Source organism: Bradyrhizobium sp. GCM10028915 (assembly GCF_042666195.1).
GTDB lineage: Bacteria > Pseudomonadota > Alphaproteobacteria > Rhizobiales > Xanthobacteraceae > Bradyrhizobium > Bradyrhizobium canariense_D.
Map to the genome: position 1 here is coordinate 1 of NZ_JBHTFN010000012.1, position 56,745 is coordinate 56,745.

Consider the following 56,745-nt stretch of genomic DNA (forward strand, 5'->3'; position numbering starts at 1 on the left):
CTGCGACCCGCACGCGCCGTGGCAAAAGGGCGGCATCGAGAACGCCATCGGCCGCTTGCGCCGCTTCATCCCCCGAAAGACCGACCTCGAAAAGCTCCCAACCAGGCGCTTCCGTCAGTCCATTGCCGCCTACAACAACACCCGCGCAAATGCCTTGACTTCAGAACCCCGGCCGAGGCCTTCTCCTCTCAACTGTTGCACTTCGAGTGTGAATCCACCTCCTGGCTTTCGCCAGGACGACATCATTGCGCCAGCGCCAGAATCCCGCCGGCGAATGAATGCCATGCCGCCGTTTCGCTGATCGGCCAGTTCAGCACTTTCACCGCCAGCAGCGCGAGCGTGCCGGTGATGTAGACTGGATGCACCCGGCCTTCTATTCGCCAGTCGCGTACCATGGCGACGACGAGCAGCAGCGAAGCGACCATCGCGGGCGCGATGGTGACGGGCACCGGCGGCGGCCCTGGCGGTCCCGAAGGCGCGAGGAAAGTGAGAAACCAGCGCGCGATCGCGGCATCGAGGATGGAGACCGCCGCGAGCAGCATCAGGCGTTTGTGAATCTCCGGCTTTCGCGTGTTCATGATCGCGAGCACGAATACACCAGCGAAGAACGCGATCCCGCTCATCGGCACGATCGAGAAGGCGATGCCGGCCTCTTTCTGGCCGAGCGCCGCGGAATGCTGCATCACATGGACGGAGGCGAGGAAGCCGAAGATCGTCATCGCGGTCGCGAGCGAAACGCCGGCGATGCCGAGCGCACGGTGATTGACCATGCGGCCTGAGGCGGCGAGCCACGTCTGGATCACGAAATAGAGAGACCAGGTGAAGAACAACAGGCCGTGGAAATGAATGACGGGGCTTGCGGACAATGTCCGGTTGGCGAGCGGCACAAAATAGGTCGGTGCGAAGCCGAGAAAGGCGGTGGCCGCGCAGGCCAGTGCCATGTGGAGATAGAAATATCGTGCGGGCGACGCATCTCGCGCGCGCACACGACGGTCGTCGATCAGGGTCGTCATGAGGGATGAGTCTGGAGAGGCGGCGTTTGGTTCAAACCCCTAGCCACCTGTGCAGGGTGCTTGTCGGGATGACGAAATCTAACCCCCCGCGCTCAGTTCCGCGCGATCGAGCTCCTCCTCGACCCTGTGAAACGCGTCGTCACCGATCACCTCGGTGGCCCGGAGGTCGAAGATCGATTTTCGCGCGGCTTCGATGGCGCGGCGGCGCAGCGGATCGGCGGGCAATTCGCCGTTGGTGATGCCATCATGGGGATCGTCGTCGGCCTGCATCAGGATGGCACGATATTCGAGCCGCAGGATTTCGGCTTCCTCCGACGGATCGTCCTCGATCGCGTCGAGCGCCGCGCGATAGGCGACGGCGCGGGCGCGCGCGACCTCGATGCCGACGGGATCGTCGTCCTTGAGGCCGAACGCCAGGATCAGCGGCCGCAATGTCAGGCCCTGCACGACCAGCGTGCCGAGCACGACCGCAAACGCCGAGAAGACGATGAAGTCACGATGCGGAAAGTTTTCCGGCAAGGCAAAGGCGGTGGCGAGCGTGACGAGGCCGCGCATGCCGCACCAGGAGATGATGAGGCCGCCCTTGGCGGAGGCGACCTGCTTCGGATCCTTGGGGTGATAGATCCCGTGCGCCACCAGCGTGCGTAGCGTCGTGCGGTAGAACGTGACCCAGGCCAGCCGGACCAGGACTACAGTGAGAAGGATCCAGGCGGCGGCCAGGCAATAGTCCCAGCGCACGTCCGCGTCCAGCCGCGTCCAGATCGGCCGCATCTGCATGCCGATCAGCATGAACGCGAGCACGTTGAGCACGAACACCATCGTATCCCACACCGCGTAGGACGGCACCCGCAACCGCGCCGGCATACGGGCGGGTGCAGCGCGTGCCATCGTGATGGCGTACACGACGATGGTGAGGATGCCGGAGAGGCCGAGATGTTCAGCGCCGATCCAGACCATGAAGGTGGTGGCGAATTGCATGATGATCGAACTGGGAGCCTCCGTGATCCGCACGATCACCAGTGGCATGACTCGCGCGGCGAGATAGCCGGCAACGACGCTGCCGACCAGCGCCAGAGCCATGGTTGGCGCGACCTGGCTCCATGCCAGATGCTCGGTGGCGATCGCTCCGACGGCGATGCGATAGATCAGGAGCGCGGTCGCGTCGTTGAGCAGGCTCTCGCCTTCCAGGACCTTCACCATGCGGTGAGGCAGCTTCACCTGGCTCAGGATCGCGACCGCGGCGGCCGCGTCCGGCGGGGCCACGATGGCGCCGAGCGCAACCGCGGCGGCCCAGGGCATATCAGGCATCAGCCGGTGCGCGACGTAGGCCACAGCGGCCGTGGTCAAGCCGACCGCGGCGACGACGAGGGTGGAGACCGGAACCCAATTGTTGCGGAGATCGCGCAGCGAGGTGTCGAAGGCGGCATCGAGCAGGACCGGTGCGACAAAAAGAGCCAACGCCAGGTCGGGCTCCAGCGTCCAGGACGGGCTCGACGGCACAAAGGCGATCAGTGCGCCCCCGATTGCGAGAAAGGTCGGGTAGGGGACCTTGATCCGCCGCGCCAGCGCCGATAATGCAACGGCGCCGAGCAGAAGCACGATGATCCATTCGAATGTCGACACGTTGATCCCCGAACCCGATTTGAGCGGCGCCACAAGCTAGCACCAATCCGGTCGTATGATGGATGGTGCAGCCCCAAGGCAAGACCTCAAGGCGGACCTTAACTCAAGACTTTCCAACTGTGGCGAGCATGCGTTTTCTCATTCAATGGTCCGGCGCCGGGTTGCTCTTTGCGCTCTCGTTCGTTGCGGCTCATGCTGCGACCGGCGGCGAGCCGGCCGCGGTGCCGCAGGTCGACATCGCGCCGTGCCTCGCGGCCGCCGCAGCCGACGACATTGACAAGGCCGCCACGGCCTGCGCTGCCGTGATCGACAATGAGAAGACGGCGAAAGGCGACCTGATCAGGGCGCTGATCGCGCGCGGCGGGCTTTATGCGCGGCACGACCAAGTCGACCGCGCGATCGCCGACGACAGCCGCGCGCTGGAGCTCGATTCCGGTCTTGCCGATATCTTCAACGCGCGGGGCGAGCTCTGGCTAAGGAAGGGCGACAAGCCCAAGGCGGTGCAGGATTTCGGCGCAGCGTTGAAGATCGATCCGAACCACGAGAAGGCCAAGGTCAACAACAAGGCGATGGCGCGCGAGATCGAGCGGATCGGCGCGCAGATGGCGGTCGCGGGCAAGCCCAGCTTCATTTGCAAGGGTGCGCGCCGTCCCGTCGAGAAGGCGATCTGCGCCAACCGCGAGCTCGCTGATCTCGACCGTGAGGTCTTTGCCGCCAACGCGCGCGTGTTGCGCGAAGCCCGCAATGCAGGCGAAGCGAAGGCGCTTCAGCGCGAGCAGGACGATTTCATCGCCCGCCGCAACGCCGGGTTCGGCCGGCCGGGGTACGATTTGAAAAAGGCGATGCAGGAGCGGCTGCAGCGGCTCAACGGGGTGGACGGGTATTGAGGCTCCTCGTCTCGCTCGTAAGAGCGGGACGAAGGAGGGAAGGGATCGGTGCGCCGCTGGCACGCCTCGATTTGAACCGATTCTTTGGCTGTCGCGACAATGGTGAAAGCCTGATGTCCCGGAGCCCTATGCCATGTGCGGCACGCATCCTTCCGCGCAAATGCTCTCGTTTGCAAAAATCTCGTTTCGCTCGCTCCTGCTCAGCGCGGCAATGAGCGTCGTTCTCGTCGCCTCTGCTTCGGCCGGCGTCGATTGCGTAATCGGGAGCAAGGCCGCTCCGGCTGAGCTGATCCCGGCCTGCAGCGCCATGATCGACCAGGCCTCGAATCCGTCCCTCGATCGCGCCGCGGCATTGCTGGTGCGCGCCGACGCCAATGCGCGAACCTCGGGCGGCCTCACGCAGGCGCTGCGAGATATCGATCGCGCCATCGCACTCGATGGCAAGAACGCAAAAGCCTGGCGCCTGCGTGGCGATCTCCTGCGCGAGGCCGGCGGCGATCTCAACCGCGCCGCGGCGGACCTCAGCAAGGCCATCGAGCTCGATCCGCAGGATTCGGAATCTTACGAGCTGCGCGGCGTCGTCTACACCAACCAGCACCGGCTCGACCGCGCGCTTGCCGATTACGACCAGGCGATCAGGCTGAAGCCTGACAATGCACAGGCCTGGTCCGACCGCGGCGTGACCTATTATCTCGGCGGCGACAACGAGAAGGCGATCCGCGATCTCAGCGAGGCGTTGCGGCTCGATCCGAACCGGCCGCGCAGCTACACCAATCGTGGCGCCGCCTACAAGAAGCTCGGCCAGCTCGACAAGTCGGTTGCCGACGACGGCGAGGCGATCCGGCTCGATCCGAAGGTGCCCGAATATTACGATAATCGCGGGTTGGCGCTGGCCGCGATGGGGGAGTACGACAAGGCGATTGCCGATTACGATCAGGCGCTCCGGCTGGCACCGCGGCCGAATTTCTTCACAAACCGCGGCGATTCCTACCACCTCAAGGGCGAGCTTGGCGCGGCGCTGAGCGATTACGAGGCCGCGCTGAAACTGGATCCGAATTTCGCGCAGACCTACAATAACCGCGCCGTGCTCTACAAGAAGATGGGCGAACGCAGGAAGGCGCTGGCCGACTATGAGACCGCGCTGCGGCTCGATCCCGGCAACGACAACGCCGCCGCCGGCCGCCGTGCCATGATCGCGGAGATTGCGAAATTCGGCGGCGAGCCGCTGCGGCCGCTCGCGGCGAATTCCGGCAATGGCCCGTCGTTCGATTGTGCCACCGCGAAGCGCGAGGTCGAGAAGGTGATTTGTGCCGATCCGCAGCTGGGGGTGCTCGATCGCCAGATCGCCGAGACCTACGAGCGCGTGCTGAAATCGGCCGGGTCCCGCTTCGCCGGCGGCCTCCGTCGCACCCAGCGCGATTTCCTCACCACCCGCAATACGAGCTTCGGCCGCCCCGGCTATGATCTCAGGAAGGTCATGCAGGAGCGGCTGCAGCGGCTGAATGCGATGGATAGCTGAGCATTGTTCTTTTCAGCTTGAACCGCGCCCCGTTCCCGGGAAAATACCTCTCAAACAAGGCTGGTGCTTGATCCCTGTCATGGCGGGACGTCTGTCCTGCCACAAGGTCAAGGCCAGGCGAATAAGGGAACGGGAGCGCGGGAATGAACGTCCGAGGAAACATCGACGGAAAGAGTCTCTATCACGAGGTTTATGCGCGCTCGCTGGCTGACCCCAAGGGCTTTTGGGCCGAGGCGGCCAAGGAGATCGACTGGATCCAGCCACCGAAAAAGATCTTCGATCCCTCGCAAGGCGTCTACGGCCGCTGGTTCAGCGGCGGCGTAGTCAACACCTGCTACAACGCGCTTGACCGTCACGTCGAACGCGGCCGCGCCGACCAGGTCGCGCTGATCCATGATTCGCCGCTGGCAAATAGCGTCACCAAATTCACCTACGCCGAACTGCTGGCCGAAGTGCAGGCGCTCGCCGCCATCATGCAGGATTTTGGTGTCGCCAAGGGCGATCGCGTCATCCTCTATATGCCGATGGTCCCGGAGGCCGTCGTCGCGATGCTCGCCTGCGCGCGCATCGGCGCGGTGCACTCCGTGGTGTTCGGTGGCTTTGCCGCGAAAGAGCTCGCCACCCGCATCGACGATGCGCAGCCAAAGTTGATTCTGTCGGCGAGTTGCGGCATCGAGCCCGGCCGGATCGTGCAGTACAAGCCGCTGCTCGACGAGGCGATCAGGCTTGCGGGGGCAAAGCCGAAGGCCTGCATCGTGCTGCAACGTCCGCAGCTCGTCTGCGCCCTCACGCCCGGCCGCGACTATGATTGGGCGGGCCTGCGCCGCAAGGCGATGAACGACGGCAAGAAGGCGCCTTGTGTGCCCGTCGCCGCTACCGATCCGCTCTACATCCTCTATACGTCAGGCACGACCGGCATTCCCAAGGGCGTCGTGCGCGACAATGGCGGCCATCTCGTCGCGGTGAAATGGTCCATGTTCAACCTCTATGGCGTCAAGCCGGGCGAGGTCTGGTGGTGCGGCTCCGACATCGGCTGGGTGGTCGGCCACAGCTACATCGTCTACGGCCCGCTGCTGCACGGCGCGACCTCGATCATGTATGAGGGCAAGCCGGTCGGCACGCCCGATGCCGGCGCGTTCTGGCGCGTGATCAGCGAGCACAAGGCTGTCGCCTTCTTCACTGCGCCGACCGCGTTCCGCGCGATCCGGAAAGAAGATCCGGAAGGAAGATCCATCCGACAATACGACCTGTCAACCTTCCGCACGCTGTTCCTGGCCGGCGAGCGCGCCGATCCGCCGACGGTGGAGTGGGCGGAGCAGCAATTGAAAGTGCCTGTGATCGACCATTGGTGGCAGACCGAAACCGGCTGGTGCATCGCCGGCAATCCGGTTGGCTTAGGTCAGCTGCCGGTGAAGCACGGGTCGCCGACGGTGCCGATGCCGGGCTATCACGTCGACGTGGTCGACGAAGCGGCAAGGCCGGTCGGTCCGAACACCATGGGTTCGATCGTCATCAAGCTTCCGATGCCGCCGGGCTGTCTGCCGACGCTGTGGAATCAGGACGAACGGTTCAAGGAAGCCTATCTCACCGAATTCCCCGGCTACTACAAAACGTCGGATGCCGGCTACAAGGACGACGACGGCTATGTCTTCGTCATGGGCCGCACCGACGACATTATCAACGTCGCCGGCCATCGGCTCTCCACCGGCGGCATGGAGGAGATCCTGGCTTCGCATCCCGATGTTGCCGAATGCGCCGTGCTCGGCGTCAAGGACGCGATCAAGGGCGAGGTACCCTGCGGCTTCCTGGTGCTCAAGGCGGGTGTGAAGCGGGCCCCCGCCGAGATCGAGAAGGAGATCGTCGCGCTGGTGCGCGACAAGCTCGGTCCAGTTGCCGCGTTCAAGCTCGCCATCACCGTCGGCCGCCTGCCCAAGACGCGCTCCGGAAAGATCTTGCGCGGCACCATCAAGAAGATCGCAGATGGTGAAGCTTGGACCATGCCGGCGACGATCGAGGACCCCAAGGTGCTCGACGAGATCGGCGATGCGCTGAAAGGGCGGGTGTGAGGTTTGCAATGAGGCTTGAATAGGCCGCATTTTTCCGCTCAATCCTCATCCTGAGGAGCGCGCCTGGTGCGCGTCTCGAAGGATGAAAGGCCCCGCTGCTGCAGCTTGGCCTGCATGGTTCGAGACGCCCGCTGCGCGGGCTCCTCACCATGAGGATGAAGGGCCTGCCATGAATTCGAAGCCGTTTCTAGCGATTGCATTTGCGGGCCTCCTTCTCTCCGCCTGCTCCGCGCGCTACCAGACGCCGGTGGCGATGGGCGGCGATGATGACGATGCGGTCTGCCAGAGCCGCGGCTATGCGGCCGGATCGCCCGAATACGTGGCCTGCCGCAAGGACCGCGACGTCCAGCGCAGTTCCGCGACCACCCGCGCCGACCGCCGCCAGCGCGACCTCGGCGAATACATGCTGAACCATCCGGACCGGCCATAAAGGCTGCGCTGCGCCGGTGCGCTCGCAATGACGAGGTTGCTGAAGCTTCTTGCGTCAGACTAAAAAACGCGGCGGGTTTCCCCGCCGCGCTTGCATTCGATGACGACTGAAGAGCGGAAGGATTACTCCTCCTCCTGGTCCTGCTTCTTGCCGCCGAGCGTCTTCAGCTTGGCGAATACGGCATCGACGTTGAGATCGTCGCTGGACCTCTCCGCGGGTTCGTACTCGTCCTTCTTGGTGGTTTCGGAGGCCGGCAGCAAAGTGGCGCCGCCATAGGCCGCGTCGATCGGCTTTTCCTTGGCCGCGCGCGCGACCTCGAAATCAAGCTCGATCTGCGAGCAGAGGCCAAGGGTGACGGGATCAATCGGCGTCAGCTGGGAGGTGTTCCAGTGGGTGCGATCGCGGACACTGGCGATCGTGCTCTTGGTCGTGCCGACCAAGCGCATGATCTGGGCGTCCTTGAGCTCGGCATGGTTGCGCAGCAGCCAGAGGATGGCGCTCGGGCGTTCGTGGCGGCGCGAGACCGGGGTGTAGCGCGGGCCCTTGCGCTTGGGCTGCGGCGGCAGCACCACCTTGCTCTCCTGGAGGCGGAGCCGGTAGTCCGGGTTGTTCTCGCCCTTCTCGATTTCCTCGCGGGTCAGCTGGCCATTGGAAAGGGGATCCATGCCCTTGATGCCCTGGGCGGCGTCGCCATCGGCGATCGCGCGCACCTCGAGGGGGTGCATTTTGGTGAAATCGGCGACCTGATCGAAGGTCAGCGCGGTGTTGTCGAGCAGCCAGACGGCGGTCGCCTTGGGCATCAGAGGTGCGTTGCTCATGGCAAATCTCCTTTGTGCTTCGCCCACCCCTTTGGAGGCGAAACCGGTGGTCATCAGCGATGACTGGGAATTCGCGCTATATAAGCCCGGAGGGGCTAGCCACGCAATGGTTCTGCTATAGATAGTGCCTTGACAGCGCCCGAAAGGGGGCCCAATTCCCTCTGAAGTCTCTGTAAGCCCGTACCCAAGCCCTGTTCATCCATCGACCGCTTCCCGCCCATTTGGCGAGGTGATTCGGTCCCGAGATCGCTCAATGTCAGCCAAACCAGACCTCAAGATCGTGCTTTGTTCTCCCCGTGGCTTCTGCGCCGGGGTGGTCCGGGCGATCGACACCGTGGAACGGGCGCTCGATAAATACGGCGCCCCCGTCTATGTTCGCCACGAGATTGTGCACAATAAGTACGTCGTCGATGGGTTGAAGAAGAAGGGCGCGATCTTTGTCGAGGAACTCGCCGAGATCCCGGAAAACACCACCGCGCCGGTGGTGTTCTCGGCCCATGGCGTACCGAAATCGGTTCCCGCCGACGCCACGTCCCGCAATTTGTTCTCGCTGGATGCGACTTGCCCCCTGGTCACCAAGGTGCACCGCGAGGCCGCGATCCATTTCAAGCGCGGCCGCGAGATCTTCCTGATCGGGCATTCCCATCATCCGGAGGTGGTGGGCACGCTCGGCCAGCTCCCGACCGGCGCCGTGACCCTGATCGAGACTGCCGAGGACGCCAAGACCATCGCCCCGAAGGACCCGAACAACCTCGCCTTCGTGACCCAGACCACGTTGTCGATCGACGACACCGCGGAGATCGTGGCGCTCCTGAAGGAACGCTTCCCGAACATCAACGGGCCGCACAAGGAAGACATCTGCTACGCCACCACCAACCGCCAGCTCGCGGTGAAGAAAGTGGCGCCGGTGGTCGACGCCCTGATCGTGGTCGGTGCGCCGAACTCGTCGAACTCGCAGCGCCTGCGCGAAGTCGCCGAACGCGAGGGTTGCCCGATCGCCGTGCTGGCGCAGCGCGCCACCGAAATCGACTGGAAGCGGTTCGAGAACATCACCAGCCTCGGCATCACCGCGGGTGCCTCGGCACCGGAAGTGATCGTCGAGGAGATCATGGACGCGTTCGCCGAACGCTTCACGCTGCATGTGGAGACGGTCTCGGCCGCGGAAGAGAACGAGTTCTTCCCGCTGCCGCGCCAGGTGCGCCCCGAAGCCGCCGCCGAGTAGACCTTCATGGCGGTCTACACCGACGTTGCCGCCGACGAGCTTGCGGACTTCCTCAATCAATACGATCTCGGTGAACTGCTCTCCTACAAGGGCATCGCCGAGGGCGTCGAAAATTCCAACTTCCTGCTGCATACGACCAAGGGGTCGTTCATCCTCACGCTCTATGAGAAGCGCGTGGCGAAGAACGATCTGCCGTTCTTCCTCGCGCTGATGACGCATCTGGCCGAGCACGGCGTCAACTGCCCGCTGCCGGTGAAGGGAACGGACGGCGAGGCGTTGCGCGAGCTGTCGGGCCGGTCGGCCGCGATCATCACCTTTCTCGAAGGCGTCTGGCCGCGCAAGCCGAACGCGGTCCATTGCGCCGGCGTCGGCGAGGGGCTCGCCAGGATGCATCTGGCCGGCGCGAATTTCGCGATCAGGCGCGCGAACGCGCTGTCGGTCCCGGGCTGGCGGCCGCTGTTCGATGCCGCGTCACAGCGGGCCGACGAGGTGCAGCCCGGCCTGCGCGCGTTCCTGAGCCACGAGCTCGACTACCTCGAGAGCGGGGTCTGGCCGACGCAGCTGCCCGAAGGCGTGATCCACGCCGACCTCTTCAACGACAACGTCTTCTTTCTCGGCGACAAGCTCTCGGGGATCATCGACTTCACTTTCGCCTGCAATGACTGGCTCGCCTATGATGTCGCGATCTGCCTCAACGCCTGGTGCTTCGAGCCGGATCATTCCTTCAACGTGACCAAGGCCCGGGCCTTCCTCAATGCCTATGGCCGGGTGAGAAAGCTGTCCGAGGCGGAAGAGACCGCGCTGCCGCTGCTCGCGCGCGGCGCCGCGATGCGCTTCCTGCTGACGCGGCTGGTCGACTGGCTCAACGTTCCGCCCGGCGCGCTGGTTCGGCCGAAGGATCCGCTGGAATATGTCCGCAAGCTGCGCTTCCACCAGAGCGTTTCCAGCGTGCGCGACTACGGGCTGATGCCGTCGGGGCTGGTGGCGTGAGCGAGCTTCCGATTGTCACGATCTACACCGACGGCGCCTGCTCGGGAAATCCGGGGCCCGGCGGCTGGGGCGCGATCCTGAAGTTCGGCGACAAGGAAAAAGAACTGAACGGTGGTGAGCGCCACACCACCAACAATCAGATGGAATTGATGGCGGCGATCTCCGCGTTGGAAGCGCTGAAGAAGCCGTGCACGGTCGATCTCTATACCGACAGCCAATATGTCCGTCAGGGCATCACCGGCTGGATCCACGGCTGGAAGCGCAACGGCTGGCGCACCGCCGACAAGAAGCCGGTGAAGAATGTCGAGCTATGGCAGCGCCTGGATGCCGCGCTGAAGGCCCATGACGTGCGCTGGCACTGGGTCAAAGGTCACGCAGGCCATCCCGAGAACGAACGCGCCGACCAGCTCGCGCGCGACGGGATCGTGAAGGCGCGGTTACAGGCGCGGGTGGCGGAGTAGCGCGGATCGGCGCTCTTGCTCATGCTCCGCCGTCATCGCCCGGCTTGACCGGGCGATCCAGTACGCAGCGGCCTCTCGATTCAACAACAACTGTCTCTGGAATACTGAATGCCCCGCTTTCGCGGGGCATGACAGTGTCGTTTGTGGCTGAAAGCGGCGTCTAAAGCTTACAGCTGCCCGAGCAGCGTATCGCCGCCGGACACCTCGACCTTGCCGGGCATCGCCTCGAGGTTCAGCTTCTTGACCACGCCGTCCTCGACCAGCATCGAATAGCGCTTGGAGCGGATGCCGAGACCGTTGCCGGAGGCGTCGAGCTCCATGCCGATCGCCTTGGTGAAGTCGGCATTGCCGTCGGCCAGAAAGATGGCCTCGTCGCGCTGGTCAGTGTCGCGCTTCCAGGCGTTCATGACGAAGGCGTCGTTGACGGAGACGATGGCGATGGTGTCGACGCCCTTGTCCTTGAGGGCGTAGGCGTTGAGGAAAATGCTCGGCAGATGCATCTTGTGGCAGGTGCCCGTATAGGCGCCGGGCACCGCGAACAGCGCCACTTTCTTGCCCTTGAAGATGTCGTCGGTGGTCTTCACCTGCGGGCCTTCGGCCGTCATCACGCGGAATTTCGCCTCGGGCAGTTTGTCGCCAGTCTGGATCGCCATCGTCAGTCTCCCTGAAAATCGGTCCCGCTTTTTAGACCGTGCGGCGGCGCTGCACAATATTGCCGGTAGGGCAGGCGGTGAGGGCGGGACCCTTCACCGTTATGTCATCAGCCGGCGAACCCGCCGCCGTCGAGGAAGGCCTGCTCGTCCGGGGTGGTGTCGCGGCCGAGCAGACGGTTGCGGTGGGGGAAGCGGCCAAACCGCCGGATGATGTCGGCGTGCTCACGCGCGTATTTCAGATTTTCGGCATTGTCGGTGTTTTGAAACAGCGCGACGCAGTGCAATTGGTCGGGCAGGTGCTCGGAATGCATGAAGGGTAAATAGAGGAATTCGAGCAGGACCGGATCGACCCTTTGATCTGCGCCCCCCGCAATGGCGCGGCGGGCGACGTCGCGCGCCAGCGCATCGCTGGCAAAGGCCTGCGACGTGCCGCGAAACATGTTACGTGGAAACTGGTCGAGCACGATGACGAGCGCGAGTGCGCCCTCGTCGGTCGCCTCCCATGACGAGAGTTCGCCGGCGACCGCCTTCTGCCACAGCGCGAGAAAGCGGCGCCTGACCTCCGCGTCGAATGCGTCGTTGCGCTCGTACCAGGCATCGCGGCCGGCCTCGCGCCAGAAGGCGAGGATGCCGGCGGGACTGATGTTGCTGTCGTCGGTCATGAACGAAAGAGGCGCTTACGCCGCCTCCGCCTTCTTCTCGTCGCGCAGCTGCCGCCGCAGGATCTTGCCGACATTGGTCTTCGGCAGGTCGGTGCGGAATTCGATGTGCTTGGGCACCTTGTAGCCCGTCAGCTGCTCCTGGCAGAACTTGACCAGGGCCTCCGCCGTGAGGTTCGGGTCCTTCTTGACCACGAACGCCTTCACCGCCTCCCCCGACTTGGAATCGGGAATGCCGATGACGGCGCATTCGAGCACCCCGGGGTTGCTCGCGATCACTTCCTCGATCTCGTTCGGATAGACGTTGAAGCCGGAGACCAGGATCATGTCCTTCTTGCGGTCCACGATCTTGGTGTAGCCCTTCTCGTCCATGATGCCGATGTCGCCGGTGCGGAAATAGCCGTCCGCGGTCATCACCTTGGCCGTCTCCTCCGGCCTGTTCCAGTAGCCCGACATCACCTGCGGGCCCTTGGCGCAGATCTCGCCGGGCTGGCCGAGCGGCATCTCGTTGCCGTCGTCATCGCGGATCGAGATCCAGGTCGAGGGCACGGGGATGCCGATAGTGCCGTTGAACTCCGGATTGGTCGTGGTGTTGCAGGTCAGCGTCGGAGATGTCTCCGACAGGCCGTAGCCTTCGGCGATGGAGCAGCCCGTGATGGCCTTCCACTGCTCGGCGACGGGGCGCTGCACCGCCATGCCGCCACCGTTCGAGATCTTCAGCTTGGAGAAGTCGAGCTTTTTGAAGTCGGGATGATGCATCAGGCCGTTGTAGAGCGTGTTCACGGCAGGGAAGTTGTTGACCTGGTACTTCGCCAATTCCTTGATGAAGCCCGGGATGTCGCGCGGATTGGGGATCAGGAGATTGCAGCCGCCGGCGCGCACCGCGAGCAGGTAGCAGGCTGTCAGCGCGAAGATGTGATAGAGCGGCAGCGCGCAAACGACCATGAGTTGATCGACATGCGGCGGCGCGGCCATCGCCGGCTGCAGCCAGGCGTCGTTCTGCAGGACGTTGGCGACGATGTTGCGATGAAGCAGGGTGGCGCCCTTGGACACGCCGGTGGTGCCGCCGGTATATTGCAGGAAGGCGACGTCGCCGGGTGACAGCTTCGGCTTGTTGAAGGCCAGAGAGCGGCCGGCGGAGATCGCGTCGTTGAAGGAGACCGCGCCCGGCAGCGACCATGCCGGCACCATCTTCTTGACGCGGCGGACGACCAGATTGACGATCACTCCCTTGAAGCCGAGCAGGTCGCCCATGCTGCCGACGATGACGTGCTTGACTTGCGTCTTCGCGATCACCTGCTCGACGGTGTGGGCGAAGTTCTCGAGCACGATGATGGCTTCGGCGCCGGAATCCTTGAGCTGGTGCTCGAGCTCGCGCGGCGTGTAGAGCGGATTGACATTGACCACCGCGAAACCGGCGCGCAGCACGGCTGCGGTCGCGACCGGATATTGCAGCACGTTCGGCATCATGATCGCGACGCGGGCGCCGCGTTGCAGGCCGCGCCCTTGCAGATAGGACGCCATCGCCAGCGACATCTGGTCGAGGTCGCGATAGCTGATCGACTTGTCCATGCAGATGAACGCCTTGCGGTCGGCGAACTTGGCGAAGCTCTCCTCCAGGAGGTCGACCAGCGATGAATATTGCGTCGGCTCGATATCGGCGGGGACGCCGGGCGGATATTGCTTAAGCCAGATGCGCTCCATGGAAACTCCCCTCATTGACCAGAGCCCGTTGTGTCTCGGGCTTGCCTCGTTGCCGTCAGTATCGAGCCTGCCGGAACGGGTGGCAAGCGGTCGAGGCTTAGGACAAACGTCAGGGAGTGGCTACCGGAATCCTTGCAAATGGCGCTGCCGCAACTGCGAAGTGCGGCGCGGTCTCGCCTCGCGTCGGCTGTTAACTGTTGTTGGCGGGCTTGGCGGGCTTGGTCGCGGCCTTGGGCTTGGCGGGCTTGGCCGCCTCGCCGCCCACCGCAGGCTTTGCCACCGCATCGGGCTTGGCTGCGGCATGCTTGGTACCGGCCGGCTTAGCTGCGGACTTGCCGTCGGCCGGCTTTGCGGCCGCCGCCGTCTTGGCATCGGGCTTCGCCGCCGCCGTCTTGGCATCCTTCGGCTTGTCTGCCGCGTCGGGCTTTTTGGCGACGCGCGACTTCTTGCCACGCGGCTTTGGCGTGGCCTGCTGGTCGGCATCGGCCGCGACCGCCGCGATCAGGGCGGTCCCGGTGCGGGTCGGACCGGTATACACCAGCACGGGCTCGGCCGCCGCCGGGGCCGAGGCCATCAGCTCGGAGGCCTTCATCAGAGGCGGCTGAAGCCCGGCCGTGAAGAAGGTGACTTGGGCTTCGCCGCCGGTGGCCGAGGCGGACCCGGACGTGCCGCCATTGGCCGCGATCAGCGCGTCGTCATCGTCGCTGGCCGGCCGCTTGCGATGGCCGCCGCACATGTCGTCACGCAGGTTCGGCGGCGAGGCGTCGACCGGCACCAGCTTGTCGACGGTGCCGAGCGAGGGGCGGAGCCAGGTGAGATTATCTTGCGAGAAGCCGCGCTCCAGCAGCTGCGCCGCCTTCACCGCGCGCGCGGTCCCGGAGTTGGCGCCCAGCACGACGGCGATCAGCCGGCGGCCGTTGCGGGTGGCCGACGCGACGAGATTGTAGCCGGAGGCGCAGATGAAGCCGGTCTTGAAACCGTCGGCGCCGGGATAGCGGCCGATCAGCTTGTTGAAATTGCCGGTGACGCGCTTGCCGAAGCGGATTGCCGGAATGTGCACGAAATACTCGTACTCGGGCAGGTCGCGCAGGAACGAGCGCGCGAGAATGCCAAGATCCCGCGCGGAGGTGATCTGTCCGTCGGCGGGCAGGCCGTTCGGATTGACGTAGCTCGTCTGCGTCATGCCGAGCTTCTGCGCCGTGTCGTTCATCAGCGCCGAGAAACCATCGATCGAACCGCCAACGCCTTCGGCGAGCACGACGGCCATGTCGTTCGCCGATTTCACCATCATCATCTTGAGCGCGTTGTCGACGGTAAGCTGCGTTCCCGGGCGAAAGCCCATCTTCGAGGGCGACTGCGAGGCTGCCGTCGGCGAAACCGTGAGCAGTGTGTCGAGTGTGAGCTTGCCGTCCTTGACCGCCTTCAGCGTCACATAGGCGGTCATGATCTTGGTGACGGAAGCCGGATACCAAGGAATGGTCGCGTTCTCCGCCTGCAGCACCTTGCCGCTATCGGCCTCGATCAGGAGCAGCGCTTCGGCGCTCGCCGCGCGCGGCGCGAGCAACGCGGCACACGCGAGTGCCGCGGCGAACAGGTTGAACAGGGATTGACGAAGCAGCGGGCGAAGAGCGTGCACTATCCGATTCCGGTCCTTGGAGACCCGCCGGTTCCGGTCGGCTCTCGTGATCTGATGTTCGGTTCTGAAATCCAGCGCCGCCGCTTGCGGCGCCGCAAACCTATACCGGCTGGTGCGTCGGGAATAGGGGCATCAGCGGGGTATTCCGCAATGAAATGGGCCGAATTTCGACGATACGATGGGGACTTGCCAAGGCGGCTTGTTAAGGCGACTTGGCGGCCGTCGCGGCAGCCTCAGCCGCTGTCACGCTGGCCCGTGCGTTCTCCTGAATCATGAATTGAGCCCTGGCGAGGTCGGCGAAATGGCCGCCTTTGGCCACGAGTTCATCGAAAGTTCCGCTTTCGATCACGCGCCCGTTCTCGAACACCAGGATACGCGTGGCATTGCGGATGGTGGAGAGACGGTGGGCGATCACGAAGGTGGTGCGGCCCTTCATCACTTCGTCGAGAGCGGTATTCACCTTGGCCTCGGTGACGGCGTCGAGTGCGCTCGTCGCCTCGTCCAGGATCAGGATCGGCGGATCCTTCAGCAGTGCACGTGCGATCGACAGCCGCTGGCGCTCACCACCCGACAGCATCCGGCCCCGCTCGCCGGCATTGGTCTCGAAGCCGCCGCTGCGCTCGATGAATTCGAGCGCCTGTGCGCGCTCCGCCGCCTTGCGCATCTCGGCCTCGGTGGCGTCCGGCTTGCCGACGCGCAAATTCTCCGCGATCGAGCGGTTGAACAGCAGCGCCTCCTGAAAGACCACGCCGATGTTCCGCCGCAGCGATGTCAGCGTCACCCCGCGCACGTCCATGCCGTCGATCCTGATGAAGCCGGACTGCGGATCGAAGGCGCGATGCAGCAGCGCAATCGCCGTCGACTTGCCGGCGCCCGTCGCGCCGACCAGTGCGATGGTCTGGCCGGGAAGCGCGGTGAAGGAGAGGTCCTCGACCGCCGGCCGCTTGCCGTCATAGGAGAAGGTGACGTCGTTGAATTCAACGAGGCCGGAGAGCCGACCCGCATCGATCGCGTCGTGCCGGTCGTGCACCGCAGGAACCGCATCGAGCACGTTGAAGAACTCGCGCAGGCGCGGGGCTTCCATGAACACGTTGTTGATGAAGCTCACGACCTGCTCCAGCTTCTGGATCAGAAGCGTCGCGAAGCTCACGAACATGACGATCTCGCCGACAGAGGTCAGCCCCTGGTCGTGCAGCGCGATGCCGAAAGTGAAGATCGCGAGCACGGTGATCGTGGTGGAGGCGCGCGTGATGACGGTGACGAGTGCCCACCACGACAGCACCGGCATTTGCGCCGCTAGCAACTCGTCGGCGACGGAGCGCAGGCCCTTCACCTCGGATTCGACGCGGACGAAACTCTGCACCAGCGCGACGTTGCCAAGGGCGTCGGACGCGCGCGCGGAGAGCTCGCTGTAGTGCTCCTCCACCTCCATCTGCATGCCGAAGGTTCTGCGCACCACGAAGGTGGTCAGCGCGGTGAAGACGATGCAGAGCACGAACAGCAGGATTGCAAGCCGCCAGTTCAGGTAGAGCGATAGCGGCAGCAGCACCACGACCGAGAGGATCGCGGCAAAATGCTCTCGAAAGAAGCCGACCCATAACCGCCACAGCGCATCTGTGCCGTTCAGCATCACCTTCATCAACCGGCCCGAATGGGTGCCCGAATGGAAGGTCAGAGGCAGCTGCAGGATGTGCTCGAAATAGTCCGTCAGGACCGCCTGCCGCTGGCGGTGGGAGAGCCGGTCGGCCTGCAACGCTACGACCGCGCTGCAGACGATGGTGAACAGTCCGAACGCGACCCATGCAACCAGGAACGGCCAGGCCGAGTTGGAGCCTGCGACCGTCTTGCCGGAGAGCACATCGACGATCCGGCCGAACAGCACCGGTTCGGCGAATTGCGAGCCCGCAAGCAGGAGATTGACGACCGCAAGCAGCCAGCCCAGCCGTGCCTCCTTACCGAGCAGCTCGAGAACGCGGGTGTAGAGGCGGAGAATGGGCATGGGCGAGGAGCTCGGGCGGCTGGAACGGAGTGAGCGCATACTCTAATCAGGGATCGCCCGTGAGATATAGCGGAAGCTGTCGGTTTTGCTCAGTTGATCAACCGCCCTGCAACTGGCGGCAAGAACCCGCTGTCGAAGATGTCGCCCGCCGCCGGCCGGTTGCGGAATTTGAAATCCTGCCCGATCTGGTCGATCGCGCGATCCATGCGCGCCGGGTCGATGTCGCCGAGGCCGTTGCGACGGACCTCGTCCGTCAGGATGTTGTCGACGAGGACAGTGCGCAGCCGCTCTAGCTCAAGATCGCGATCGCCGCCGTCGATGCGGCTCGCGGCTTCGTCCGCCGCACGCGCCGGGTCCTTGACGGTCGCGTTGATGCCGGCGATCAATGCGCGGACGAATCCCTTCACGGTGTCCGGCTTGGCCGCGGCGAAAGCCGGGTTGACCACGACGGCAAAGCCATAGGCCTCGCAACCATAATCGGCATAGCGAAGCGCGACGAGATCGCCGCCTGGCACGCCGCGGTCGCGCAGGTTCACTGCCGAGAGATAGCTGAAGCCGGCGACGGCATCGACCTGTCCCGCGGAGAGGATCGGCTCGCGCACCGCGGCGCTGATCTTGTGGAATTTCACGTGAGCCGTGTCGATGCCGTTCTGCTGCGCCAGCGCCGGCCACAGCCGCATCGACAGATCGCTATCGGCAACGCCGACGGTTTTGCCGTCCAGGTCGGGCAGGAGGTGGATGCCGCGGCTCCTGCGGGCGACGATCGCGTAGGGCGCGCGGTTGAACAGCACGAATACCGCCTTGACCGGGGTCGCATCCTTGTCGCGGAAGCGGATCAGCTCGTTGATGTCGACGAGCGCGAGCTCGCTGTTGCCCTTGGCGACGCGCGCAAGCGCCTCCGGCGATCCGGCCGCGCTGCTGAAGGAGACGTTGAGACGTTCGGCGCCGAAGCTGCCGTCCTTGGCGGCAAGGAAGAACGGCGCCATGCTCGCATCGATCGGGCGGTCGAAGGTGAAGTGGATCGCAATGGAGGGCACGACGGTCTCGGCCGCGGTAGCATCGCGCGCAGTCAGCACCGCAAGCGAGATTGCAGCGGCCAGCAGACCGCGAAGAGCAATTGTCGTGAATTCGAACATCAGTCGCGCCGGTCCGGTGTTGTTATGGCTTGGTGACGCTCGGAGCGCCGGCTGGCGACAAGCTTGTTCGGCCAACATGAACGGCGGATGAGCGGCGGTTGCGTCACGATCACGCAACCCCGTTCAGCTTGTGTTGGGGTTGGGGAACCCAACATGGGATGCGGGTGTTTGAGAGACACGAGCCTGTCATCAGGCACCATTCGAGGTCCCAAGGAGGGTCCAGGACATGTTTGACAGATTTTCAGGATTTGCCGGCCGTAAGGCCGTTCTCGCTACCGCCGCGGTGCTGGCGCTGACCGCAATAACCCCGACCGCTTCCTACGCGGGCGGCCGTCATTGGCATGGTGGCGGCGGTGGCGCGGCGGCTGCTGCAGCGTTTGCCGGCATCGTCGGCACCGGTCTTGCGATCGCCGCGACCCGCAACGCCTACGCCTATGACGATGGCCCCTATTATGGCGGCCCCGCCTATTACAGCGGCCCTGCCTATTACGGCGACGGCCCGTATTACGGACCCGGCCCGAACTACCAGTATCAGCGTTACGGCGGCACGGCTCCGTCGGAGCTCTGCGGCCAAGGCCACCGCACCAACTGCTACTAGTTTTGGCCACAACAAAAGGTTGACCACAAACGGGCCGTCGTGCTTGCCGCGGCGGCCCCTTTTTTGGGCTCTACTATCGCGCGTTAACGCGCTGGCCATGGGTTTAGAGTAGCGTCGCGTACATGAGTGATTCGCTTGAGCGGCTATATCTGGCTGTGCTCGCGGCCAGGGACCTTGATCCGGCAACATCGCGCACAGCGCGGCTGTTTCAGCGCGGCCCGTCAAAAATGGCGAAGAAGCTGGCTGAAGAGGCCATCGAGGTCGTCATCGACGCGGTCAACGGCGATAGCGAAGCCGTGATCCGGGAAAGCGCAGATCTACTCTACAATCTGACCGTGCTCTGGGCCTCGGCCGGCGTGCGCCCCGAGGACGTCTGGCGCGAGATGACGCGGCGTGAAGACATGCTCGGCATCGCCGAGAAACTGCCGAAGTCGGCTATGAAACTGCCCAAAGTTGCGTCACCGCGTGTCGCCGCCAGGCGGCCAATCGTCGCGCTCGAAGGCCGCACCGCGCGCAAGCGCCACTAGTATTGGCACAAATCGGTCCCATCTCGGCATGGACAAATCCGTCCCATGGTGCTTCATCGCGGCGCCATGCTGAAACGTATTTACGACTGGTGCATCGACGCCGCTCACAAGCCTTACGCGCTCTGGATCATGGGCGCCGTGGCTTTCGCTGAAAGCTCCTTCTTTCCCGTCCCGCCGGACGTGATGCTGATCCCGATGTCACTGGCGCGCCCGCAACGCGCCTGGGTCTATGCGGCGATCTGCACTGCGACGTCGGTGCTGGGTGGCCTTCTGGGCTACGCTATCGGTGCGCTGCTCTTCGACTCGGTCGGCCATTGGCTGATCGAAGTCTATGGCCTCGGCGGCAAGGTCGACGCCTTCCGCGCCTCCTATGCCGAATGGGGCGCCGTGATCATCCTGCTCAAGGGCCTCACGCCGATCCCCTACAAGCTCGTGACCATCACGTCCGGCTTTGCCGGCTACAATCTCGGGCTCTTCATCCTGTGCTCGATCGTGGCGCGTGGCGGGCGCTTCTTTATCGTGGCGATCCTGCTAAACCGCTACGGCGACTGGATCCGGATCAAGATCGAGAAGCATCTCGGATTGGTGGTGGCAATCGGCGCCGCGGTGCTCGTGCTCGGCTTTGTCGTCGCAATCAAATTGATCTAACGCCCAAGGCGCTTTGCCACCGCGCCTCGTTCGGCTACGGTTGCCGCCATGATGCTTCGATCCGGCAATCCGGTCCTGCGACTGGGCACGCTGACATTTGCGGCGCTTTCGGTCCTGCTCGCTGCCGGCGGTACCGGATGGCCGCAATCCGCACCGCCGGCGCTCGGCTTGCAGGAGCAAGGACCGCAGGCCGCACCGGCGCCCTCGACAGCTCCTTCGTCGCCGCCGGCGCACGAGGAAAACCCCGGGCTGATCAACGAAATGGGCAAGCTGTTCGAAAAGCTGCCCTCGATCCTGCCGCCGATCAAAAGCCCGAGCGAGACCATGAACGATTTGTCGCGCCTGGCGAAGCCGTCGACCATGGTGTCGGGACGCGTGGCCTGTCCGGCCTCGTCGAACGGCGCGCCCGACTGCAAGCTCGCCGCCGACAAACTCTGCCAGAGCAAGGGCTACACGGAAGGCAAGAGCCTGAATGCCGACTCCGCGGAAAAGTGCTCGGCCAAGGTTCTGATCCCGGGCAGGCAACGCAAACCGGATGACTGCCGCACTGATACCTTCGTCACCAGCGCGCTGTGCCAGAACTGAGGACGTCGCGCGAGCAAGCAAGGAGCGCCCATGAGCCGCACGGAGCAGGACTTCCTCGGACAGCGTGAGATCGCCGACGACATCTATTACGGCGTCCAGACCATCCGCGGGAAGGAGAACTTCCACATCACCGGCATTCCGATGAACCAGGAGCCTTACTTCGTGAAGGCGCTTGGTTACGTCAAGAAGGCCGCCGCCATGGCCAACCGCGATCTCGGCGCGGTGGACACCAAAGTCGCGGAAGCCATCATCGTGGGCTGCGATCGCGTCATCGCCGGCGATATGATGGACCAGTTCGTCACCGACTTCATCCAGGGCGGGGCCGGCACCTCCACCAACATGAACGCCAACGAGGTGATCGCCAATCTCGCGCTGGAATCGCTCGGCTTTGCCAAGGGCGACTACCAGCACGTCAGCCCCAACGATCACGTCAATTACGGCCAGTCCACCAACGACACCTATCCGACCGCCTTTCGGCTGGCGCTGATCCTGCGGCTCGAGAGCTACATGACGGCGCTGCGTCAGCTCCAGGAGGCGTTCTTCGCCAAGGGCAGGGAGTTCGAGCGCGTGCTGAAGATGGGCCGCACCCATTTGCAGGACGCGGTGCCGATGTCGCTCGGCGCCGAATTCCGCGGCTGGGGCACCACCATGGGCGAGGAGGTCGATCGAATCTCCGAGGCCCGCGCGCTGCTGCGCGAGATCAATCTCGGCGCCACCGCGATCGGCACCTCCGTCACCGCGGCGCACGGCTATCCCAAGCTCGCGGTCCGGCATCTGAGCGCGCTCACCGGCGTCGACTTCATCCTAGCAGCCGATCTCGTGGAGGCGACGTCGGATACAGGCGCCTATGTGCAACTCTCCGGCGTGCTCAAGCGCACCGCGAGCAAGCTGACCAAGATCTGCAACGACATCCGCCTGCTCGCCTCGGGCCCGCGTGCCGGCTTCAACGAGATCAACCTGCCGCAGCTTCAGCCGGGCTCCTCGATCATGCCCGGCAAGGTCAATCCTGTCATCCCCGAGGTCGTCAACCAGACCAGCTTCCTCGTGATCGGGCTCGACACCACCGTGACGCTCGCGGCGTCCGCGGGTCAGCTCCAGCTCAATGTGATGGAGCCGGTGATCTCGTTCGCGCTGTTCTTCTCGATCCGCACCATGGAGCGCGCGGTCAACAGCCTGCGTGAGAATTGCGTCGTCGGCATCACTGCCAACGAGGAGCACACCCGCAACATGGTGCTGAATTCGCTCGGTATCGTCACGGTGCTGAAGCCGCTGCTCGGCTACAAGGACTGCGCCGAGATCGCGCGCGAGGGCTACAAGAGCGGCAAGTCGCTGCATCAGATCGTCGTCGTCGAGCGCAAGCTGCTGACCCAGGAGAAATGGGACGAGATGTTCTCGTTCGAGCGGCTGATCAATCCGGATTTGCTTGCGTGATGTCGTCGGTCCGCGCTGAATTCCGCGGCTTGGAATTGCGGTAACGGCGTCCCTCCACGGCGCTAAAACGCAATACTTGACAGTGGAAAGATTGCCTTGTTGGTATGGCTCCCAACTTCGATGTGACCGCCAACAGAGGATCGTCTCGCAATGTCCATGCCTGCCTTGTTCAAGGGACGCCTGTCGATCCCCGTGATCGGTTCGCCGCTCTTCATCATCTCGGTGCCCGATCTCGTGATCGCGCAGTGCAAGGCGGGCGTGGTCGGCTCGTTTCCGTCGCTGAACGCGCGGCCGCCGGAGCTGCTTGACGAGTGGCTGGCGCGCATCACCGAAGAGCTCGCGGCCTATGATCGCGCGCATCCCGACAAGCCGTCGGCGCCGTTTGCGGTCAACCAGATCGTGCACAAGTCGAACAACCGGCTCGATCACGACATGCAGCTTTGCGCCAAGTACAAGGTGCCGATGATTATCTCCTCGCTCGGCGCACGCGAGGAGCTCAATCAGGCCGTGCACGGCTCGGGCGGCATCGTCTTCCACGATGTGATCAACCAGAAGTTTGCGCACAAGGCGATCGAGAAGGGCGCCGACGGCCTGATCCTGGTCGCCGCGGGCGCCGGCGGCCATGCCGGCACGATCTCGCCATTGGCGTTCGTCGCCGAGACGCGAAAATGGTTCGACGGCCCGATCGCGCTGTCGGGCGCGATCGGCAACGGCAAGGCGATCCGCGCCGCGCGCATACTCGGCGCCGACTTTGCCTATATCGGCTCGGCCTTCATCGCCACCAAGGAAGCCAATGCGGTCGACAAATACAAGGAGATGATCGCGGGCGCGACGGCTGACGACATCGTCTATTCCAACCTGTTCACCGGCGTGCACGGCAACTATCTGAAGCCGTCGATTCTCGCCGCCGGTATGGATCCGGAGAACCTGCCGACGTCAGATCCCTCCAAGATGAACTTCGGCACCGACGCCTCCGGCGAGCGCGCCAAGCCAAAAGCCTGGAAGGAAATCTGGGGTTCGGGCCAGGGCGTCGGCAGCATCGACGGCATCGTGCCAGCCGCCGAAATGATCGCGCGCTTCAAGAAGGAATACGACGAGGCGGTCGATCCGCCGTTGTGAACTTCGCCGGGACGACAGGTTTTGCTCAGCACCGAATGTGCATCACGGAGAAACGATGCCCCCCATCTACCGCGTCGACGGCGACAGCGTCGTCACCAGCCCGGATGCCGCGGGCCCGTGGGACCGGCGTATGCAGCACGGTTCGGCGCCGGCCGCGCTGGTGACGTGGGCGGCTGAGCGCATTCCGACGCCAGTTGCAATGGACATCGCGCGCGTCACCATCGACCTGATGCGCCCGGTGCCGGTGGCACCACTCACGATCGCGACCGAGATCTTGCGCGAGGGCCGCAAGATCCAGCTCTGCGGAGTCAAGCTGCTCGCCGACGGCGTCCAGGTGGTCGGCGCCACCGTGCTCAAGATCAAGCGCCAGGCGCTGACGCTGCCCGAGCACGTCAAGGCGCTGCCGGTTACGCTGCCGTCGCCGGAGGACTCGCTGCTCGAGGACGGTCATGCCGCTACCAGCCCGTTCGTACGTTCAGTCTCGATGCGCGCTGCGCGCGGCCGCTTCGGGCAAGCCGGCGCCGGCGCGATCTGGTTTCGCGTCGACCATCCCCTGATCGCGGGCGAACCGCTCTCCCAGGCGATGCGCGCCGTGGTCGCGGCCGATTTTTCCAACGGCACCGCCTCGTCGCTCGATTTCCGCGCCTGGACCTACATCAACGCTGACCTCACCGTGAGCTTTGCGCGCCAGCCGGTCGGCGAATGGATCCTGCTCGACGGTGATTCCTGGATCGGCCCCGATGGTGCCGGGCTTGCGATGTCGCGGCTCGCCGACCGGCAGGGCTATTTCGGCCGAGCCGTGCAAAGCCTGGTGATCGAGAAGCGGTGAGGCACCTTATCTATCCCACCATCCGGCCCCGCCCGCTCCAAAAGCTCGCGCGCAGCATCTTCTTGTCGACCTTGCCGACGCCGGTCATCGGGAGTTGCTTGACGAACTGGATCTGCTTCGGTGCATGAGCCGAGCCTTTTCGCGTCTTCACCAGATTGATCAGTTCATCGGCGTCAGGTTTTGCGCCTTCGCGCAGGACGACGACAGCGGTCACGGCCTCGCCCCATTTCTCGTCGGGGATGCCGACGACCGCAACCATGGCCACATCGGCGTGCTGTGACAGCACGTCTTCGATTTCCCGCGGAAAGATGTTGAAGCCGCCGGAGACGATCATGTCCTTCTTGCGGTCGAGGATGAACATGTAGCCGCGATCGTCCTTACGAGCGATGTCGCCGGTGTGCACCCAGCCGTTCTTGAGCGTCTCGGCGGTGGTGTCGGGCCGCTTCCAGTACTCCGCCATCGCATGCGGAGCGCGCACGCAGATTTCGCCGGCCTCGCCCGTCTTCACCTCCTGGTCGTTGTCGTCGAGGATCTTGACCTCGCACGCCGCGATCGGGAAGCCACAGGACAGGAACAGTTCGGGCGTTTTGGGATCGTGATCCGCCTTGCGCAGCACCGAGATTGGGTAGCATTCGGTCTGGCCGTAGAGCTGCGAGAACACCGGCCCGATCCGTTCGATGCCCTCGACCAGCCGGCTCGGCGACATCGCGGAGGCGCCGTAGAGCACCAGCTCGAGCGAGGAGAGGTCGGTCCTGCTCAATGCGGGATGATCGAGCAGCACATAGACCATGGTCGGCACGAACAGCGTGAAGTTGATGCGCTCGCGTGCGATAGTCCCCAGCACCGCCTCGGGATCGAAACCCTTCAGCATGTGCACGGTGCCGCCCCGCATCAAGGTCGGTAGCACTTTCGTGCCGGCGACATGGCTGATCGGTGCCACCGCGAGGTAGCGCGCGCCATCGGGAATCTCGAAGTCGGCGAGGATCGCGGCCGCGGCTCCGGCATTTTCGCGGTGGTAGCGCAACGCGCCCTTGGATTTGCCGGTGGTGCCACCGGTGTAATTCAGCGTGGAGAGGTCGTCGGGTCGGGCGAGGCAATGCGCGCTGGCATGGCCTTCGATCTCGATCGCCTGCAAGAGATCGACGCCATAGTTGGCCGGTCCCGTGGTGAACACCGCCTTGAGCCAGGTCGCCTGCGCGGCGAGCTCGCCGCCGCGATCGTGGAAGGCGGCCGCATCGACCACCAGCACCTCGGCCTCGGAATCCTCGAGCTGGAACATCTGGTCTCCCGGCGATCCCAAAGGATGCAGCCAGGTGACGCAGAGCCGCGACAATTGCGCGGCAACGCCGGCGCACCAGGTGTCGGCGCGGTTCGCGGTGAGGAAGGCGACCCGCGCGCCGGGCTGCAATCCAAGCCGCATGAACACGCCCTGGATGTGCCCGATCAGGTCGATGGTGCCCTGATAGCTCAGCGATCCGCCGGGCCACGCGAACGCGGTTCGGCCCGGATAGCGCGACAGCGCCCGCAGCGCCTGCGCGCAAGTCGGGGACGATGCATGGAGCGGATCGGACATATGTTTCCTCGCTGCTTTGTCATCGGCTTCCGGCGTGCCAATGTTTACCGCGACGCTAGCACAGGGAATGCGGGATGGAACGACTAAGCCCGCGCGAGGGAGGCACGCGTGACGTCAGATCGGCTGCAACATTTCCACGGTCGTCTCGCCCTGCCGCTGATTGCCGCGCCGATGTTTCTGGTCTCGGGCGTCGAGCTCATGGTCGCGGCCTGCCGCAACGGCGTGATCGGCAGCTTCCCCACCGCGAATTGCCGTAGCACCGAACAACTCGATGAATGGCTCACCGACATCGAAGCGCGGCTGCGGTGGCATGAAGATCAAACCGGCCGAAAGGCCGCGCCGCTTTGCCCAAACCTGATCGTGCACCGCTCCAATGCACGGCTGGAGCAGGATCTCGCCGTGTTGCTGCACCACAGGCCGGAGATCGTCATCACCTCGGTCGGCTCGCCCACGACGGTGCTCAAGCCGCTGCACGACGTCGGCGCATTGGTGCTTGCGGATGTTGCCTCGATCCGCCACGCCGAACGCGCGGCGGAAGCAGGTGCCGACGGGCTCGTGCTGCTTACCGCCGGCGCGGGCGGGCAAACCGGCTGGCTCAACCCGTTCGCCTTCGTCCGCGCGGTGCGTGCGTTCTACGATGGCATCATCGTGCTCGCGGGGGGCATCAGCGACGGCCACGCATTGCGCGCGGCCGAAGTGCTCGGCTGCGATCTCGGCTACATGGGTACGAAGTTCATCGCGACGCGGGAGAGCATGGCGGATGAGCGTCACAAGCAAATGCTGGTCGACGGCAGCGCGGACGACATCTTGCTGACCACCGCGTTCACGGGCCTGCAGACCAGCATGCTCAAGCCGTCGATCCTGGCAGCCGGTCTCGACCCCGACGATCTGCCGGCGCGCGGTGCAATCGACGTCGGCAAGGACATCGACGTCAACGCGCGCGAGAGCCGCCCCGAGCGCTGGCGCGATATCTGGAGCGGCGGGCATTCGATATCGGGTGTAACCGAAGTGATGGAGGCCAACGATCTCGTCGCGCGGACGGTCGCGGAGTATCGAGAGGCGGGTGGCCGCCTCTCCCCGTAAAAACCCGGAGACCGACAGGGCCCGTCGCCTCCATCACAGTTAATCGAGCGCTCCTTAGAAGCGGTCACTTAACGGCAGATTAACCATCGATCGCCCAGAATCCCCTCAGGCGCCAATCAGGACCGAGAGGGACAGGCGATGGACTTCGACTTTCTCAACGCCAAGACGGCGGCTTCGCTGGACGAAATTCGCGTTCGCGTGGCCCATGCGCTGGCCCGCCACCCGCTGTGCCGCAATGTTCGCTTCGACATCGTCAGCGTCCCCCGCACCCGCCGGGGCGGCAATTGGACGGTGGCGCTGCAATCGGTCGAGCCGCGTGGAGTCTGGGAGGCCTCGGAGATCGTGGCCGACATCCAGGACGCTTACGATCTGGCGCTAGCTGCTTGATTTTGTTGACCTTTCCAGATGATGTCGCCGCAGTCCGCGCGATTGCCGCCGCGATGGCACGGTTAAGCCTTAATTTTCGCCCAGTTTGCGGGCAGTGATCACGTGGACTTGAAGCCGGTTGCGGAGAGACGTTTGTCGAAAGCCATCACCATCGTCGTGCTGACCTGCTTCCTCGTCCTCGGCGCCGCCACCACCGCCATTCTCGGCCGCGACAGCGTGCCCAGCGTCAGCGCCGAAATGATCACGCAGGCGCCGGCGCCCAAGCTGCTTGCAACCAATCGGGCCGCCAAGGCCGACCGTCTGGTTCCGACGCTGGCGCTAGCCTCGGCCGCCATCGACCCGGTTCAGGTTCCGGCGGACAAGCTCTCGCAAATGCCCGTGCTGACCGAGCCGCTGCGTCAGGCGTTTGCCGCCGCCACGCCATCCGATTTCCCGATGCCCAAGGCGAGCGTGAACGAGGCTCCGGCCGCTGCAGAGATTCCTGCCGTCGAAGTCCCGGCCAAGCCGAAGGTCGTCGCCAAGCCGCAGCCGCAGAAATCCTATTCGCTGTTGTCCGACGTACAGATTGCGGGCATCAGGGACCGTCTGAAGTTGTCGTCGTCGCAGGAATATTACTGGCCGTCGGTCGAGACCGCGCTGCGCAACGTTGTCCGCAAGATCTCGGCAAACAAGCTGTCCAATCCGAACGTGCAGGGCGTGCCGATCGATCCCAATTGCGACGAGGTCCAGCAGTTGAAGTCGGCCGCGATGCCGCTGCTGTTCCAGCTGCGTGACGACCAGAAAGAGGAAGTGCGCAAGCTCGCCCGCATCATTGGGCTCGAGAAGGTGGCGCAGCAGATCTGACGCGCAAGTTCCTTCCGGAACTGCGGCTATATCGGGAACATCCTGCAATTGACAAGCGTTGCCCGCTCCAAAGAGGGAGTGGACCAATGCGCGCCTCGACAGCCTATTTCGTCGGTGCAGGAACCATCGTCGCAGCCATCGCCATTGGTCTCGGCGGCGGCATTGTCGCCGGCAATATCATGAATCCGGTCTCGCCCAAGCAGGGGCCTGATACCAGCAAGATCGCGCAGCGCGCTGACGCCAAGCCCGCCACGACGGAAGCGCCATCCGAGCGGCTGCAATATCTCACCGGCTCGCAAGCCTTCGGCGCCATGGTCGCCGCGCCAGCGCAGGCCGAAGCCAAATCCGACGCCAAGGCCGAGTCCAAGCCTGAGGCAAAGTCCGAAGCGGTGAAGCCCGACACGCAGACCACTCAAGCCAACGCTGAACAGCCAGCGCAACAGCCTTCGCAGGCGGCAGCGGTGGAGCCCCCGAAACCGCCACCGGCGTCGCCTCCGCAAGTCGCAAAGCCTGCCGAGCGGCAAGCATCGACAGAGCCGTCATCCTCATCCGACAACGCCTATGCCAAGGCCAGGGATTCTGACGTCAAGCGCGCCACGTCTGAACGGCGCCGGACGGAGCGCCGTGAGCGCTGGGCCGAGCGCCGCCACTACGATTTCCGCGAGCCGCGTGGGATGCGCGACCGCACCGATTGGGACGACGTCGCGCGCAACATCCGCGAAGATGCCGATGCGCGCGAGGTCCCGAGCAGGCCGCGCGGCGGCTTTCCGCAGATCAGGCTATTCGGCGACGACGATTAGCGTCCATCCTCGCCGTCGTGCGCGCGCCCGACCTATGACCGGCGCATCGACGTCTATGGCCTGACGGCTTTGACGCCGCCGAGATTTGTGTTGTGGACGCGAGCACTCACCCGCCGTGTGACTCCACGACCTTGCGGCAGCCGTCCGAAAGCTTCGACTTGTTCTCGCGCAGGCAGGCATTCATCTGTGGCGGCTTGCCGATATGTTCGGCGCAGAATTTGTTCGCGTCGCTTCGGCAGGTCATCTGCTCCTGCGGCGTCGGACCGGATTGCGCAGCGGCGTTCTGGGCGGTAGCGGCGAGCAGCAGCACGGCAAGAACCGAGATCTTCATAAAACACCTCCTTGGGAATGTCGTTGGTCCCGCCTGGGATCAAGCGGGCCGGACCATCTCGCGAGCGCCGGGCGCAGGTCCATGCCATGTTCATGGCATCGGCCAGCCCGTCCCGCCGCCGTACCCCCATTTTCATGGCATGTATCAGCGCGCCGTCTTTTGTCATTCAGGCTGCACGTCGGCCGCGAGACCCGGTGATTGCATCGGGACGCCGAACGGGAAGCAGGAGAGCAAGATGTCGAAAAGAGCGGGAGCGCTGAGCGCCGGGCTGACAATTTTGGCGCTGGCAGGTGCGGCGACGGTCTCGCTGGGCACGAGCCCGGCGCAGGCGGTGGTCTATTGCAAGACGGTCGGCATACCCAAGGGCTGCGTGGTGCGGCCGAGAGCGGCAGTGGTCGCTGCGCCGGCCGCCGCAGTCGCGGTCGCGACACCCGGGGTCGGTGCGCCCGGTGTCGGCGTGCGTGCGGGCACGCCGATGAATCGCGGTGGTCCGGTCAATCGCGTCGGCGTGCGCTGAGAAAGACGAAAGAGTTCGGGCGAAGGAGCATTGCGGACGAACCCCCGTCTTCCGCAGGCAAATCATCCGGCCGTCCCTCTCTCCGCGCGTCCCACACGTTCGGAGAGGGGGCTTTTCAGCCGACGGCGGCACCGCTGTCGGGGAAAATCTGCGGCAATTGCAGCCGCACGCGCGTGCCTGAGGAATCCGAGCTCAGATCGAGCATCGCCCCGCAGCGCGCGGCACGGCTCCTCATGTTGCGAAGCCCCCGCGCGGTCTGGCCCGCGTCGGTGGCTCTGCCGCTGCCGACCGGCGCAGAACCGTTCGCAAAGCCCTTGCCATCATCCGCGACCTTGATCACACCGAACGGCCCCTGACCTTCGTCGACCGTCTCGATGGTGACCGCGATGCGGCGGGCCTGTGCGTGCTTGACCGCATTGGTCACGGCCTCGTCGAGGATGCGCACGATCTGGATGACATGCCATGGCCTGAGCTCGGGATGCAGCGGCAGCCCCTGCGGCGTGGCCACGTGCCAGTCGAGCGCGATGTCGTGCGGTCGCAATTGCGCGGTCGCTCGCTCGCGCCAGGAGCCGAGTGCGAGCATCAGGTCGCCGCCGATGTCGTCCATGGAGTCGATGACGAGGCGGAGGTCCTTCAGCGCCGCACGGGCAGCGTCGGTGATGGTCGCGCCCTCGTGCCCGCGCTCGGACAGTGCCACGATGCTGATGAGCTGGCCGCCGAGGCCGTCATGCAGGTCGCGCATCAGCCGCGTGCGCTCATTGGCGAGCGCGGCTGCCCTTGCGCGCTCCTCCTCGCGGGCAAAGCTCGCCTTCAGCCGCTCCTCGGCCTCACGTACGCGCGTCACGAGCTGGTCGGCAAAGCTGTCGACCTGGTTCAGCGCGCGCGCGAACCGCCAGGTCAAGCCGGCGCCGATCGCGACCAGCATCGCCGAGTAGGACAGGCGCGAGAGGAAGATGCGCTCGTCGGTCACGATCTCGAACACCGACAGCATGTCGTGGACCCAGCAGATCAGCACGATGGTCACCGCGCAGCCGAGCGTGAAGCTTGCCGCGTCCTGCCGCCGCACCACCGCGGCAGCGGTGACGCAGGCCATTAGGAGCAGGCAGAGACCGACGGTAGGAATGCCAAGCAGGAGAAACAGAATGCGCGGCAGCGGCGGGCCGGCGATCAGTCCGACGCCGAACACGACGAGCCCCGGCGCGAACAGCAGCATGCCGTAGCGCGGCCAGCGCCAGCCGAAGAACAGCACGCCGAAGACGACGACCAGGGCGCTCTCGATCGGTGCGGACGCGAGCAATACCGCGGCGAGCCGGGACGTGTTGAGGGGGGGCACCGGTGGCGGCGCAAAGGCCTGCACTACGCCGAGTACCATCGCCACGGCCAGCACGCCGTAAACCGGCTCGCGGCGGCGCATCAGCCACATGATCGCCAGGATGACGGCGAGGATCGACTGCCAGGCGGAGAACACCACGGGCAACGTGACGAACATCAGCGTGCGTGTCTCGTAGGCCGGCCGCAAGGCCGCATCCGGCCCGACATAGACGGTGTCGAGAAAGCCCTTGAGCGGTCCCCAAACCAACAGCCGTACCGCGATCTCGTTCGCGCCCTCGCGCAGCAGCGAGGACGGGATCGCCCCGATCTGCGGAGTGTTGCGGTCGGGCCGGTTGGCGTTGGCATCGCGTCGGGAATCCAGGATGACGACGCCGTTGATTGAGACTTCCACCGCGTTGCTGAAGCGCGGCAGGAATACCGACCATCCCGACGCGACATCGCCGCGGCGGAACGTGAAGGCGCCGGTGTAGAGCGGCGGGTCGGCCAGGGAATAGCGTGACGACGTGAAATGCGGCAGCGTCACGGGACGTGCCACGCCGTCCTCGCGCAGCGAGAATTCGCTCAGCGCAAAGTCGTCGGGGTCGCTGGGCTGGAGCAGCCGCAGCCCGAGGACGGTCGCGACCACTATCAGCGCCTGCAGCAGCAGATAGGGCACGAGACGCGAGACCAGCAGCCGGCGCCGCCCGGGTTTGACCGGTGCCTTGGCCACGATCTCGCTCACAGCTTGATCAGGCCCTGCTGCACCGCTTCGAACACCGCTTCGCTGCGGGTGTGCACTTCGAGCTTGCGATAGATGTTCTTGATGTGGCCGGGCACGGTCTGCCGGGACAGGCCGAGATGGCTTGCGATCTCGGCGTAGCTGAAACCTTTGGCAATGCCCCAGAGGATGTCGATCTCGCGTGGGGTGAGCCTTGCGGTGTTGAGCGCGGGGCCCGGCGGAGGCTCGGCCGCATTCTGCGCGGAACCTTGCGTCCTGCGCACGATGAAGCGGGCGATCGAGGCCGAGATCGGCGAATGGCCGGCGACAAGATCGCGCACGGTGGTGGCGATATCAGTGGGGAACGCATCCTTCAGGAGATAGCCGGTGGCGCCAACCGTGATCGCGGAGATCACACTTTCTTCGTCGCCGAGCGCCGAGATCACCATGATCTCGGTGTCGGGAAAGCGTTGCCTTGTCTCGCGGATCAGCTCGACGCCGTGGCCGTCGGGCAGCCGCAGATCGGTGAGCAGCACGCGCGGCACAGCCGCGCTCAGCGCCGAACGAGCCTCTCCCAGCGTACCGGCGCTTCGCACCTCGTAGCCGGCCTTGACCAGCGCGTCCTGGAGCCGCCAGCAGGTCGGCGCGTCGTCCTCGACGAGGAGGATGGTGATGGCTTCACCCGTCTCGCCCTGTTCGGTCATGATCATCGTCGTCCTGCACCGCGTGTCCCCCGCGGCGCAGGGCCAAGTTTAGCCGCGGTGCGGGCGCCGCGACACCCATAATCATGGGGGCGCAAGGCATCGGTCTGGCGTTCCCGACGCGATGCCTACTGCTTCGTCGCACTGGCTCGTCCGGCGGCATGGGCGGGCCCGGCAGTCGCTGCACCAGATGCGCGCGGTACCGGCATTGTTCTTGTAGAACTGCTGATACGGCTCCTTGATCACGTCGAGCTTCGTCGGCCGCAGTCATGCCGCCGGAGGTTTGGCCTGACGCCCACGGCGGCACCGGGAAGTGAGATAGGCCACAGACGGGTTGACTTACGGGAGGAGACCCTCGAAATCATCCCGGAGCCAGCCTAGGGCCCTTGACGGATTGAAGCCTGCACCATGGTCGGATTGATCCTCCCGGCTCCGATGTCACGCCTGCAGCGTCTGGCCGGCCGTGTTGCGCTGGCGATTGCTCTGATGCTGGCAGCGGCGACGACCGCGCAGGCCGACAAGCGAGTGGCGCTGGTCCTTGGTGTGTCCAACTACCAGAGCGTCGCGCGGCTGGCCAATCCTGACAACGACGCCGCCGCCATCAGCGACGTGTTCAAGCGGATGGGGTTCGATATCGTGGAGCTTCGCCGCGATCTCGGCGTCATCGAGATGCGGCGGGCGGTGCGCGATTTTGCTGCGGTTGCCGCGGATTCCGACATGGCCGTGGTCTATTACGCCGGTCACGGCATCGAGGTGAACGGCGCGAATTTCCTGATTCCGGCAGATGCCAGGCTGCAGAGCGATTTCGACGTCGAGGACGAGGCGGTTCCGCTGGACCGGATTCTCCAGGCGATAAATCCGGCGAAGCGGCTGCGGCTCGTCATCCTCGATGCCTGCCGCGACAATCCGTTTGCAGAGCGGATGACACGCAGTGTCGCCACGCGTTCGATGGGCCGCGGCCTCGCCAAGATCGAGCCCGCCACGGCGGATACGCTGATTGCGTTCGCCGCCAAGGCCGGCGCGGTCGCCGGCGACGGCGACGGTGCGCACAGCCCGTTTGCGACCGCGCTCCTCAATCATTTGGCGACATCGGGCCTCGACCTTCGCCTGACGCTTGGCCGGGTTCGCGACGAGGTGCTCAAGAGCACGGGGCGGCGGCAGGAGCCCTTCGTCTACGGATCGCTCGGCGGCGACACCGTGGCGCTGGTGCCGCCGGTTGCATCGCCGATCGATCCGAACGCGGGAGCCCGGCGGGATTATGAGCTTGCAGCGCAGGCCGGCACCAAGCAGGCCTGGCTTTCCTTTCTCGCCGTTCATGCCACCGGCATCTATGCCAACTTTGCGCATGCGGCGCTCGACAAGCTCGAGGCCGCAGAAAAAATCAGCGAAAACGCCGATGCCGTACAGCGGCAGGCTGAGCAGCAGGTCCGGCAGAAGAGCGACGATTTCAGGAAACAGATCGAGGAGCAGGCGGCGCGTGAGACGGAACGGGCCACGCAGCAGATCTCCGAGCAGGCCCGGCGCGATCTGGAGAAGGAGCGCCAACGCATCGCCGAGCAGGCCAAGCGCGAGCTCGACGATGCCCGGCGGCAGGTTGCGGAGGCGCGCCGGCAGGCGGAGGACGCGGCCCTTCAGGTCGAGCAGGCGATGAAGCAGGCCGCGCTGGAGGCGCAGCAACAGATCGAGGCGGCGAAGCGCGAGGCAGACCGGCGCGAGAAGGAGCGCCAGGCTACGCTTGCCGCTCTGACCCCGCCCGCCGCGCCCGCTGCTGCTCTCGCCGTGGCGCCGACTAGCGTGCCAGCGATGGATCCTGCGGACATCGCCCGCTTGCTCCAGGCGCACCTGAAGCGTGTCGGTTGCGATCCCGGTGCGGCCGATGGCGCCTGGACTGCACCGTCGCAAAAGGCGCTCGACAGCTTCAACAGATATGCCGGTACGAAATTCGACGTGAAGGTCGCAAGCCTCGACGCGCTCGATGCGGTGCGCGCCCGGCCCGATCGCATCTGCCCGCTGGTTTGTGCGAGGGGGCAAAAGGCGGTTGGCGACCGCTGCGTCCAGATCGTCTGTGACAACAAATTCGTGCTGGACGCCCAGGGCGTGTGCCAGCGGCGTCCCGATCCGTCGCCCCAGAAACCAAAGGCGGTGTCCCGCCACGAACCGAGCCCGCGCGCGCCGTCTGCTCCGGCCAGCAGCGAGGGCGGCAAATGTCATACCTATGGCGGAAAACAGTACTGCCAGTGATGCGGCGTTGCTCGCCCTGGGTTGACGGGGTGGCGAGATCCTCGCGTCCGTCCAGGATGGCCCCTCTACGAAGCCTCTGCCCGCGGCGGCGGATATCGCCGGGCCAGCGCCGACAACGGCAAGTGTCGCTCGCCCTCAGGTAGCTCGAGATAGGCGAGCACGAGCGGCCGTTTCCAGTCACCGACGCCGAAATCCATCGCCATCCATTTCTGCGGTTCGGGGCCCTCAAGACCGCGCACCCAGACGAAATAGCGGGGGAGATCGTCGGCTTCCGTTTCCGTCACGCGTCTCCTGGCCATCAAAGCTGCTCGCTGTATCGTTACGTGTTGCCACACGATATGGGGACTGGCCTGGCAAAGTCGAACCGTCGAGGGAGGGGATGCCGGGAAGCACGCGGCCCTCTCCTGGCGAAGTGTCCGAAGGATGCGAGCCGTACATCCGCGAGGAAGCTCCGATTTGATCTTTCGATACTGTCCTTCTAGCCTCACGGTGACGTCTCCCGCGCACGGGTGGTGCGAACGCAAGGGTTTGTTCAGTGAGGATTCTGATTGTCGAGGACGATGCCGCCATGGCGCGCGGCCTTGCCGAGCGGCTCAAGCTGTCCGGGTTCGCCGTCGATATCGAGTCTGACGGGGCTTCGGCGGCGCAGACCGCCTTGCTGGAACCCTACAGCCTCATCATTCTGGACATCAACTTGCCGAACGTGTCGGGTTTCGGCGTCCTGCACAAGATACGGCAAGCCGGGTCGACCGTTCCGGTCATGATTCTGACTGCCCGTTACGCGACCGGCGATAAGGTCAGCGGGCTCGCTCTCGGCGCTGACGATTATCTCTCCAAGCCATTTGATATCGCCGAATTTGATGCCCGCGTTCGCGCGCTCGTGAGAAGGGGACAGGGGCTTCCAAATCCAACCTTGATCTGTGGCCCGCTCGCGTTCGACCGCGCCGCGGGCACGATTACACTGAGCGGCCGGCCGCTTGAATTGCGACGGCGCGAGTTTGCCGTGCTGGAAGTGCTGATGACCCGCGCCGGCAAAGTCGTCTCCAAGGAGCGCCTGATCGCGGAGGTATTTGGCTTCGACGAGGCGGTAGCGCCGAACGCGGCGGAACTCTACGTTGGTCGCGTTCGCCAGAAACTCGGTCCTGACGGGCCGCGGATCCGAACCGTCCGCGGGCTAGGCTATCTGCTGGAGGTACAGTGATCGCCACCTGGCGGCCGTCGTTGAGGCGAACGCTCCTCACCAATCTGGTGGCGCCCGCCATTGTATTGGCGATGGTGCTTGGAATCGGCGGTATGTTGCTGATCCAGCGCGTTGTGCAGACAGTTCATGACCGGTTGCTCGATGGGTCGGTTCTCGCCATCGCCGAACGCGTCGGCGTGGAAGATGGCGAACTGACGGTCGACTTGCCGCAGGTTGCGCTCGGCATGCTGGAAAGCCAGTCGCACGACAGCATCTATTACAGCGTGACTTACCTCGGCGAATTGATCACCGGTTACAAGGATCTTCCACTATCCGGCTTCGATCGATTGAAGGCTGGCGAAACCGGCCATCGCGATGGCGCGTATCGCGGCAAAACGGTTCGTATCGGCGCGCAGGCGCGGCAGGTCTACGGCAGGCCGGGGCTGGTCCTCGTCGCAGTGGCCGAAACGGTGCAGGCGCGCCGCGTCGTCGAACGTGAAATGCTGATCGGACTGGCGATGCTCGAGGCCGGGTTGATTAGCCTCATCGCTTGCCTCGGCTGGTACGCCGTCGATCGAGGCCTGAGGCCGCTTGGCGAACTCAAGCAAGAAATCGACGCGCGCGGTATTCAGGGCGGTCCAAATCTCAGTCCGCTCGACCTTTCCCGGGTGCCGCAGGAAGCTTTAGCACCGGCGCTCGCGGTAAATTCCCTGCTACAGCGGCTGGATCTGGCCATCGGACTGGTGCGCCGATTCACAGCCGATGCCTCGCATCAGATGCGAACCCCATTGGCGATACTGCGGACGCATCTCGATCTGGTGCGACGCCTGGGGTCGGAAACGCCGGCGGGCCAATCTGCCCTCGACGAGGTCGATAACGCCATCAACCGCCTTGAACGGCTGCTCGGGCAGCTCGTGACACTGGCACGGGCCGACGAGCAGAACATTGCGCAACCGGCCGCGGAGAACGTTGACCTGAATGAGGTCGCCTTCAATGTCCTGTCGGAGCGTGCCCCACAGGCTTTCGCGAACGACATCGACGTCCAGTTCGATCGATCCGACTGTCCCGCGGTCATCGCCGGCAATACGGTCCTGATTGGCGAATTGCTGGCAAACCTGATCGACAATGCGATCCGCTACAACCGCCCCGGGGGGGTGGTCCTGGTTCGCGCGGTTGTTGACGCCACGACCGCGCGAATTGAAGTCGAGGATACCGGTCCGGGAATTCCGGAGGCCCATCGGGCCCGCGTCTTCGAGCGTTTTTATCGGATTCCGATGGCGAACGGCCCTGCAGGCAGTGGTCTTGGACTAGCCATCGTGAAAGCCTTGTCGGACCGTCTCGGGGCCCAAATCGTGCTTGCACCTGGCCCGGAAGGCCGGGGTCTGCGGGTTTCCGTGAGCTTTCCTCTTGCCAAGCGTGATGGTGAAAGCTCAAGTTGAGGCCGGATTGTGCGCTGCCGTACGAATGGCTGCGGTCCTGAACAAACTGAAGTCCGCAAAGCGGCTCATGGACGAGGAAACGTCACGATGGCGGCTGCCAAAGCCTTGGCCTTGTGCGTTGGGATCTTGCTGACGTGGCCTGCCATGTCGGAGCAGGCGCAGCTCGGCCCTCTCAAAGGGCAAGCATCCGCTATCGCCGGAGCTCGAGAGCAACTCAACATCGTATCGACGACCCAGGACGCGGACGTCGCCGACTTGCTTGCCGATTTCCGGGCAAGTCATCCGGACATCGAGATCGTCCATACAAAGATCAACTCGAACGATATCTACAATCAAGTCGTGGATCCCTCGACCTCCAGCGCAGCACCCGGAGACATTGTCTGGAGCTCCGCGATGGATCTGCAGATCAAGCTCGTCAATGACGGCTATGCTCAACCCTATGTCTCGAAGGAAATTGCGCATATCCCGGATTGGGCCATCTGGAAAGACGAAGCCTATGCCATCACGGCGGAGCCGATTGTCATTGTTTATAACAAGAATCTCGTTGCGGAGTCCGATGTACCCCGAACCCGCACTGACCTGAAGAGCCTTCTAAGCCGAAAGCCTGACATCTATCGAGGTAAGATCGCAACCTATGACCCGGAGCAGAGCGGGACCGGTTTCCTGTTCATCACGCGCGATGCCGGAATCACCAGGACAACGTGGGATTTGGTCCGTGCGTTTGGCAGCGCCGGTATCAAGCTCTATTCGACCACCGGAACGGTGCTTGATCGGATTTCATCCGGCGAACATCTGCTCGCCTACAACATGATAGGGTCTTACGCGATCGAACGGGCCAAGGAAGATGCCTCTATCGGAATCGTGTTTCCTGCCGACTACATCACCTTGATGTCGCGAATAGCCTTTATACCCGTCACCGCGCCCCACCCGGAATCCGCGAAATTGTTTCTTGATTACCTGCTTTCAGAACGCGGCCAGAAATTTCTCCTGGCCCGGTCAGTCGGTCCTGTGCGCCTCGGTCTCGGCGCGGAAGGCGTGATACCTGCGGATCGCAGCGGCGCAGTCAAGCCGATCCATATTGGTGCAGAATTGCTCACCTATCTCGATCAATCGAAACGAGCGAGCTTCCTCAAAGAGTGGCGCCGCGCGTTGCAGGATCGATAGAAATCCAGGGATCTGGATTTCAGACGGAATAACATCCGAGAGAAGCCCCCCATATCTGCCGGCTCATCAAGCGCGTCGTCTTCAAACCGATTTTCTTGCGGAGTGCGGCAGCGACAGGTTGGTGACAGGCAGCTGATATACGATGAGGCAGCAATCGTAGCTTGAACGATCGCTCCTCGCGTATCGGTCAATCCGGCCGCGGTCAAGTTTGCAACACCTGCAAGACGGGTGAACAAGACAAAAAAACATAAACGATAAAAGGGAGGACGGCATGACGGTTACCACCGGACAGTCGAAGCTTGGCATGGTGCTCCGCGTCACCAGTGGCAACTTTCTTGAGATGTTCGACTTCTTTCTGTCGGGCGTCTACGCGTCGTACATCGCCAAGGCATTCTTCCCACTCGAAAATGAATACGCGTCACTGCTGCTGACCTTCGTTGCGTTTGGCGCAGGCTTTCTGATGCGCCCGCTCGGCGCCATCATCCTCGGCGCCTACGTGGATATTCTCGGCGCCTACGTGGATCGGATCGGCCGGCGCCAAGGCCTGATCGTTACACTGTCGATCATGGCTGCCGGCACGGTGCTCATCGCGTTCGTGCCAAGTTACGCAACCATTGGCATATTGGCCCCGATCCTCGTCTTGATCGGACGCCTGCTGCAAGGCTTCTCGGCTGGCGTCGAGCTTGGTGGGGTTTCCGTCTATCTCTCGGAAATGGCCACACCGGGAAAGAAGGGTTTTTACGCCAGCTGGCAATCGGCAAGTCAACAGGTCGCGATCATCGTCTCGGCCTCGCTGGGTTTCGCTCTCAATGCATGGCTTGCACCGGCGCAGCTTGACGATTGGGGCTGGCGTATTCCGTTCTTCATCGGCTGCCTGATCGTTCCTTTCGTATTCTTCATTCGACGCTCGCTGCAGGAAACCGATGAATTCCTGGCGCGGAAGCATCATCCGACACCCCGCGAGATCTATCGCTCCATCCTCGCAAACTGGAGCATTGTGCTTGCCGGGATGATGATGGTGATCATGACCACGGTGTCGTTCTACCTCATTACCGTCTACACGCCGACATTCGGCAAATCGGTCCTCAAGCTGACCGCGGCCGATGGCCTGATCGTGACGATTTGCGTGGGAATATCGAACTTCATCTGGCTTCCCATCATGGGCTCGTTGTCCGATCGGATTGGTCGTCGGCCGATCCTCATCGCCTTTTCGACTTTGGCATTTCTGACTGCATATCCCGCGCTTTCCTGGTTGGCCGCAGGCCCGACGTTCCCGAAGATGCTGACGGTCCTACTTTGGTTGTCTTTCATCTACGCCAGCTACAACGGCGCGATGATCGTCGCATTGACCGAAGTCATGCCGGTGGGTGTACGAACGTCGGGATTCTCCCTCGCATATAGTCTGGCAACGACGTTCGGCGGGTTTACGGCAGCGATCTGCACCTGGCTGATCGCTGCCACTGGTGACAATGCGTCGCCGGGATATTGGATGAGCGCGGCAGCGCTCTGTGGTCTGGCCGGGACGTACCTCGTTTACAGGCCGCAACAACGACGCGCGCTATCCGGCGCCAATTCGGTCGAGACGGTGATAGGGACGTGACCACCAAAGTGCTCGATGACGTCGACCGTCATCGAGCAAGCACAGTCCTCGAATAATTGCATCGAAGGAAATTGCCGATGAGCGTGACGATCGTCGTGCGCAGGCTAGTTGCGCTAAGCTTGCTGATTGTCTTGGCGGCCGCGGCTGGAATCGCCAAGGCGTCCGAAGTCAGGGTCATGATATCGGGAGGCTTGGCGACGCCTTATAAGGAGCTCGTACCGCAATTTGAACGCGCGACGGGAAATACGGTCGTCACGGCCTATGGCCCCTCGATGGGAACGACGGAGAACGCCATCCCCGTGCGACTGGCACGCGGCGAGGCGGCGGACGTGCTCATCATGGTCGGCGACGCGCTTGGCGAGATGATCGAGCAGGGCAGGGCGGTCAGAACCAGCCGCGTCGACCTGGTACGCTCGCCGATCGGGATCGCGGTACGCGCCGGAACGCCAAAGCCTGATATCGGTACTCCTGACGCATTGAAGCAGGCACTGTTGAACGCGAAGTCAGTTGCATACTCCGACAGCGCCAGCGGCGTCTATGTGGGCACCGAGCTGTTCAAGCGTCTCGGGATCGCCGCCGAGATGAAGGACAAGGCCAAAATGATTCCGGCGGAGCCGGTCGCGAGTGTTGTTGCACGAGGTGACGCCGAACTCGGCTTTCAACAGATCAGTGAACTTCTGCCGATCGCTGGAGCCGACCTTGTCGGGCCGCTCCCGCCAGACGTCCAGAAAATCACGATCTTTTCTGCAGGCATAACCTCCGGTGCCAGTCAGCCGGAAGCCGGACGGGCTCTGATTGCCTTCCTCGCTTCAGCTGCTGCTGCTCCGGCCCTGAAAAAAGCGGGTCTCGATCCCTTTGCAGCATCGGAGAAATAGACCGCTTCAGATCTGCGCGAGGCGGACGATTCCAGCGAAGGGGGACTTGATAATGAAGCAGTATCTCAACAGCTTCGGCGCACGCCAGACACTTGTCGTCGGTGCAAAGAGCTACGCCTACTATTCGCTTGCCGCAGCGGAAAAGAATGGCCTTCCCAGCATCTCCAGAAGCTCGCGATCGAGATCCGCGAGTCCGATGGTGCGAATAAGGCCATCATACCCTTGACCTGCCGCATCGATGCGCTCGACGAGCTCGAATATTTCCGCAACGGCGGAATTTTTCAATACGTCCTGCGCCAACTCGCTGCCTGACCGTCAACCCGAAACGAGGACGCCATGCCAACGAATTCCGCGCCGCTACCGAGGATCGAAGCGGAAACCATGCGCCGCATTACATGGCGCCTGCTTCCGTTTTTCATGGTGTGCTATTTCATTTCATACGTTGACCGCGTCAATGCCGGGTTTGCGGCCCTGCAAATGAACAAGGACCTGGGCCTGACGCAGGCTGCCTTCGGGGCGGGCGGGGCGCTGTTCTATATCGCCTACATTCTTTTCGAGGTCCCCAGTAATCTGGCGATGCAGAAAGTTGGCGCGCGGATCTGGATCGCGCGCATTATGATCACATGGGGGATAGTCGGTATTCTCTCCGCTTTTGCGGTAGGGCCGATTACTTTTTATCTGAGCCGCTTCTTGTTGGGTGCAGCGGAGGCCGGGTTCTTTCCTGGTGTGATCCTGTATCTGACCTTCTGGTTTCCGGCGGCCTATCGCGCACGGATCGTTGCGGTTTTCATGGTGGCGATACCGCTATCGAGCTTTTTGGGATCGCCAATATCCGGCGCTTTGCTGGCGATGGATGGCGTGCTCGGCCTTCGTGGTTGGCAATGGCTTTTCATCGTTGAAGCCATTCCGGCCGTCCTGCTCGGCCTGGTCTCGTTCTTCGGGCTTCCGAACAGACCCGCTGATGCAAAATGGCTCGAGCCGGAGGCGCGCAATTGGCTCGACGCGCGCCTGCAGTCCGAACGATCGATGGCGAAGCAGGTCGGCCACATGTCGCTGTGGCAAATTCTGACCAACAAATATGTGCTCATCCTCGGTTTGATCTATGCGGGAAGCTCGGCCACGAGCAACGCGTTGTCGCTGTGGCAGCCTCAGATCGTGAAATCGTTCGGGATGTCCAACATGGAGACCGGCTTCCTGAATGCCATCCCATTTGGCATCGCCTCCGTTGCGATGATCTTTTGGGGAAGATATTCGGACAGGTCGAACGCCCATGCCCAAAACACCGCAATACCACTTGCGTTATGCGCAACGGCGCTGCTTGCGACCATGCTCACGAGCTCATTGCCCGTGACGCTTGCTATTCTGAGCGTGGTCTTGATCGGTAATTATTCGATCAAGGGACCATTCTGGGCCCTGGCGACTGGGACACTCTCTCCGGCAACTGCTGCGGCCGGAATTGCCGGCATCAATACCCTGTCGCACATCGGCACTTCTGGCGCGGTGTGGCTGCTCGGCGTCATTAAGGAGGCGACGGGTAGCTTCCCCATGGCCTTGATACCGCTGGCTTTGCTTCAAATCGCCGGGATCATCGCGGTGCTTTGGATCAGCAAGCAGGAAACTCTACCCGCCACCTCCGCCGCAAGCCCCGTACATTGAGTGCAAGGCAGCATGTCTGACATTCACAAAACCCCGCGGCTCTCATCTTCGAGGACATAGTAATGCCTGCTCAATCCAAATCGAAGCGGCCCGCTACGCTCATTCCAGGCGATGGTATCGGCCCCGAGATCGTGAAATCGGCCGTCGACATTCTCGAAGCGCTCGGCTCTCCATTCGAATGGGACATCCAGCAGGGTGGCCTGGCCGCGATCGAGGAAAGCCGTGATCCGCTGCCGCAGGCGACGCTGGACAGCATCCGACGTACGCGGCTCGCCCTGAAGGGCCCGCTAACGACGCCGGTGGGGGGAGGATTCCGCTCGATCAATGTTCGTCTGCGCGAAGAATTCGGCCTCTACGCCAATTTGCGGCCGGTTCGAAGCATGGTTCCCGGAGGACGATTCGACGAAATCGATATCGTGCTGGTGCGCGAGAACCTCGGCGGGCTCTATGTCGCTTTCGAACACTATATTCCAATTGGGGAAGATCCGCACGCGGTCGCCATTTCGACCGGGGTCAATACGCGTGAAGGATCGCGCAAGATCATCGAATTCGCATTCGACTACGCGCTCAAGAACGGTCGCAAGAAGGTGACCGTCGTGCACAAGGCCAACGTGCTGAAGGCGCTGACCGGCATCTTTCTCGAGGTCGGTCACGAGGTTGCAAAGAAGTACGAGGGCAGGGTCAAGATGGACGATCGCATCGTCGATGCCACGGCGATGCAGCTCGTCATGAATCCCTGGCAGTTCGACGTCATCGTCACTACCAATTTGTTCGGTGACATCCTGTCGGATCAGCTCGCCGGTCTGGTCGGCGGCCTCGGCATGGCGCCCGGCGCCAACATCGGTCCGGATGCGGCGATCTTCGAGGCCGTGCACGGCTCGGCACCGGATATTGCCGGCAAGGGAATCGCCAATCCGCTCGCTTTATTGCTGGCGGTCGGGCTGATGCTGGAGCACATTGATCAGCCTGATCTCGCAAACCGTCTTAGAACGGCAATTGATCAGGTCTTGCGCGAGGACGGCGTTCGCACGCCCGATCTGGGCGGCAAAGCGTCCACTGGCGACTTCACTCAAAGCATCATCCGTCGATTGGGAGGGTAAGCAAATGACCGCTGTTGCTGCATCGCACCCGGCAATCCCCGCTGACAGCACGGCGCAAAAGCTGTCGCGTATCAAGGCGATTGTGGCTGCGTCGTCCGGAAATCTGGTCGAGTGGTACGACTTCTATGCTTACGCATTTACCTCGATCTATTTCGCGGCGGCGTTCTTCCCGTCTGGCGACCAGACCAGCCAGTTGCTGGCGACGGCCGGCATTTTCGCCGTAGGGTTCTTCATGCGGCCGCTCGGTGGCTGGCTGTTCGGCTGGATCGCCGATGCGCATGGCCGCAAGAATTCGATGGTGCTGTCGGTGCTGCTGATGTGCGCGGGATCGCTGATGATCGGAATGCTCCCCACGTACCAAACAATCGGTGCCGCGGCGCCGGCGCTCCTACTGTTTGCGCGCATGGCACAAGGCCTGTCGGTCGGCGGGGAATATGGAACGGCGGCAACTTATATGAGCGAGATTGCCGGCAAGGGCAACCGCGGGTTCTATTCGTCATTCCAGTATGTCACGCTCATCGGCGGGCAACTTCTCGCACTCCTCGTTGTCGTGGTTCTGCAGCAAACCTTGTCGCTCGACGAGCTGAAGGAATGGGGATGGCGGGTGCCTTTCCTGTTCGGCGCCGTCGCGGCCGTTGTGGCGTTGTATCTCCGCCGCTCGTTGCAGGAGACGGCCTCGGCGGAGACCATGCACCGCAAGGAGGCAGGTTCTCTCTCCGGCCTCTGGCATCATAAGCGCGCGCTGCTGATCGTTCTCGCATTCACGATCGGCGGATCGCTATTTTTCTATACGTTTACGACCTACATGCAGAAATTCCTGGTCAACAGCGTGAAGCTGGATGCGAAGACGGTCAGCTCGATCATGACCGCTGCCCTGATCGCCTTCATGCTGCTGCAACCGGTGTTCGGGGCGCTATCGGACAGGATCGGCCGGCGCAACAACATGATCCTGTTCAGCGCATGCGCTACCCTCGCTGCGGTGCCGCTATTGATGGCATTGTCCAGCACCACCAACGTCTACGCCGTTTTTGGCCTGATCATGATCGGTCTTGTGATTGCGTGCTTCTATACCTCGATCAGTGGCGTCGTGAAGGCCGAACTGTTTCCGCCCGAGGTGCGCGCCCTAGGCGTCGGACTTCCCTACGCGATTGCCAATGCGATGTTCGGCGGAACGGCGGAATATGTTGCATTGTCGCTGAAATCGTCCGGATACGAAACCCTGTTCTTCTGGTACGTCGCGGCGATGGCGCTGGTCGCCCTGGTCGCGTCGCTCTGGATGCCGGATACGCGGACGCGAGGCTATCTCGACGGCGATGGCCGGATCTGAACTGAAACACGACGGCCCCGTCATGCCTGCGACGGCGTCCGGAGAGCATTGAATTCGAATGGGAGAGACGCGCTGATGGCCAAGGGATCAGATTTGTTGGTTGCCGCACTCGAGAACGAGGGCGTCGACCGAATTTTCGGCGTTCCCGGCGAGGAGAACCTCGATGTCGTGGAAAGCTTGCGCAACTCGTCGATCAAGCTGATCCTGACACGCCACGAGCAGGGCGCGGCCTTCATGGCCGCGACTTATGGACGGCTGACCGGCAAGCCCGGCGTGTGCATCACCACGCTTGGCCCTGGCGCATTGAACCTGACGACTGGCGCCGCCTACGCGCTGCTCGGCGCCATGCCCATGATCATGCTCACGGGCCAGAAGGGCATCATGAGCAGCCGACAGGCCAAATTCCAGATCGTCGATGTGGTTAGCGCTTTCAAACCGTTGACCAAGCTGTCGCTCCAGATCGTCAGCACAAGCGGCATTCCGACAATCGTTCGCGATGCCTTCCGGATCGCCATGGAAGAGCGTCCGGGTCCGGTTCTTCTGGAACTGCCCGAGGACATCGCGGGCGAGGAATCCGAAGACGTCGCGATGGTGGCGCCGCATCCGATCGAGATCCCGGTCGCCCATCGTGCCTCGCTGGATCGCGCTGCCGACATGATCCTCAAGGCCAAGCGGCCCTTGATCATGCTCGGCGCCGCCGCGTCCCGGCCGCGCAGCACGGCCGGCATCGGCGGCTTCGTCCGCCGCACGAAAATTCCGTTCTTCACCACACAAATGGGCAAGGGAACGGTACCCGGCGGCAGCAACCTCTACATGGGGACGGCTGCACTCAGCGAGCGCGATTACGTTCATGAAGCGGTCGACCGAGCCGATCTGATTATTGCCATAGGTCACGACACCATCGAAAAGCCGCCCTTCATCATGGGCCCCAAAGGTCCTCAAGTCATCCACGTCAGCTACACGCCGGCCAACGTGGAGCGGGTCTACTTTCCGCAGTGCGAAGTGGTCGGCGATGTTGGACCGAGCCTGGAGTTGCTGGCCGATCGTCTCGAGGGGCGGCTGCATCATGCCGGCGCGCTGTTAAGCCTTCGCGAAAGTATCCTGGCCCGGATCGGCGATCGCGCGACCGAGGACCGTTGGCCCCCGACGCCGCAACGCATCGTGCACGATGTGCGAAAGGTCATCCCTGAAGACGGCGTCGTCGCGCTGGATAACGGGATGTACAAGATCTGGTTCGCCCGCAACTACCGCACCTATGTGGCGAACACGCTGCTGCTGGACAATGCCCTCGCGACAATGGGCGCCGGGCTGCCATCCGCCATGATGGCGGCGATGCTGCATCCGGAACGCCGCGTGCTCGCGGTCTGCGGCGACGGCGGCTTCATGATGAATTCGCAGGAGATGGAAACCGCGGTTCGCCTTAAATTGAATCTCGTCGTGCTGATCCTGGAAGATTCGGCCTATGGCATGATCCGCTGGAAACAGGCGGTCGATAGTTTCCCGGACTTTGGCCTCACGTTCGGGAATCCGGATTTCGTCAAATACGCCGAGAGCTACGGCGCGAAAGGCTCGCGGGTCGAAAGCACGGATTCGTTGATTCCGACGCTCGAAAACGCTTTCAAAGGTGGCGGTGTGCACCTCGTCGTCGTGCCGATCGACTACAGCGAAAATACCCGCGTGCTCGTGGATGAACTTCGCGAGAAGCTGAAGCAGGTTATTGAGCCGACCGTGTGAGCCGTCGGCGAGGGCCGATTGATGAGCTGAGCTGAAATTGGCGTGGTCGCAAGCGCCGGCAATGGAGAGTGCAATGAGTGAGCAGATCAACGAGCAGGCTGAGAAGATGCGGGAAATGGCGCAGACCACGCTGGACAAGGCGAAAGAGGCTGTGTCGAAATACATAACCGAATCCCAGAAGTTGAGAGAGAAGGCCGATTCCAGCGTTCGCTCAACCTATTCGGCGGCGAAGGAGATGAACGAAAGAGCCGTCGCGTTCGCCGAGGAAAATGTGGCTTCGGGCTTCGAGCTTGCGCAACGGCTGTTGCATGCCAAGGACCCGCAGGAAATGGGTGCAGTTTATCAGAGCCATCTCAAGGAGCAGATGGAAAAAATGAACGCGCAGTTTCGCGAGCTTGCAAGTGCAGTGAACCAGCCGTCGACTGTTGACCTGAATAAGTAGCGCCGGTCGCCTCAGAGCGAAATCAAATCGCTGATCACAGGATGTTGCCTGCACGCGTTCCGAGCGCGGACGGTGCATCGTCCGATCAAGACAATCGCATCGCAGTGCGTCGGGGAGGCTCCAAGGTGGGCACGGAAAAGTCAGATACGCTGATCCATGACGTGCCGGCCGGCTGGGCACGGCGGGCTCATGCTGACGCTGCGAAATACAGCAGCATGTATGCTTCGTCGGTGTCGACGCCGGATGCTTTCTGGGCGGAGCATGGCAAGCGGATCGACTGGATCAAGCCGTTCACGAAGGTGAAGAATACCTCCTTTGCGCCCGGCAAGGTCTCGATCAAGTGGTTCGAGGACGGCACCACGAATGTGGCGATGAACTGCATCGACCGGCATCTTGCCCGGCGTGCCGGTCAGGTCGCGATCATCTGGGAGGGCGACGATCCCGCCGAATCCAGGCATATCACCTACGCGGAGTTGCACGATCAGGTCTGTCGTGTCGCGAATGTCCTGAAAAGTCACGGTGTGAAGAAAGGCGACACCGTCACGATCTACCTGCCCATGATTCCGGAAGCCGCCTATGCCATGCTCGCCTGCGCGCGAATCGGGGCGGTCCATTCCATCGTGTTCGGCGGGTTCTCGCCGGATGCCCTGGCCGGACGTATCGAGGGCTGCCAGTCCAAAGTCCTGGTCACCGCCGATGAGGGGCTGCGCGGCGGGCGCAAGGTACCGCTGAAGGTCAATGCCGACGATGCGCTGAAGAAGGTGGCCGGCATCGTGAAGACGATGATCGTGGTCAAGCGCACCGGCGGTGGCATCGACTGGGTCGACGGCCGCGACGTCTGGTACGCGGACGAGGTGGCAAAGGCCTCGGCCGACTGCGCGCCGGTCGAAATGAACGCGGAGGATCCGCTATTCCTTCTTTACACGTCGGGTTCAACCGGTGCTCCAAAGGGCGTCGTTCACAGCACGGGTGGCTATCTCGTTTTTGCGTCGATGACGCACCAGTATGTGTTCGACTATCACGACGGCGACATCTACTGGTGCACCGCCGATGTCGGCTGGGTCACCGGCCACAGCTACATCGTCTATGGGCCGCTGGCCAACGGCGCGACCACGCTGATGTTCGAGGGGATCCCGAACTATCCCTCAACATCGCGCTTTTGGCAGGTCGTCGACAAACACAAGGTCAACATCTTCTACACCGCGCCGACCGCGATCCGTTCGTTGATGGGTGCGGGGGAAGAGCCGGTCAAACAGACCAGCCGTGCGTCGCTGCGCTTGCTCGGCTCGGTGGGCGAGCCGATCAATCCGGAAGCGTGGGATTGGTATCACCGCGTGGTCGGCGATGGACGTTGTCCGATCGTCGATACCTGGTGGCAGACCGAGACAGGCGGCATCTTGATCTCGCCGCTTCCCGGCGCGACGGCTTTGAAGCCCGGTTCGGCAACCCTGCCGTTTTTCGGAGTGATGCCGGAAGTGGTGGACGCAAGTGGTGCCGTGCTGACCGGCGCATGCGAAGGCAATCTCGTCATTGCCGATTCCTGGCCAGGCCAGATGCGCACGGTCTACGGCGACCACGAGCGCTTCATGCAGACCTACTTCGCGACCTATCCGGGCAAGTATTTCACCGGCGATGGCTGCCGGCGCGACGCCGACGGCTACTACTGGATCACCGGCCGCGTCGACGACGTCATCAACGTATCCGGTCATCGCATGGGGACAGCCGAAGTCGAAAGCGCGCTCGTCGCACATCAGAAGGTTTCCGAAGCCGCTGTTGTCGGTTTTCCGCACGACATCAAGGGGCAGGGCATCTACGCCTACGTCACCTTGATGTCGGATGCGGAGCCCTCCGGAGAGTTGCGCAAGGAACTAGTGGCCTGGGTCCGCAAGGAGATCGGACCGATCGCCGCACCCGATGTCATTCAGTTTGCGCCGGGCCTGCCCAAGACCCGCTCTGGAAAGATCATGCGTCGTATTCTGCGCAAAATCGCCGAGGACGAAGTCGGCGCGCTCGGGGACACCTCAACCCTGGCCGATCCGGCGGTGGTCGATGATCTCATCAAAAACCGCCATAGCCAAAAGGCGGCGCGGAAATGAATATCGACGCGATTTCGATCGGCGACAATCCCCCGGAGGACGTCAATGTCATCATCGAGGTTCCGATCGGCGGTGAACCGATCAAATACGAAATGAACAAGGCGGCGGGCGCGCTGTTCGTCGACCGCTTCCTGTATACGCCGATGCGCTATCCCGGAAATTACGGCTTCGTTCCGCACACGCTTTCGGACGATGGGGATCCGATCGACGTGCTCGTGGCCAATTCGCGGCCGATCGCTCCTGGCGCCATAATCAATGTGCGGCCGATCGGCGTGCTCAAGATGGATGACGAGGGCGGCGGCGACGAGAAGATCATCGCCGTGCCGATGCCGAAACTGACGATGCGCTACGCACACGTCAACGGGATCGCCGACATGCCGCAGATCGCGATCGAGCAGATCCAGCACTTCTTTGAACACTACAAGGATCTGGAGCCGGGGAAGTGGGTGAAGGTGATCGGATGGGGCGACAGTGCCGAAGCGCGCCGGCTGATCGTCGAGGCCATCGCGCGGGCAAAGAGCTGAAACCGAGATATGGGCAATGATATGAGACTGGTTCTGTTGGGGCCGCCAGGCGCAGGTAAGGGCACGCAGGCGACGAGGATCGTCACTCGATTTGCGATCCCGCAATTGTCGACCGGCGACATGCTGCGCCAGGCGGTTGCGGAAGGCACGGCTGCGGGATTGCGCGTCAAGCACATCATGGATCGGGGTGAACTTGTGCCCGACGACGTCGTGGTATCGGTGATCGCTAATCGTATCGACCATTCCGATGCGGTAAGCGGCTTTATCCTTGACGGCTTCCCGCGCACGGTCGCGCAGGCCGAAGCGCTCGATCAGGAACTCGCCACCCGGGGCATCAAGCTCGATGCGGTGCTTGAGCTCGAGGTCGACGAAGATGCGCTGCTCGACCGCATCAAAGGGCGCGCCGACGATGCGGCAAGCCGAGGCGAGCCGGTGCGCCGCGACGATAATCCCGAGGTCTTCAAGACCCGGCTCGGCGTTTATCGCGAGCAAACCGCGCCGGTCACGGAATACTACCGGTCGCAGGGACTGCTCAACGTCGTCGACGGTTTGCAGCCGATTGACGCCGTGACCGAACAGCTCGCCGCGGCGCTTGCGGCAGTAACGTCCGATCAGATCAGGAGTGATGTCAGATGAAAGCGTTTACCTTCCAGGCACCCCCCAACATCCTGTTCGAGGCAGGCGCATCGAAAAAGCTGGCGGAGTTGGTCGCTGGATACGGGGCAAAACGTGTTCTGCTGGTCACGGATAAGGGCGTACGCAATGCAGGCCTGACCAGAAACGCCGAGGCTGGCCTGGTTGCCGGCGGCTGCGAACTGACGATATTCGAAGATGTGGAGGCGGATCCGCCGTCGCATATCATCGAGCGAGCGGTCGCACTGTGTCGTGACAAGGACATCGAGCTGGTTGCCTCAATCGGCGGCGGCAGCGCGCTCGATACCGCGAAGTTGGTGGCCTATCTGGCCAAAACGCCTGATCGCCTCGAAGATATCTACGGCGTCGGCCTTGCCAAGGGCGAACGCCTTCCGCTGCTGCTGGTGCCGACAACGGCCGGAACGGGCTCGGAGGTGACCCCGATTGCGATCGTCACCACGCCGACGACCGAGAAAAAGGGCGTCGTTGCGCCCCGCCTGCTTCCGGATTGGGCGATCCTTGATCCGGAGCTGACGCTCGGCCTGCCCGCGCATGTCACCGCGGCGACCGGCATCGACGCCATGGTCCATGCGATCGAAGCCTATACCAGCAAGCACCGGAAGAATCCGATGTCGGACCAGTTGGCACGGCAGGCTCTCGCCCTGCTGTCGGCGAATGTCCGGACGGTCTGTGCGGACGGATCTAATCTCGAAGCGCGGTCGCAAATGCTGCTGGGTTCGATGCTGGCCGGCATGGCGTTCGCCAATTCCCCGGTCGCCGCCGTGCACGCGCTGGCCTATCCGATCGGCGCGCTGTTCCACGTGCCGCATGGCCTGTCGAATGCCTTGGTGCTGACCCAGGTGCTGCGGTTCAATTTGCCGGAGGCGGAAGGCCTCTACGCCGAACTGGCGCCGATCGTCGATCCCAAATCGGAAGGAATGAGCGTCAGCCAGCGGGCACGGCTGTTCGTCGATGCGATCGCGGCGATCTGCCGGGATTGCAACGTGCCGGCCTCGCTGGCCGATGTCGGCATCGCGAGGGGCGACCTGAAGAAGCTCGCCGAGGATGCGATGAAGCAGACGCGGCTTCTCGTGAACAATCCGCGGGAATTGAGCTTCGACGATGCGCTGGCGATCTACACCGAGGCGTTCGGCAACCGCGCGGCGGCCTGAGCGGCACAAAGAGTGAGCAGCATGAGCGAGAACGACAAATCGGCTTCCGCTGATTCCGATCCCGGCCTCGAATGGGCGAAGCTGTGGCAGACGATGGCCGAATCCTCGAACCGCATGGTCGAGGCGTGGTCGGGGTCGATGGCACCGTTCATGCTGGCGCGTCTGTCGGAAAAGTCGGGTGGTTTTGGCGACGGCAACGAACTGTCGGCGGCGATCGAGCGGATGGCGCAGGGGCCGCGGCTGGCCGACGTCTGGGACATCGACCGGAAAATGGCGTTGGCCTTTGGGGCCTGGATCGAGATGCGCCAGCGGCTTGCGAGCTACAATGCGGTTGCTGCCGCTCCATGGCATGAAGCGTCGAAGCGGTTTTACGAGACGATGTCCGCCACCGGTAGCGATGGCTCCCCGCATCCGGAGTGGCGCGAGGCGTTCGCCAAATGGAGCGAAATCTCCAACGAGGAACTGATCCGGAATCAGCGCACCGACGGCTTCTTGCAAGCTCAGAAGGAACTGCTGCAGGCGGGATTGAAGTTACGGAGCCGGCAGGATGATGTCGCTGAGGCCGCGTCAGCCATGTTGGGGCTGCCGACCCGCAAGGATTTCGACGACGTGACGCAGCAATTGACCGAACTCCGCCGAGAAGTCCGTACGCTCGCCCGCCAGATCCGCGACCAGAAGAGCGAAGCCGCACGATGAGCGATCAGGAGAACCAAACCTCGCGCTTCGCCCGTGACATGGCGGCCAACGCCGAGAAGATGTTCAAGGCGACACAGTTGATCGCCAATACGCGGGATGAAGACGTCGCCATCGGCACGACACCGAAGCATCTCGTGATGCGCCGCGACAAGGTCGAGCTGTTCCATTATGAGCCGATGGCAGAAGCGACGGCGAAGACGCCCGTCCTTTTGGCCTACGGCCTGATCGGGCGGTATACCATGGCTGATTTACAGCCTGACCGCTCGCTGGTGCGCAGCCTTCTCTCAAAAGGGCTCGATCTCTGGCTGATCGACTGGGGCCAGCCGGGCCGAACAGAGCGATGGCTGAAAATTGATGATTACGTCGATGACTACATCGATGCCGCAGTCGACCGCATCGCGCAGGAAACCGGCCATGACAAGATCACGCTGCTCGGCATCTGCGAAGGCGGCGTCTTTACGACGTGCTACACCGCTCTGCATCCGGAAAAGGTCAAAAATCTCGTCATCACCATTACCCCAATCGACTTCCATGCCGATGTCAAGGACAAGGCCGCGCACCACGGCTTCCTCAACCTTTGGACCCGCAGCCTCGATCCTGATGACATCGACAAGCTGGTCGATACTTACGGCGTGCTGCCGGGCGAGTTCATGAGCTCGGTGTTCTCGATGATGACGCCGATGCGCTCACTGACGAAATACAATGTCGATCTCATCGACGTCGTCGATGACGAGGCCAAGTTCATGAATTTCCTCCGCATGGAAAAGTGGCTCGCGGACCGTCCGCATCATCCCGGCGGAGCGGCGAAGCAGTGGCTGAAGGATCTCTACCAGGAGAACCGCCTGGTGGAGGGCAGCTTTGAGCTGTCCGGCCGCCGGGTCGATCTGAAGTCGATCACGGCTCCCGTGCTGAATGTTTTTGCGCTGGACGACCACATCATTCCGCCGGACTGCTCGCGCGCGCTCGGAGCGAAGATAGGCAGCACGGATTATACCGAAATCCCGCTGCCCGGCGGCCATGTCGGCCTGTTCGTCTCCAGCAAATCGCAGGGCAAGCTGAGCCAGAGCATCGCCGACTGGCTGGTCGCCCGCGACGCCAATCCCGGAAGTGAATCCTGATGCGCAACAAGATCGTCGACGCCGCCGAGGCGGTTGCCATCATCCGTTCCGGTGACACCGTCGCCTCGTCCGGCTTCGTCGGCGTGGGAACGCCCGATGAAATCATCAAGGCGCTGGAGCGGCGCTTCGTCCAGACCGGAGAGCCGCGGGACCTTTCGCTGGTGTTCGCGGCGGCGCCGGGAGACGGCGCCGATCGCGGCCTCAACCGCCTGGCGCATCCCGGCCTGATCAAACGCCTGGTCGGCGGACATTTCGGCCTGGTTCCGAAGCTCGCCCGGATGGCGGTCGACAATCACGTCGAGGCCTATAACTTGCCGCTCGGATGCGTATCGCATCTGTTTCGCGAAATTGCGGGGCGCAAGGCCGGGCTTCTCTCCAAGGTCGGGCTCGGCACCTTCGTCGATCCGGCCAATGGTGGCGGAAAGCTGAATGCGCGCACCACCGAAGAGCTGGTGCGGATGATCGAAATCGACGGCGAACAATGGCTGTTCTACAAGGCATTTCCCATCAACGTTGCGATCATCAGAGGTACCACCGCCGACCACAACGGCAACATCTCGATGGAAAAAGAGGCGTTGACCCTCGACAATCTGGCGCTGGCAACGGCCGCCAAAAACTGCAAGGGATTCGTCATCGCGCAGGTGGAGCGCATCGCCGCCTCCGGCTCGCTCAATCCGCGTCACGTCAAAATTCCGAGCGTCTTGATCGACTGCGTCGTCGTTGCGCAGCCCGAAAACCATGTCCAGACCTATGCCACTGGTTACAACGGAGCATTTTCGGGCGAATTGCGCGCGCCGGCCGATCGCAATGTTCCGATGGCGCTGGATAACCGCAAGATCATTGCGCGCCGCTGCGCCCTGGAATTGCCGATGGGCGGCGTGGTCAATCTCGGCATCGGCATGCCGGAGGGAGTCGCCTCGGTTGCCGCCGAAGAAAAGCTGTTCGACTTTGTGACGCTGACTGCCGAGCCCGGCATCATCGGCGGCATTCCGCAAGGCGGCCTCGATTTCGGTGCTTCGATCAATGCAGAATCGATCATCGACCAGAACCAGATGTTCGATTTCTACGACGGCGGCGGGCTCGATCTGGCCTGTCTCGGCATGGCTCAGGTCAATGGCCGCGGCGACGTCAACGTCAGCCTGTTCAATGGCCGTCTGGCCGGCGCCGGCGGCTTCATCAACATATCCCAGAATGCGCGCCGGCTGATCTTCGCAGGCACCTTCACCACCGGTGGGCTCAAGACGTCGGTCGTGGATGGTCAGCTCAAGATCCTCAGCGAAGGCAAGTCCTCGAAATTCATCGACAAGGTGGATCAGATCACGTTTTCGGGCCAGCTTGCCGCAACCAACAGGCAGCCCGTTCTCTATGTGACGGAGCGATGCGTGTTCCGCCTCACTCCCGAAGGCCTCGAACTGATCGAGATCGCGCCGGGTATCGATATGCAGCGCGACATTCTCGCGCTCATGGGCTTTCGGCCCATCGTCCGCGCGCCGAAATCCATGGACGTTTCGCTGTTCAGCGAAGCGCTGATGCAGCTCGACGACCGGCTGCTCAATCGGCCGCTGGCGGAGCGGCTGTCGTACGATGCCGATCGCAACACGCTGTTTCTCGGACTTGACGGCTATCGGGTCCATAGAGATGCCGACGTCGAGGTAATCCGGGCGTCGATCCTCGAACTCTTCCATCGTGTCGGACGCCGGTTTTCCGCAGTCGTCAACTACGATTCGTCTTACATCGCTCCCGATATGGCGGAGAAATGGTTTTCAATGGCCGCCGAGGTCGAGCGGACCTGCTACGATCATGCCTCGCGCTACACCACCAGCGCATTCATGCGCCTGAAGCTCGGCGACGCGTTGGCCCGCCGCGACGTCGCGCCACATATCTTCGAAACCTCGGCCGACGCCCACCGGTTTGTCGAATAGACCGATGGGGCTGAAATCCACCGAGTTGCGCCCCGCGGACTGGCCTGAAGGACGGCAGAGGGCGCCCGACCGCACCGGATCGGTGCGCGGGCTGACCCGGCGCAGCTTCCATCGTATCGCATTCACGGATTGGGGGCCCGCGCCCGCGGTGCGGCCGGTGCTCTGCGTCCATGGCTTGACCAGAAACGGCCGGGACTTCGATCACCTCGCCGCAGTTCTCGCAATGGCAGGGCGGCAGGTCGTCTGCCCGGACTTGCCGGGCCGCGGACAAAGCGAACGGCTGCACGACAGCAGCGACTATGCCTTGCCGCAATATTGCAGCGACATGACCGTGTTGATGGCAGCTCTTGGTGCAACGGAGATCGATTGGGTTGGAACGTCGCTGGGCGGCTTGATCGGGATGGTGCTGGCTGCCCTTCCGGGCAGTCCGATCCGTCGCATCGTCATCAACGACATCGGACCCTATCTGCCCTGGACCGGATTGCTTCGTCTCGGTGCCAATCTCAACGAGGCGCCCAAATCGTTTGAGACGATCGAACAGGCCGAAGGCTACTACCGGCGGGTTCTGGCGCCTTTCGGGCGATTGGAGGATGTGCACTGGCGGCATCTGACAACGCATAGCGTGGCCTGGAGCGTGGAGGGGCGCTGCTTCAAGCCGCTGTGCGATGCGAACATCGCTCAGGCCTTTCGAAACCCTTGGCACTACAGCGTCGATCTCTGGAAATACTGGGATGCGATCGATGTCCCCATTCTGGTCATACGCGGGCAGCAATCGGATTTGCTTTCCGAAGGCGTCCTCAAGGACATGCTGCGGCGCAATCGCAATGTCCGCGTTCACACCGTCGCGGACTGCGGGCATGCGCCGGCCCTGATCGCTGACGAACAGATCGAGGTCGTGACGCAGTTTCTGAGCGGCCACGACTCCACTTAGCGCTGAATGCTTCATGCCGAATTGCATTATAACGTGTTAATTCCAACCTGGCTGTCTTCATCATGGCTTCGAAACTCA

Annotated in this window: 54 protein-coding genes (1 of these 54 only partly in view); 39 read left to right on the plus strand and 15 right to left on the minus strand. The window is 63.2% G+C overall.

Annotated features, from left to right (window positions below; genetic code table 11):
- Positions 1-242: 242 nt before the first annotated feature.
- Together ACFQX9_RS09095 and ACFQX9_RS09100 are read right to left on the minus strand one after the other, a co-directional pair.
- Complete coding sequence (locus ACFQX9_RS09095) at positions 243-1,013, minus strand: hypothetical protein (protein WP_085350809.1); 771 nt, start codon at positions 1,011-1,013, stop codon at positions 243-245.
- A gap of 78 nt (positions 1,014-1,091) precedes the next feature.
- A complete protein-coding gene (locus tag ACFQX9_RS09100) occupies positions 1,092-2,669 on the minus strand; it encodes a cation:proton antiporter (RefSeq protein WP_377787896.1) in 1,578 nt (525 codons plus the stop codon).
- Between the two features lie 95 nt (positions 2,670-2,764).
- Between ACFQX9_RS09100 and ACFQX9_RS09105 the strand changes: the two genes are divergently transcribed.
- The 4 genes from ACFQX9_RS09105 (at position 2,765) to ACFQX9_RS09120 (ending at position 7,538) form a co-directional block, all read left to right on the plus strand.
- Complete coding sequence (locus ACFQX9_RS09105; protein ID WP_085384261.1) at positions 2,765-3,523, plus strand: tetratricopeptide repeat protein; 759 nt, start codon at positions 2,765-2,767, stop codon at positions 3,521-3,523.
- A 133-nt stretch (positions 3,524-3,656) separates the two neighbouring features.
- Positions 3,657-5,042: a tetratricopeptide repeat protein gene (locus tag ACFQX9_RS09110; RefSeq protein ID WP_377787900.1), complete on the plus strand. Its 1,386-nt coding sequence runs from the start codon at positions 3,657-3,659 to the stop codon at positions 5,040-5,042.
- Between the two features lie 143 nt (positions 5,043-5,185).
- A complete protein-coding gene (locus tag ACFQX9_RS09115; RefSeq protein WP_377787903.1) occupies positions 5,186-7,108 on the plus strand; it encodes a propionyl-CoA synthetase in 1,923 nt (640 codons plus the stop codon).
- Positions 7,109-7,277: 169 nt separating this feature from the next.
- Positions 7,278-7,538, plus strand: coding sequence for a hypothetical protein (locus ACFQX9_RS09120; RefSeq protein WP_204512516.1), 261 nt, complete (start codon positions 7,278-7,280; stop codon positions 7,536-7,538).
- 122 nt (positions 7,539-7,660) lie between these two features.
- Here the strand turns inward: ACFQX9_RS09120 and ACFQX9_RS09125 are convergent, their stop codons facing one another.
- On the minus strand, positions 7,661-8,356 hold the full coding sequence (locus tag ACFQX9_RS09125) for a DUF1013 domain-containing protein (protein ID WP_027565675.1): 696 nt from the start codon (positions 8,354-8,356) through the stop codon (positions 7,661-7,663).
- Positions 8,357-8,609: 253 nt separating this feature from the next.
- Between ACFQX9_RS09125 and ispH the strand changes: the two genes are divergently transcribed.
- From ispH to rnhA, 3 genes are read left to right on the plus strand one after another with little or no spacing between them, the layout of a single operon-like run.
- Positions 8,610-9,578, plus strand: a complete 969-nt coding sequence (ispH, locus tag ACFQX9_RS09130; protein ID WP_007597506.1) for a 4-hydroxy-3-methylbut-2-enyl diphosphate reductase — start codon at positions 8,610-8,612, stop codon at positions 9,576-9,578.
- 6 nt (positions 9,579-9,584) lie between these two features.
- Positions 9,585-10,568 (plus strand): homoserine kinase, encoded by a 984-nt coding sequence (locus ACFQX9_RS09135; protein WP_085350802.1) that lies wholly within the window; start codon positions 9,585-9,587, stop codon positions 10,566-10,568.
- The gene (rnhA, locus tag ACFQX9_RS09140) at positions 10,565-11,029 is read left to right on the plus strand and encodes a ribonuclease HI (RefSeq protein ID WP_007597503.1); all 465 of its coding nucleotides are present in this window, start codon (positions 10,565-10,567) and stop codon (positions 11,027-11,029) included. The genes ACFQX9_RS09135 and rnhA overlap by 4 nt, the downstream gene beginning before the upstream one ends.
- A 167-nt stretch (positions 11,030-11,196) precedes the next feature.
- Here the strand turns inward: rnhA and ACFQX9_RS09145 are convergent, their stop codons facing one another.
- The 6 genes from ACFQX9_RS09145 to ACFQX9_RS09170 form a co-directional block, all read right to left on the minus strand.
- Positions 11,197-11,682: a peroxiredoxin gene (locus tag ACFQX9_RS09145; protein ID WP_018453139.1), complete on the minus strand. Its 486-nt coding sequence runs from the start codon at positions 11,680-11,682 to the stop codon at positions 11,197-11,199.
- Between the two features lie 107 nt (positions 11,683-11,789).
- Positions 11,790-12,344, minus strand: a complete 555-nt coding sequence (locus tag ACFQX9_RS09150) for a DUF924 family protein (RefSeq protein ID WP_085350801.1) — start codon at positions 12,342-12,344, stop codon at positions 11,790-11,792.
- 15 nt (positions 12,345-12,359) lie between these two features.
- Positions 12,360-14,045 (minus strand): long-chain fatty acid--CoA ligase, encoded by a 1,686-nt coding sequence (locus ACFQX9_RS09155; protein WP_018453141.1) that lies wholly within the window; start codon positions 14,043-14,045, stop codon positions 12,360-12,362.
- A 190-nt stretch (positions 14,046-14,235) separates the two neighbouring features.
- Entirely contained in the window at positions 14,236-15,681 is a 1,446-nt protein-coding gene (locus ACFQX9_RS09160) for a D-alanyl-D-alanine carboxypeptidase family protein (protein WP_085350800.1), read from the minus strand.
- 202 nt (positions 15,682-15,883) lie between these two features.
- Positions 15,884-17,680: a glucan ABC transporter ATP-binding protein/ permease gene (locus tag ACFQX9_RS09165; RefSeq protein WP_085350799.1), complete on the minus strand. Its 1,797-nt coding sequence runs from the start codon at positions 17,678-17,680 to the stop codon at positions 15,884-15,886.
- A gap of 89 nt (positions 17,681-17,769) precedes the next feature.
- Entirely contained in the window at positions 17,770-18,816 is a 1,047-nt protein-coding gene (locus ACFQX9_RS09170) for an ABC transporter substrate-binding protein (RefSeq protein WP_018453144.1), read from the minus strand.
- Between the two features lie 226 nt (positions 18,817-19,042).
- Here ACFQX9_RS09170 and ACFQX9_RS09175 point away from each other — a divergent pair, with 226 nt between their 5' ends.
- From ACFQX9_RS09175 to ACFQX9_RS09205, 7 genes are all read left to right on the plus strand, one after another.
- On the plus strand, positions 19,043-19,414 hold the full coding sequence (locus ACFQX9_RS09175; RefSeq protein ID WP_018453145.1) for a hypothetical protein: 372 nt from the start codon (positions 19,043-19,045) through the stop codon (positions 19,412-19,414).
- A gap of 122 nt (positions 19,415-19,536) precedes the next feature.
- Positions 19,537-19,941 carry a phosphoribosyl-ATP diphosphatase gene (hisE, locus tag ACFQX9_RS09180; protein ID WP_007597487.1) on the plus strand — a complete coding sequence of 135 codons (405 nt, stop codon included), beginning with the start codon at positions 19,537-19,539 and terminating at the stop codon, positions 19,939-19,941.
- Between the two features lie 45 nt (positions 19,942-19,986).
- The gene (locus ACFQX9_RS09185) at positions 19,987-20,589 is read left to right on the plus strand and encodes a YqaA family protein (protein ID WP_085385485.1); all 603 of its coding nucleotides are present in this window, start codon (positions 19,987-19,989) and stop codon (positions 20,587-20,589) included.
- A gap of 48 nt (positions 20,590-20,637) precedes the next feature.
- Positions 20,638-21,174, plus strand: coding sequence for a hypothetical protein (locus ACFQX9_RS09190; RefSeq protein WP_018453147.1), 537 nt, complete (start codon positions 20,638-20,640; stop codon positions 21,172-21,174).
- Positions 21,175-21,204: 30 nt separating this feature from the next.
- Entirely contained in the window at positions 21,205-22,605 is a 1,401-nt protein-coding gene (locus ACFQX9_RS09195) for an aspartate ammonia-lyase (protein WP_377787916.1), read from the plus strand.
- Positions 22,606-22,755: 150 nt separating this feature from the next.
- Entirely contained in the window at positions 22,756-23,724 is a 969-nt protein-coding gene (locus tag ACFQX9_RS09200) for an NAD(P)H-dependent flavin oxidoreductase (RefSeq protein WP_377787919.1), read from the plus strand.
- Between the two features lie 55 nt (positions 23,725-23,779).
- Entirely contained in the window at positions 23,780-24,553 is a 774-nt protein-coding gene (locus tag ACFQX9_RS09205; protein WP_085350797.1) for a thioesterase family protein, read from the plus strand.
- Between the two features lie 10 nt (positions 24,554-24,563).
- On the opposite strand, the gene ACFQX9_RS09210 is transcribed toward ACFQX9_RS09205, so the two are convergent.
- Positions 24,564-26,126 (minus strand): AMP-binding protein, encoded by a 1,563-nt coding sequence (locus ACFQX9_RS09210; RefSeq protein ID WP_085350796.1) that lies wholly within the window; start codon positions 26,124-26,126, stop codon positions 24,564-24,566.
- 108 nt (positions 26,127-26,234) lie between these two features.
- Between ACFQX9_RS09210 and ACFQX9_RS09215 the strand changes: the two genes are divergently transcribed.
- From ACFQX9_RS09215 to ACFQX9_RS09230, 4 genes are all read left to right on the plus strand, one after another.
- The gene (locus ACFQX9_RS09215) at positions 26,235-27,209 is read left to right on the plus strand and encodes a nitronate monooxygenase family protein (RefSeq protein ID WP_085350795.1); all 975 of its coding nucleotides are present in this window, start codon (positions 26,235-26,237) and stop codon (positions 27,207-27,209) included.
- 138 nt (positions 27,210-27,347) lie between these two features.
- Positions 27,348-27,596 carry a hypothetical protein gene (locus ACFQX9_RS09220; RefSeq protein ID WP_018453152.1) on the plus strand — a complete coding sequence of 83 codons (249 nt, stop codon included), beginning with the start codon at positions 27,348-27,350 and terminating at the stop codon, positions 27,594-27,596.
- A gap of 132 nt (positions 27,597-27,728) precedes the next feature.
- Complete coding sequence (locus tag ACFQX9_RS09225) at positions 27,729-28,439, plus strand: hypothetical protein (protein ID WP_018453153.1); 711 nt, start codon at positions 27,729-27,731, stop codon at positions 28,437-28,439.
- Positions 28,440-28,525: 86 nt separating this feature from the next.
- The gene (locus ACFQX9_RS09230; RefSeq protein ID WP_085350794.1) at positions 28,526-29,239 is read left to right on the plus strand and encodes a hypothetical protein; all 714 of its coding nucleotides are present in this window, start codon (positions 28,526-28,528) and stop codon (positions 29,237-29,239) included.
- 106 nt (positions 29,240-29,345) lie between these two features.
- On the opposite strand, the gene ACFQX9_RS09235 is transcribed toward ACFQX9_RS09230, so the two are convergent.
- On the minus strand, positions 29,346-29,570 hold the full coding sequence (locus ACFQX9_RS09235) for a cysteine rich repeat-containing protein (protein WP_085350793.1): 225 nt from the start codon (positions 29,568-29,570) through the stop codon (positions 29,346-29,348).
- A 235-nt stretch (positions 29,571-29,805) separates the two neighbouring features.
- On the opposite strand from ACFQX9_RS09235, the gene ACFQX9_RS09240 reads away from it, so the two are divergent.
- Entirely contained in the window at positions 29,806-30,087 is a 282-nt protein-coding gene (locus ACFQX9_RS09240; protein ID WP_026232471.1) for a hypothetical protein, read from the plus strand.
- 115 nt (positions 30,088-30,202) lie between these two features.
- On the opposite strand, the gene ACFQX9_RS09245 is transcribed toward ACFQX9_RS09240, so the two are convergent.
- Positions 30,203-32,140 carry an ATP-binding protein gene (locus tag ACFQX9_RS09245; RefSeq protein WP_377787927.1) on the minus strand — a complete coding sequence of 646 codons (1,938 nt, stop codon included), beginning with the start codon at positions 32,138-32,140 and terminating at the stop codon, positions 30,203-30,205.
- Complete coding sequence (locus tag ACFQX9_RS09250) at positions 32,137-32,820, minus strand: response regulator transcription factor (RefSeq protein WP_018453158.1); 684 nt, start codon at positions 32,818-32,820, stop codon at positions 32,137-32,139. Before ACFQX9_RS09250 ends, ACFQX9_RS09245 begins: the two co-directional genes overlap by 4 nt.
- Before the next feature lie 405 nt (positions 32,821-33,225).
- Between ACFQX9_RS09250 and ACFQX9_RS09255 the strand changes: the two genes are divergently transcribed.
- On the plus strand, positions 33,226-35,058 hold the full coding sequence (locus ACFQX9_RS09255) for a caspase family protein (protein ID WP_377787930.1): 1,833 nt from the start codon (positions 33,226-33,228) through the stop codon (positions 35,056-35,058).
- A 65-nt stretch (positions 35,059-35,123) separates the two neighbouring features.
- On the opposite strand, the gene ACFQX9_RS09260 is transcribed toward ACFQX9_RS09255, so the two are convergent.
- The gene (locus tag ACFQX9_RS09260; RefSeq protein ID WP_026232472.1) at positions 35,124-35,357 is read right to left on the minus strand and encodes a hypothetical protein; all 234 of its coding nucleotides are present in this window, start codon (positions 35,355-35,357) and stop codon (positions 35,124-35,126) included.
- A gap of 236 nt (positions 35,358-35,593) precedes the next feature.
- Here ACFQX9_RS09260 and ACFQX9_RS09265 point away from each other — a divergent pair, with 236 nt between their 5' ends.
- From ACFQX9_RS09265 to ACFQX9_RS09285, 5 genes are all read left to right on the plus strand, one after another.
- The gene (locus tag ACFQX9_RS09265) at positions 35,594-36,259 is read left to right on the plus strand and encodes a response regulator (protein WP_377787934.1); all 666 of its coding nucleotides are present in this window, start codon (positions 35,594-35,596) and stop codon (positions 36,257-36,259) included.
- A complete protein-coding gene (locus ACFQX9_RS09270; protein ID WP_085350790.1) occupies positions 36,256-37,677 on the plus strand; it encodes a sensor histidine kinase in 1,422 nt (473 codons plus the stop codon). The genes ACFQX9_RS09265 and ACFQX9_RS09270 overlap by 4 nt, the downstream gene beginning before the upstream one ends.
- A gap of 87 nt (positions 37,678-37,764) precedes the next feature.
- Positions 37,765-38,841 (plus strand): ABC transporter substrate-binding protein, encoded by a 1,077-nt coding sequence (locus tag ACFQX9_RS09275; protein ID WP_085350789.1) that lies wholly within the window; start codon positions 37,765-37,767, stop codon positions 38,839-38,841.
- Positions 38,842-39,112: 271 nt separating this feature from the next.
- On the plus strand, positions 39,113-40,441 hold the full coding sequence (locus tag ACFQX9_RS09280; protein WP_377787938.1) for an MFS transporter: 1,329 nt from the start codon (positions 39,113-39,115) through the stop codon (positions 40,439-40,441).
- A gap of 77 nt (positions 40,442-40,518) precedes the next feature.
- Positions 40,519-41,316, plus strand: coding sequence for a substrate-binding domain-containing protein (locus tag ACFQX9_RS09285; protein WP_085350788.1), 798 nt, complete (start codon positions 40,519-40,521; stop codon positions 41,314-41,316).
- A 120-nt stretch (positions 41,317-41,436) separates the two neighbouring features.
- On the opposite strand, the gene ACFQX9_RS09290 is transcribed toward ACFQX9_RS09285, so the two are convergent.
- Positions 41,437-41,616: a hypothetical protein gene (locus ACFQX9_RS09290; protein WP_143273402.1), complete on the minus strand. Its 180-nt coding sequence runs from the start codon at positions 41,614-41,616 to the stop codon at positions 41,437-41,439.
- Between the two features lie 36 nt (positions 41,617-41,652).
- Between ACFQX9_RS09290 and ACFQX9_RS09295 the strand changes: the two genes are divergently transcribed.
- From ACFQX9_RS09295 to gabD, 14 genes are all read left to right on the plus strand, one after another.
- Positions 41,653-42,972, plus strand: a complete 1,320-nt coding sequence (locus tag ACFQX9_RS09295; protein ID WP_377787942.1) for an MFS transporter — start codon at positions 41,653-41,655, stop codon at positions 42,970-42,972.
- Between the two features lie 62 nt (positions 42,973-43,034).
- A complete protein-coding gene (locus ACFQX9_RS09300; RefSeq protein WP_085350786.1) occupies positions 43,035-44,072 on the plus strand; it encodes an isocitrate/isopropylmalate dehydrogenase family protein in 1,038 nt (345 codons plus the stop codon).
- A 4-nt stretch (positions 44,073-44,076) separates the two neighbouring features.
- Positions 44,077-45,399 carry an MFS family transporter gene (locus ACFQX9_RS09305; protein ID WP_018453169.1) on the plus strand — a complete coding sequence of 441 codons (1,323 nt, stop codon included), beginning with the start codon at positions 44,077-44,079 and terminating at the stop codon, positions 45,397-45,399.
- A 75-nt stretch (positions 45,400-45,474) separates the two neighbouring features.
- Positions 45,475-47,133: an acetolactate synthase large subunit gene (locus tag ACFQX9_RS09310; protein WP_018453170.1), complete on the plus strand. Its 1,659-nt coding sequence runs from the start codon at positions 45,475-45,477 to the stop codon at positions 47,131-47,133.
- 73 nt (positions 47,134-47,206) lie between these two features.
- Positions 47,207-47,575 (plus strand): phasin family protein, encoded by a 369-nt coding sequence (locus ACFQX9_RS09315; RefSeq protein ID WP_240544017.1) that lies wholly within the window; start codon positions 47,207-47,209, stop codon positions 47,573-47,575.
- A gap of 41 nt (positions 47,576-47,616) precedes the next feature.
- Positions 47,617-49,671: an acetate--CoA ligase gene (gene acs / locus ACFQX9_RS09320; protein WP_377787947.1), complete on the plus strand. Its 2,055-nt coding sequence runs from the start codon at positions 47,617-47,619 to the stop codon at positions 49,669-49,671.
- Positions 49,668-50,195 (plus strand): inorganic diphosphatase, encoded by a 528-nt coding sequence (gene ppa / locus ACFQX9_RS09325; RefSeq protein ID WP_018453173.1) that lies wholly within the window; start codon positions 49,668-49,670, stop codon positions 50,193-50,195. The genes acs and ppa overlap by 4 nt, the downstream gene beginning before the upstream one ends.
- A gap of 21 nt (positions 50,196-50,216) precedes the next feature.
- Positions 50,217-50,831, plus strand: coding sequence for an adenylate kinase (locus tag ACFQX9_RS09330; protein WP_026232477.1), 615 nt, complete (start codon positions 50,217-50,219; stop codon positions 50,829-50,831).
- A complete protein-coding gene (locus ACFQX9_RS09335) occupies positions 50,828-52,000 on the plus strand; it encodes an iron-containing alcohol dehydrogenase (protein ID WP_085350782.1) in 1,173 nt (390 codons plus the stop codon). Before ACFQX9_RS09330 ends, ACFQX9_RS09335 begins: the two co-directional genes overlap by 4 nt.
- A gap of 21 nt (positions 52,001-52,021) precedes the next feature.
- Positions 52,022-52,696 carry a poly(R)-hydroxyalkanoic acid synthase subunit PhaE gene (locus ACFQX9_RS09340; RefSeq protein ID WP_085350831.1) on the plus strand — a complete coding sequence of 225 codons (675 nt, stop codon included), beginning with the start codon at positions 52,022-52,024 and terminating at the stop codon, positions 52,694-52,696.
- Positions 52,693-53,814: a class III poly(R)-hydroxyalkanoic acid synthase subunit PhaC gene (gene phaC / locus ACFQX9_RS09345; protein ID WP_377787952.1), complete on the plus strand. Its 1,122-nt coding sequence runs from the start codon at positions 52,693-52,695 to the stop codon at positions 53,812-53,814. Before ACFQX9_RS09340 ends, phaC begins: the two co-directional genes overlap by 4 nt.
- On the plus strand, positions 53,814-55,736 hold the full coding sequence (locus ACFQX9_RS09350) for an acyl CoA:acetate/3-ketoacid CoA transferase (protein ID WP_368506981.1): 1,923 nt from the start codon (positions 53,814-53,816) through the stop codon (positions 55,734-55,736). Before phaC ends, ACFQX9_RS09350 begins: the two co-directional genes overlap by 1 nt.
- Positions 55,737-55,740: 4 nt before the next feature.
- Positions 55,741-56,667 carry an alpha/beta fold hydrolase gene (locus ACFQX9_RS09355; protein ID WP_377787956.1) on the plus strand — a complete coding sequence of 309 codons (927 nt, stop codon included), beginning with the start codon at positions 55,741-55,743 and terminating at the stop codon, positions 56,665-56,667.
- Between the two features lie 62 nt (positions 56,668-56,729).
- On the plus strand, positions 56,730-56,745 hold the 5' end (the start) of the coding sequence (gene gabD / locus ACFQX9_RS09360) for an NADP-dependent succinate-semialdehyde dehydrogenase (RefSeq protein WP_018453180.1). The gene runs 1,463 nt beyond the window's last position; only the first 16 of its 1,479 coding nucleotides appear in the window; its start codon is at positions 56,730-56,732; its stop codon lies off the right edge, out of view.

Excerpts from the sequence above, each read along its gene's own strand:
- ACFQX9_RS09095 (WP_085350809.1), bottom strand. The coding sequence starts at position 1,013 with ATGACGACCCTGATCGACGACCGTCGTGTGCGCGCGCGAGATGCGTCG.
- ACFQX9_RS09105 (WP_085384261.1), top strand. The coding sequence starts at position 2,765 with ATGCGTTTTCTCATTCAATGGTCCGGCGCCGGGTTGCTCTTTGCGCTC.
- ACFQX9_RS09110 (WP_377787900.1), top strand. The coding sequence starts at position 3,657 with ATGTGCGGCACGCATCCTTCCGCGCAAATGCTCTCGTTTGCAAAAATC.
- ACFQX9_RS09115 (WP_377787903.1), top strand. The coding sequence starts at position 5,186 with ATGAACGTCCGAGGAAACATCGACGGAAAGAGTCTCTATCACGAGGTT.
- ACFQX9_RS09120 (WP_204512516.1), top strand. The coding sequence starts at position 7,278 with ATGAATTCGAAGCCGTTTCTAGCGATTGCATTTGCGGGCCTCCTTCTC.
- ACFQX9_RS09125 (WP_027565675.1), bottom strand. The coding sequence starts at position 8,356 with ATGAGCAACGCACCTCTGATGCCCAAGGCGACCGCCGTCTGGCTGCTC.
- ispH (WP_007597506.1), top strand. The coding sequence starts at position 8,610 with ATGTCAGCCAAACCAGACCTCAAGATCGTGCTTTGTTCTCCCCGTGGC.
- ACFQX9_RS09135 (WP_085350802.1), top strand. The coding sequence starts at position 9,585 with ATGGCGGTCTACACCGACGTTGCCGCCGACGAGCTTGCGGACTTCCTC.
- ACFQX9_RS09145 (WP_018453139.1), bottom strand. The coding sequence starts at position 11,682 with ATGGCGATCCAGACTGGCGACAAACTGCCCGAGGCGAAATTCCGCGTG.
- ACFQX9_RS09150 (WP_085350801.1), bottom strand. The coding sequence starts at position 12,344 with ATGACCGACGACAGCAACATCAGTCCCGCCGGCATCCTCGCCTTCTGG.
- ACFQX9_RS09155 (WP_018453141.1), bottom strand. The coding sequence starts at position 14,045 with ATGGAGCGCATCTGGCTTAAGCAATATCCGCCCGGCGTCCCCGCCGAT.
- ACFQX9_RS09165 (WP_085350799.1), bottom strand. The coding sequence starts at position 17,680 with ATGCCCATTCTCCGCCTCTACACCCGCGTTCTCGAGCTGCTCGGTAAG.
- ACFQX9_RS09170 (WP_018453144.1), bottom strand. The coding sequence starts at position 18,816 with ATGTTCGAATTCACGACAATTGCTCTTCGCGGTCTGCTGGCCGCTGCA.
- ACFQX9_RS09175 (WP_018453145.1), top strand. The coding sequence starts at position 19,043 with ATGTTTGACAGATTTTCAGGATTTGCCGGCCGTAAGGCCGTTCTCGCT.
- hisE (WP_007597487.1), top strand. The coding sequence starts at position 19,537 with ATGAGTGATTCGCTTGAGCGGCTATATCTGGCTGTGCTCGCGGCCAGG.
- ACFQX9_RS09185 (WP_085385485.1), top strand. The coding sequence starts at position 19,987 with ATGGTGCTTCATCGCGGCGCCATGCTGAAACGTATTTACGACTGGTGC.
- ACFQX9_RS09190 (WP_018453147.1), top strand. The coding sequence starts at position 20,638 with ATGATGCTTCGATCCGGCAATCCGGTCCTGCGACTGGGCACGCTGACA.
- ACFQX9_RS09195 (WP_377787916.1), top strand. The coding sequence starts at position 21,205 with ATGAGCCGCACGGAGCAGGACTTCCTCGGACAGCGTGAGATCGCCGAC.
- ACFQX9_RS09200 (WP_377787919.1), top strand. The coding sequence starts at position 22,756 with ATGTCCATGCCTGCCTTGTTCAAGGGACGCCTGTCGATCCCCGTGATC.
- ACFQX9_RS09205 (WP_085350797.1), top strand. The coding sequence starts at position 23,780 with ATGCCCCCCATCTACCGCGTCGACGGCGACAGCGTCGTCACCAGCCCG.
- ACFQX9_RS09210 (WP_085350796.1), bottom strand. The coding sequence starts at position 26,126 with ATGTCCGATCCGCTCCATGCATCGTCCCCGACTTGCGCGCAGGCGCTG.
- ACFQX9_RS09220 (WP_018453152.1), top strand. The coding sequence starts at position 27,348 with ATGGACTTCGACTTTCTCAACGCCAAGACGGCGGCTTCGCTGGACGAA.
- ACFQX9_RS09230 (WP_085350794.1), top strand. The coding sequence starts at position 28,526 with ATGCGCGCCTCGACAGCCTATTTCGTCGGTGCAGGAACCATCGTCGCA.
- ACFQX9_RS09235 (WP_085350793.1), bottom strand. The coding sequence starts at position 29,570 with ATGAAGATCTCGGTTCTTGCCGTGCTGCTGCTCGCCGCTACCGCCCAG.
- ACFQX9_RS09240 (WP_026232471.1), top strand. The coding sequence starts at position 29,806 with ATGTCGAAAAGAGCGGGAGCGCTGAGCGCCGGGCTGACAATTTTGGCG.
- ACFQX9_RS09250 (WP_018453158.1), bottom strand. The coding sequence starts at position 32,820 with ATGACCGAACAGGGCGAGACGGGTGAAGCCATCACCATCCTCCTCGTC.
- ACFQX9_RS09255 (WP_377787930.1), top strand. The coding sequence starts at position 33,226 with ATGGTCGGATTGATCCTCCCGGCTCCGATGTCACGCCTGCAGCGTCTG.
- ACFQX9_RS09260 (WP_026232472.1), bottom strand. The coding sequence starts at position 35,357 with ATGGCCAGGAGACGCGTGACGGAAACGGAAGCCGACGATCTCCCCCGC.
- ACFQX9_RS09275 (WP_085350789.1), top strand. The coding sequence starts at position 37,765 with ATGGCGGCTGCCAAAGCCTTGGCCTTGTGCGTTGGGATCTTGCTGACG.
- ACFQX9_RS09280 (WP_377787938.1), top strand. The coding sequence starts at position 39,113 with ATGACGGTTACCACCGGACAGTCGAAGCTTGGCATGGTGCTCCGCGTC.
- ACFQX9_RS09285 (WP_085350788.1), top strand. The coding sequence starts at position 40,519 with ATGAGCGTGACGATCGTCGTGCGCAGGCTAGTTGCGCTAAGCTTGCTG.
- ACFQX9_RS09295 (WP_377787942.1), top strand. The coding sequence starts at position 41,653 with ATGCCAACGAATTCCGCGCCGCTACCGAGGATCGAAGCGGAAACCATG.
- ACFQX9_RS09300 (WP_085350786.1), top strand. The coding sequence starts at position 43,035 with ATGCCTGCTCAATCCAAATCGAAGCGGCCCGCTACGCTCATTCCAGGC.
- ACFQX9_RS09305 (WP_018453169.1), top strand. The coding sequence starts at position 44,077 with ATGACCGCTGTTGCTGCATCGCACCCGGCAATCCCCGCTGACAGCACG.
- ACFQX9_RS09310 (WP_018453170.1), top strand. The coding sequence starts at position 45,475 with ATGGCCAAGGGATCAGATTTGTTGGTTGCCGCACTCGAGAACGAGGGC.
- ACFQX9_RS09315 (WP_240544017.1), top strand. The coding sequence starts at position 47,207 with ATGAGTGAGCAGATCAACGAGCAGGCTGAGAAGATGCGGGAAATGGCG.
- acs (WP_377787947.1), top strand. The coding sequence starts at position 47,617 with ATGTTGCCTGCACGCGTTCCGAGCGCGGACGGTGCATCGTCCGATCAA.
- ppa (WP_018453173.1), top strand. The coding sequence starts at position 49,668 with ATGAATATCGACGCGATTTCGATCGGCGACAATCCCCCGGAGGACGTC.
- ACFQX9_RS09330 (WP_026232477.1), top strand. The coding sequence starts at position 50,217 with ATGAGACTGGTTCTGTTGGGGCCGCCAGGCGCAGGTAAGGGCACGCAG.
- ACFQX9_RS09335 (WP_085350782.1), top strand. The coding sequence starts at position 50,828 with ATGAAAGCGTTTACCTTCCAGGCACCCCCCAACATCCTGTTCGAGGCA.
- ACFQX9_RS09340 (WP_085350831.1), top strand. The coding sequence starts at position 52,022 with ATGAGCGAGAACGACAAATCGGCTTCCGCTGATTCCGATCCCGGCCTC.
- phaC (WP_377787952.1), top strand. The coding sequence starts at position 52,693 with ATGAGCGATCAGGAGAACCAAACCTCGCGCTTCGCCCGTGACATGGCG.
- ACFQX9_RS09350 (WP_368506981.1), top strand. The coding sequence starts at position 53,814 with ATGCGCAACAAGATCGTCGACGCCGCCGAGGCGGTTGCCATCATCCGT.
- ACFQX9_RS09355 (WP_377787956.1), top strand. The coding sequence starts at position 55,741 with ATGGGGCTGAAATCCACCGAGTTGCGCCCCGCGGACTGGCCTGAAGGA.